54 protein-coding genes and 4 pseudogenes (1 of these 58 only partly in view) are annotated in these 56,757 nt (G+C 63.9%); 39 read left to right on the top strand and 19 right to left on the bottom strand.

The annotated features are described in order from the left end of the window. Window positions 1-544 carry the 3' portion of an NAD(P)-dependent oxidoreductase gene (locus ACL9RL_RS18985; protein WP_422781855.1) on the top strand. Its footprint begins 170 nt before the window's first position, so the window shows 544 of its 714 coding nt (coding positions 171-714); its start codon lies off the left edge, out of view; it ends in the stop codon at window positions 542-544. A 99-nt stretch (window positions 545-643) separates the two neighbouring features. Here the strand turns inward: ACL9RL_RS18985 and ACL9RL_RS18980 are convergent, their stop codons facing one another. Then, window positions 644-841, bottom strand: a complete 198-nt coding sequence (locus ACL9RL_RS18980; RefSeq protein WP_422781854.1) for a hypothetical protein — start codon at window positions 839-841, stop codon at window positions 644-646. Window positions 842-1,270: 429 nt separating this feature from the next. Between ACL9RL_RS18980 and ACL9RL_RS18975 the strand changes: the two genes are divergently transcribed. The 8 genes and pseudogenes from ACL9RL_RS18975 to ACL9RL_RS18940 form a co-directional block, all read left to right on the top strand. Then, window positions 1,271-1,780, top strand: coding sequence for a universal stress protein (locus ACL9RL_RS18975; RefSeq protein ID WP_422781853.1), 510 nt, complete (start codon window positions 1,271-1,273; stop codon window positions 1,778-1,780). After that, window positions 1,777-2,529 (top strand): 2,3-bisphosphoglycerate-dependent phosphoglycerate mutase, encoded by a 753-nt coding sequence (locus ACL9RL_RS18970; protein WP_422781852.1) that lies wholly within the window; start codon window positions 1,777-1,779, stop codon window positions 2,527-2,529. The genes ACL9RL_RS18975 and ACL9RL_RS18970 overlap by 4 nt, the downstream gene beginning before the upstream one ends. Continuing rightward, window positions 2,529-3,857, top strand: a complete 1,329-nt coding sequence (eno, locus tag ACL9RL_RS18965) for a phosphopyruvate hydratase (RefSeq protein ID WP_422781851.1) — start codon at window positions 2,529-2,531, stop codon at window positions 3,855-3,857. Before ACL9RL_RS18970 ends, eno begins: the two co-directional genes overlap by 1 nt. Beyond that, on the top strand, window positions 3,854-4,402 hold the full coding sequence (locus tag ACL9RL_RS18960; protein WP_422781850.1) for a fluoride efflux transporter FluC: 549 nt from the start codon (window positions 3,854-3,856) through the stop codon (window positions 4,400-4,402). The genes eno and ACL9RL_RS18960 overlap by 4 nt, the downstream gene beginning before the upstream one ends. Further along, a complete protein-coding gene (gene crcB / locus ACL9RL_RS18955) occupies window positions 4,399-4,776 on the top strand; it encodes a fluoride efflux transporter CrcB (protein WP_422781849.1) in 378 nt (125 codons plus the stop codon). The genes ACL9RL_RS18960 and crcB overlap by 4 nt, the downstream gene beginning before the upstream one ends. A 31-nt stretch (window positions 4,777-4,807) precedes the next feature. After that, window positions 4,808-5,299, top strand: coding sequence for an inorganic diphosphatase (locus ACL9RL_RS18950; RefSeq protein WP_422781848.1), 492 nt, complete (start codon window positions 4,808-4,810; stop codon window positions 5,297-5,299). A gap of 178 nt (window positions 5,300-5,477) precedes the next feature. Then, a complete protein-coding gene (locus tag ACL9RL_RS18945; protein WP_422781847.1) occupies window positions 5,478-6,044 on the top strand; it encodes a histidine phosphatase family protein in 567 nt (188 codons plus the stop codon). A 246-nt stretch (window positions 6,045-6,290) separates the two neighbouring features. Then, a pseudogene (locus tag ACL9RL_RS18940) lies at window positions 6,291-6,653 on the top strand (recombinase family protein); the annotation flags it as partial. Between the two features lie 284 nt (window positions 6,654-6,937). Here the strand turns inward: ACL9RL_RS18940 and ACL9RL_RS18935 are convergent. The 5 genes from ACL9RL_RS18935 to ACL9RL_RS18915 form a co-directional block, all read right to left on the bottom strand. Further along, complete coding sequence (locus ACL9RL_RS18935) at window positions 6,938-7,669, bottom strand: SDR family oxidoreductase (protein ID WP_422781846.1); 732 nt, start codon at window positions 7,667-7,669, stop codon at window positions 6,938-6,940. A gap of 99 nt (window positions 7,670-7,768) precedes the next feature. Beyond that, on the bottom strand, window positions 7,769-8,746 hold the full coding sequence (locus ACL9RL_RS18930) for an aldo/keto reductase (RefSeq protein WP_422781845.1): 978 nt from the start codon (window positions 8,744-8,746) through the stop codon (window positions 7,769-7,771). A 37-nt stretch (window positions 8,747-8,783) separates the two neighbouring features. Next, the gene (locus ACL9RL_RS18925) at window positions 8,784-9,830 is read right to left on the bottom strand and encodes an NAD(P)-dependent alcohol dehydrogenase (protein ID WP_422781844.1); all 1,047 of its coding nucleotides are present in this window, start codon (window positions 9,828-9,830) and stop codon (window positions 8,784-8,786) included. Between the two features lie 51 nt (window positions 9,831-9,881). Continuing rightward, window positions 9,882-10,196, bottom strand: coding sequence for a putative quinol monooxygenase (locus tag ACL9RL_RS18920; RefSeq protein WP_422781843.1), 315 nt, complete (start codon window positions 10,194-10,196; stop codon window positions 9,882-9,884). Between the two features lie 44 nt (window positions 10,197-10,240). Continuing rightward, on the bottom strand, window positions 10,241-10,534 hold the full coding sequence (locus ACL9RL_RS18915; protein ID WP_422781842.1) for a putative quinol monooxygenase: 294 nt from the start codon (window positions 10,532-10,534) through the stop codon (window positions 10,241-10,243). Window positions 10,535-10,693: 159 nt separating this feature from the next. Here ACL9RL_RS18915 and ACL9RL_RS18910 point away from each other — a divergent pair, with 159 nt between their 5' ends. The 3 genes from ACL9RL_RS18910 to ACL9RL_RS18900 all read left to right on the top strand — a co-directional run bounded on the left by ACL9RL_RS18910 (window position 10,694) and on the right by ACL9RL_RS18900 (window position 12,503). Beyond that, window positions 10,694-11,569, top strand: a complete 876-nt coding sequence (locus ACL9RL_RS18910) for a helix-turn-helix transcriptional regulator (RefSeq protein ID WP_422781841.1) — start codon at window positions 10,694-10,696, stop codon at window positions 11,567-11,569. A 108-nt stretch (window positions 11,570-11,677) separates the two neighbouring features. Then, on the top strand, window positions 11,678-11,998 hold the full coding sequence (locus ACL9RL_RS18905; RefSeq protein ID WP_422781840.1) for a hypothetical protein: 321 nt from the start codon (window positions 11,678-11,680) through the stop codon (window positions 11,996-11,998). Window positions 11,999-12,113: 115 nt separating this feature from the next. Beyond that, entirely contained in the window at window positions 12,114-12,503 is a 390-nt protein-coding gene (locus tag ACL9RL_RS18900) for a ribonuclease inhibitor (protein ID WP_422781839.1), read from the top strand. 125 nt (window positions 12,504-12,628) lie between these two features. On the opposite strand, the gene ACL9RL_RS18895 is transcribed toward ACL9RL_RS18900, so the two are convergent. From ACL9RL_RS18895 to ACL9RL_RS18885, 3 genes are all read right to left on the bottom strand, one after another. Beyond that, entirely contained in the window at window positions 12,629-12,997 is a 369-nt protein-coding gene (locus ACL9RL_RS18895; protein ID WP_422781838.1) for a nuclear transport factor 2 family protein, read from the bottom strand. A 491-nt stretch (window positions 12,998-13,488) separates the two neighbouring features. After that, a complete protein-coding gene (locus tag ACL9RL_RS18890; protein WP_422781837.1) occupies window positions 13,489-20,634 on the bottom strand; it encodes a glycoside hydrolase family 97 catalytic domain-containing protein in 7,146 nt (2,381 codons plus the stop codon). A 408-nt stretch (window positions 20,635-21,042) separates the two neighbouring features. Next, window positions 21,043-21,546 (bottom strand): fumarylacetoacetate hydrolase family protein, encoded by a 504-nt coding sequence (locus ACL9RL_RS18885; protein ID WP_422781836.1) that lies wholly within the window; start codon window positions 21,544-21,546, stop codon window positions 21,043-21,045. Between the two features lie 210 nt (window positions 21,547-21,756). Between ACL9RL_RS18885 and ACL9RL_RS18880 the strand changes: the two genes are divergently transcribed. The 6 genes from ACL9RL_RS18880 to ACL9RL_RS18855 all read left to right on the top strand — a co-directional run bounded on the left by ACL9RL_RS18880 (window position 21,757) and on the right by ACL9RL_RS18855 (window position 26,381). Further along, complete coding sequence (locus ACL9RL_RS18880) at window positions 21,757-22,398, top strand: cysteine hydrolase family protein (RefSeq protein WP_422781835.1); 642 nt, start codon at window positions 21,757-21,759, stop codon at window positions 22,396-22,398. Window positions 22,399-22,770: 372 nt separating this feature from the next. Beyond that, window positions 22,771-23,412 carry a hypothetical protein gene (locus ACL9RL_RS18875; protein WP_422781834.1) on the top strand — a complete coding sequence of 214 codons (642 nt, stop codon included), beginning with the start codon at window positions 22,771-22,773 and terminating at the stop codon, window positions 23,410-23,412. After that, on the top strand, window positions 23,412-23,639 hold the full coding sequence (locus ACL9RL_RS18870; protein WP_422781833.1) for a helix-turn-helix domain-containing protein: 228 nt from the start codon (window positions 23,412-23,414) through the stop codon (window positions 23,637-23,639). The genes ACL9RL_RS18875 and ACL9RL_RS18870 overlap by 1 nt, the downstream gene beginning before the upstream one ends. Beyond that, a complete protein-coding gene (locus ACL9RL_RS18865) occupies window positions 23,636-24,619 on the top strand; it encodes an alpha/beta fold hydrolase (protein WP_422781832.1) in 984 nt (327 codons plus the stop codon). The genes ACL9RL_RS18870 and ACL9RL_RS18865 overlap by 4 nt, the downstream gene beginning before the upstream one ends. Before the next feature lie 65 nt (window positions 24,620-24,684). Beyond that, the gene (locus ACL9RL_RS18860) at window positions 24,685-25,320 is read left to right on the top strand and encodes a TetR/AcrR family transcriptional regulator (protein ID WP_422781831.1); all 636 of its coding nucleotides are present in this window, start codon (window positions 24,685-24,687) and stop codon (window positions 25,318-25,320) included. Window positions 25,321-25,577: 257 nt separating this feature from the next. Next, the gene (locus ACL9RL_RS18855) at window positions 25,578-26,381 is read left to right on the top strand and encodes a sugar phosphate isomerase/epimerase family protein (RefSeq protein WP_422781830.1); all 804 of its coding nucleotides are present in this window, start codon (window positions 25,578-25,580) and stop codon (window positions 26,379-26,381) included. 500 nt (window positions 26,382-26,881) lie between these two features. Here the strand turns inward: ACL9RL_RS18855 and ACL9RL_RS18850 are convergent, their stop codons facing one another. Then, on the bottom strand, window positions 26,882-27,334 hold the full coding sequence (locus tag ACL9RL_RS18850; RefSeq protein WP_422781829.1) for a GNAT family N-acetyltransferase: 453 nt from the start codon (window positions 27,332-27,334) through the stop codon (window positions 26,882-26,884). 859 nt (window positions 27,335-28,193) lie between these two features. Here ACL9RL_RS18850 and ACL9RL_RS18845 point away from each other — a divergent pair. Together ACL9RL_RS18845 and ACL9RL_RS18840 are read left to right on the top strand one after the other, a co-directional pair. Beyond that, window positions 28,194-28,397: a hypothetical protein gene (locus ACL9RL_RS18845; RefSeq protein WP_422781828.1), complete on the top strand. Its 204-nt coding sequence runs from the start codon at window positions 28,194-28,196 to the stop codon at window positions 28,395-28,397. Between the two features lie 166 nt (window positions 28,398-28,563). Beyond that, window positions 28,564-29,388, top strand: a complete 825-nt coding sequence (locus ACL9RL_RS18840; protein WP_422781827.1) for an ornithine carbamoyltransferase — start codon at window positions 28,564-28,566, stop codon at window positions 29,386-29,388. A 211-nt stretch (window positions 29,389-29,599) separates the two neighbouring features. On the opposite strand, the gene ACL9RL_RS18835 is transcribed toward ACL9RL_RS18840, so the two are convergent. The 3 genes from ACL9RL_RS18835 to ACL9RL_RS18825 all read right to left on the bottom strand — a co-directional run bounded on the left by ACL9RL_RS18835 (window position 29,600) and on the right by ACL9RL_RS18825 (window position 32,132). Then, entirely contained in the window at window positions 29,600-30,265 is a 666-nt protein-coding gene (locus tag ACL9RL_RS18835; RefSeq protein WP_422781826.1) for a cyclase family protein, read from the bottom strand. A gap of 374 nt (window positions 30,266-30,639) precedes the next feature. Next, window positions 30,640-31,191, bottom strand: coding sequence for an IS5 family transposase (locus ACL9RL_RS18830; protein ID WP_422781825.1), 552 nt, complete (start codon window positions 31,189-31,191; stop codon window positions 30,640-30,642). Window positions 31,192-31,700: 509 nt separating this feature from the next. Beyond that, window positions 31,701-32,132 (bottom strand): YjdF family protein, encoded by a 432-nt coding sequence (locus ACL9RL_RS18825; RefSeq protein ID WP_422781824.1) that lies wholly within the window; start codon window positions 32,130-32,132, stop codon window positions 31,701-31,703. A 206-nt stretch (window positions 32,133-32,338) separates the two neighbouring features. On the opposite strand from ACL9RL_RS18825, the pseudogene ACL9RL_RS18820 reads away from it, so the two are divergent. Further along, a pseudogene (locus tag ACL9RL_RS18820) lies at window positions 32,339-32,545 on the top strand (IS3 family transposase); the annotation flags it as partial. A gap of 854 nt (window positions 32,546-33,399) precedes the next feature. Continuing rightward, window positions 33,400-33,777 carry a hypothetical protein gene (locus ACL9RL_RS18815; RefSeq protein ID WP_422781823.1) on the top strand — a complete coding sequence of 126 codons (378 nt, stop codon included), beginning with the start codon at window positions 33,400-33,402 and terminating at the stop codon, window positions 33,775-33,777. On the opposite strand, the gene ACL9RL_RS18810 is transcribed toward ACL9RL_RS18815, so the two are convergent. Then, a complete protein-coding gene (locus ACL9RL_RS18810) occupies window positions 33,778-33,909 on the bottom strand; it encodes a hypothetical protein (protein WP_422781822.1) in 132 nt (43 codons plus the stop codon). It lies immediately after the preceding gene. Between the two features lie 27 nt (window positions 33,910-33,936). Here ACL9RL_RS18810 and ACL9RL_RS18805 point away from each other — a divergent pair, with 27 nt between their 5' ends. The 4 genes from ACL9RL_RS18805 to ACL9RL_RS18790 all read left to right on the top strand — a co-directional run bounded on the left by ACL9RL_RS18805 (window position 33,937) and on the right by ACL9RL_RS18790 (window position 39,253). After that, window positions 33,937-34,281, top strand: coding sequence for an SHOCT domain-containing protein (locus ACL9RL_RS18805; protein WP_422781821.1), 345 nt, complete (start codon window positions 33,937-33,939; stop codon window positions 34,279-34,281). 106 nt (window positions 34,282-34,387) lie between these two features. Next, window positions 34,388-36,100: an MFS transporter gene (locus tag ACL9RL_RS18800; RefSeq protein ID WP_422781820.1), complete on the top strand. Its 1,713-nt coding sequence runs from the start codon at window positions 34,388-34,390 to the stop codon at window positions 36,098-36,100. Window positions 36,101-36,111: 11 nt separating this feature from the next. After that, window positions 36,112-37,668: an SLC13 family permease gene (locus ACL9RL_RS18795; RefSeq protein ID WP_422781819.1), complete on the top strand. Its 1,557-nt coding sequence runs from the start codon at window positions 36,112-36,114 to the stop codon at window positions 37,666-37,668. Between the two features lie 52 nt (window positions 37,669-37,720). Next, window positions 37,721-39,253 (top strand): leucyl aminopeptidase, encoded by a 1,533-nt coding sequence (locus tag ACL9RL_RS18790; RefSeq protein WP_422781818.1) that lies wholly within the window; start codon window positions 37,721-37,723, stop codon window positions 39,251-39,253. A 135-nt stretch (window positions 39,254-39,388) separates the two neighbouring features. On the opposite strand, the pseudogene ACL9RL_RS18785 reads toward ACL9RL_RS18790, so the two are convergent. Next, window positions 39,389-39,649 (bottom strand): annotated as a pseudogene (locus ACL9RL_RS18785) (argininosuccinate synthase); the annotation flags it as partial. Window positions 39,650-39,741: 92 nt separating this feature from the next. Here ACL9RL_RS18785 and ACL9RL_RS18780 point away from each other — a divergent pair. From ACL9RL_RS18780 to ACL9RL_RS18730, 11 genes are all read left to right on the top strand, one after another. After that, window positions 39,742-40,389 (top strand): response regulator transcription factor, encoded by a 648-nt coding sequence (locus ACL9RL_RS18780; protein ID WP_422781817.1) that lies wholly within the window; start codon window positions 39,742-39,744, stop codon window positions 40,387-40,389. After that, the gene (locus ACL9RL_RS18775; RefSeq protein ID WP_422781816.1) at window positions 40,373-41,527 is read left to right on the top strand and encodes a sensor histidine kinase; all 1,155 of its coding nucleotides are present in this window, start codon (window positions 40,373-40,375) and stop codon (window positions 41,525-41,527) included. Before ACL9RL_RS18780 ends, ACL9RL_RS18775 begins: the two co-directional genes overlap by 17 nt. Further along, window positions 41,515-42,519, top strand: coding sequence for a hypothetical protein (locus tag ACL9RL_RS18770; protein ID WP_422781815.1), 1,005 nt, complete (start codon window positions 41,515-41,517; stop codon window positions 42,517-42,519). The genes ACL9RL_RS18775 and ACL9RL_RS18770 overlap by 13 nt, the downstream gene beginning before the upstream one ends. A 118-nt stretch (window positions 42,520-42,637) precedes the next feature. Beyond that, window positions 42,638-43,756, top strand: a complete 1,119-nt coding sequence (locus tag ACL9RL_RS18765) for a hypothetical protein (protein WP_422781814.1) — start codon at window positions 42,638-42,640, stop codon at window positions 43,754-43,756. A 16-nt stretch (window positions 43,757-43,772) separates the two neighbouring features. After that, on the top strand, window positions 43,773-45,164 hold the full coding sequence (locus ACL9RL_RS18760) for a threonine/serine ThrE exporter family protein (RefSeq protein ID WP_422781813.1): 1,392 nt from the start codon (window positions 43,773-43,775) through the stop codon (window positions 45,162-45,164). A gap of 211 nt (window positions 45,165-45,375) precedes the next feature. Next, window positions 45,376-47,073 carry a leucyl aminopeptidase family protein gene (locus tag ACL9RL_RS18755; RefSeq protein WP_422781812.1) on the top strand — a complete coding sequence of 566 codons (1,698 nt, stop codon included), beginning with the start codon at window positions 45,376-45,378 and terminating at the stop codon, window positions 47,071-47,073. Beyond that, the gene (locus ACL9RL_RS18750; RefSeq protein WP_422781811.1) at window positions 47,034-47,480 is read left to right on the top strand and encodes a hypothetical protein; all 447 of its coding nucleotides are present in this window, start codon (window positions 47,034-47,036) and stop codon (window positions 47,478-47,480) included. The genes ACL9RL_RS18755 and ACL9RL_RS18750 overlap by 40 nt, the downstream gene beginning before the upstream one ends. Window positions 47,481-47,638: 158 nt before the next feature. Then, window positions 47,639-49,351: an ATP-dependent DNA helicase gene (locus ACL9RL_RS18745; RefSeq protein WP_422781810.1), complete on the top strand. Its 1,713-nt coding sequence runs from the start codon at window positions 47,639-47,641 to the stop codon at window positions 49,349-49,351. A 120-nt stretch (window positions 49,352-49,471) separates the two neighbouring features. Beyond that, entirely contained in the window at window positions 49,472-49,954 is a 483-nt protein-coding gene (locus ACL9RL_RS18740) for a hypothetical protein (protein WP_422781809.1), read from the top strand. A 280-nt stretch (window positions 49,955-50,234) separates the two neighbouring features. Then, entirely contained in the window at window positions 50,235-50,552 is a 318-nt protein-coding gene (locus ACL9RL_RS18735) for a PadR family transcriptional regulator (protein WP_422781808.1), read from the top strand. Between the two features lie 2 nt (window positions 50,553-50,554). Further along, on the top strand, window positions 50,555-51,067 hold the full coding sequence (locus ACL9RL_RS18730) for a PspC domain-containing protein (protein WP_422781807.1): 513 nt from the start codon (window positions 50,555-50,557) through the stop codon (window positions 51,065-51,067). A gap of 663 nt (window positions 51,068-51,730) precedes the next feature. Here ACL9RL_RS18730 and ACL9RL_RS18725 read toward each other — a convergent pair. Further along, on the bottom strand, window positions 51,731-52,882 hold the full coding sequence (locus ACL9RL_RS18725) for an AAA family ATPase (RefSeq protein ID WP_422781806.1): 1,152 nt from the start codon (window positions 52,880-52,882) through the stop codon (window positions 51,731-51,733). 372 nt (window positions 52,883-53,254) lie between these two features. Further along, window positions 53,255-53,512 carry a hypothetical protein gene (locus tag ACL9RL_RS18720; RefSeq protein WP_422781805.1) on the bottom strand — a complete coding sequence of 86 codons (258 nt, stop codon included), beginning with the start codon at window positions 53,510-53,512 and terminating at the stop codon, window positions 53,255-53,257. 274 nt (window positions 53,513-53,786) lie between these two features. On the opposite strand from ACL9RL_RS18720, the gene ACL9RL_RS18715 reads away from it, so the two are divergent. Continuing rightward, window positions 53,787-53,990 carry a hypothetical protein gene (locus tag ACL9RL_RS18715; protein WP_422781804.1) on the top strand — a complete coding sequence of 68 codons (204 nt, stop codon included), beginning with the start codon at window positions 53,787-53,789 and terminating at the stop codon, window positions 53,988-53,990. Then, on the top strand, window positions 53,972-54,625 hold the full coding sequence (locus ACL9RL_RS18710) for an SDR family oxidoreductase (protein WP_422781864.1): 654 nt from the start codon (window positions 53,972-53,974) through the stop codon (window positions 54,623-54,625). Before ACL9RL_RS18715 ends, ACL9RL_RS18710 begins: the two co-directional genes overlap by 19 nt. Window positions 54,626-54,640: 15 nt before the next feature. Here the strand turns inward: ACL9RL_RS18710 and ACL9RL_RS18705 are convergent. After that, a pseudogene (locus tag ACL9RL_RS18705) lies at window positions 54,641-55,818 on the bottom strand (alcohol dehydrogenase catalytic domain-containing protein). A 56-nt stretch (window positions 55,819-55,874) separates the two neighbouring features. After that, on the bottom strand, window positions 55,875-56,330 hold the full coding sequence (locus ACL9RL_RS18700) for an SRPBCC family protein (RefSeq protein ID WP_422781803.1): 456 nt from the start codon (window positions 56,328-56,330) through the stop codon (window positions 55,875-55,877). Window positions 56,331-56,757 lie beyond the last annotated feature (427 nt).

Genomic DNA, 56,757 nt, shown 5'->3' with positions numbered 1-56,757 from the left:
GGGACTCGACGTACTCGTCTCCGCCTACGGCGTGCCACTCGGACGAGAACACGAGCACCTAGACGCCACTCGGCACCTCCTCGATATTCTCCGCGGCACCTCGACCCGGCTCATCATCGTCGGCAGTGCCGGACACCTCTTCACCTCATCCGCCCGCACCTCCCGCTACTACGAGACCGAGCTGGAACCCGGACCGTTGCGAGACGGCTCCGCCGTCCTCCGGCAGGTCACCGACATACTCGCCGCCTGCCCGGACGTCACCTGGACGTATCTCGCCCCCGCTATTGAGTTCCAGCCCAACGGCCCACGAACCGGCACATACAGAAGTGGCGGCGACGTCGTGCTCCGCGACGCACAAGGGCGCAGTCAGATCAGCTACGCGGACTACGCCATCGCCCTGATCGACGAGATCGAAGCGCCTCGACACCGCGATAGATCCTTTACTGTCGCCCACTCCGAGAACATCGAACCGAGCAGGCTGCGCGCGCACGTAAGCGCGTCCGCGACCGGTACGACCAGACGCCGCACCCCCACCGCTCCATAGCATCCGCTTTCAGGTTCGCGAAACGGACGTTTCTGAGATCTGAGGCAGCGTCACCACGTGGCTTTCGCCTCCAAGCGAATCACCAACTCGAAGTGCGCTTTAGTTGGCAGCGAAGGAATTGATTGCGGCTACCGTCGTGTAGTACCGATTCTCGACCGCCGAGAAACGGAGGAAGCGCACCGCATCGACGAGGATCTCCGTCGCATCGGGCTGGGCCTCGAGGAGAGCCATGGTCTCGTCGATGAAGGCGTTGAGCGGAACGCACTGCTCGACCTCCGAAGCCCAGGGTGCGTGCACCCCGGTGGGACAAGCTCGACGACTCGGACCGAGGTCTCTGCGAGTTGAAGACGGACGGTCTCGCTGAACTGGTGGATGAACGCTTTGGATCCGTTGTACGTCGGCGTGATGACGAGCCGCATAGCCGCCCCAATAAATCTACAGCCACCCACCGATACCGATCGATAGGAAGTTCGGAGGCTGGAGGCTTCGGTGACAGTTTCAGTGGAGGTCGACACGGCGTGTCGCATACCTCGACGCACCTCTCGCACGCTGCACCGAAAACGATCGTTTCCGTCGCCCGATCGGGTGACAGAGTCAGGGTGTCGGGTGCATACTGGACCCAGCGCGTTTGCGCTTCGGTGGTGGGGCTCGCCGGAACCAACCTCGACATCCGTCGACAACAGTCCCTATCTCGGCACTTCCTTGCGCCCAGAGATAGGAGACCCCGTGGCCACCCACCGCCCTTCCCCAGTCATAGTCGGCGTCGTCCCTGGTGCTCCACACGCGTTGCTTGCTGAGGCCGTCCGTTTCGCCGGGATCATGGGCGCCGAGCTGGTGTGGGCTTGGGTCGATGCCAGCCGATACGTGGTCGAGGAGATCCCTGACGGGTCCGTTCATACTGCCCCGATCGATCCAGACGGTGCAGATCGAGGCGATGCCGACTTCCCGGCAGCGTTGTTCGAAGCCATCAGCGCGGTTGCTGATGCGGCTGATGTGCAATGGAGCGTGCGCGTGCTCGCGGGTGATCCAGCGCGGGCGTTGGCGCGTCTAGCCGAGGTGACTGATGCGGTCATGATCATGGTTGGGACCCGAGAGGCGACGTTGCGCGCGACAGTGCAGGAGTTCTTCGGTGGCTCGGTCGCGGTGCACCTGGCGCACCGCCAACACCGGCCAGTGCTGGTGGTGCCGCTCGCCCCCGTGCCGCCGCACGAATCGTTGCCGTGGGAGCACTCGTGACCGCGTCCGCCGGGACGTTGCTGCTGCTGCGGCACGGACAAAGTGTCGCCAACGCGCAAGGACTCTTCACCGGGGTCACCGATTCCCCACTGTCCACCATCGGTATCCGAGAGGCGCAGCGTGCTGCGCTGATGATCGAGGAGGCGGGGTTCAGCGACCTGATCGTCTACACCTCGGAGCTCTCACGCGCGAAGGACACCGCAGCGATCATCGCTCAGTCGGTTCGCACCCGGCCGGTCACGGCCGACTGGCGGCTGAATGAGCGCAACTACGGAGCCCTGACCGGTCAGACGAAGACGCAGGTGATGCGCGCGGTGGGTCCAGAGCAGTTCCGGGCGTGGCGTCGTTCGGTCTCGACGCAGCCTCCACCGATGAGCGCGGAGTTGCACGCGACGCTTGCCGCCGCGGAACCGTTCCACTCGCTGCCGCCGGCAGCACTGACGCGTACGGAGTCGCTGCGTGACGTGCAGCAACGAGTCCTGGACGTGCTCACGGAACGGATCGTCCCGGATCTCGCAGCGGGTGCGACGGTGCTCGTGGTCGCCCACGGCAACTCGCTCCGTGCCCTCTGCGGAGTCCTTGACGAGCTCGATGACGACTCGCTCGAGCGGCTCAACATCCCGACCGGCCAACCACTGCTCTACCGATTCACCACAGACTGCCGTCCGGACCTTCCGGGCGGGCACTATCTCGACGAACCGACGGCGCTACACGCCGCTGCCGTGCTCGCGAGCGAAGGAGGAACCTGATGAACCCCGCAGACCAGCCCACCCCGAACACCGAAAACCCGTCCGTGCACATCCAGGCAGTGACCGCCGAGCAGATCCTCGATTCGCGCGGATTCCCGACCGTGGAGGTGGGCCTCACCCTCGATGACGGCACCACCCACGCCGCCTCTGCCCCCGCTGGGGCCTCCACGGGCGCGTTTGAAGCCGTCGAGCTCCGAGACGGCGGGACCGCGCACTCAGGCCGGGGTGTGCTCCACGCCGTGGCAGGGATCATCGACGAGATCCAGCCCGCGCTCATCGACCAGTCGTGGAGCAGCCTGTCCGACGTCGACCACGCCATGCGCGCTCTGGACGGCACGCCGAACCTTGCTCGACTGGGAGCGAACGCGGTGGTCGCCGTGTCGATCGCGACAGCGCGCGCGTTCGCGGCGCAGAGCGAACAACCGCTGCACCGGTGGATCGCATCCCTCACCGGCTCCGCCGAGCTCATGCCGGTCCCGCACTTCAACGTCCTGAACGGTGGAGCGCACGCCTCGAACGACCTCGACTTCCAGGAGTTCATGATCGCGCCCGTCGGCGCGAGCAGCGAGGCCGAAGCCGTGCAGACAGGTGCGGAGATCTACCATGCTCTCGCCGCCCGTATCCGCGCCGAGTACGGCACCACGGGTCTCGGTGACGAGGGCGGGTTCGCTCCGGCGCTCAGCAACCCGGAAGCAGCACTCGACCTCCTCATGGCGGCGATCACCGATGCCGGCTACACGCCGGGACTGCAGGATGTCGCGATCGCGATCGATCCCGCCGCGAACGGGTTCTACGACGGAGCCGGCCAGTACCGGTTGAACGGCCAGACGATCACCCGCGAGCAACTCGCCACCTACTACACGACCCTGCTCGCGAACTATCCGCTGCGCAGCATCGAGGACGGCTTCGCCGAAGACGACCACGAGGGGTGGAAGCTCCTGTTCACGCAGGCGGGCGATCACACCCAGCTCGTCGGCGACGACCTGTTCGTCACCGACGCCGCACGCATCACCGACGGCGCCATCCAGGGCTACGCGAACGCCGCGCTCATCAAGCCGAACCAGATTGGCACCGTCACCGACACTCTGGCCGCGATCGCCGCCGCACGCCAGAACAGGATGGCGGGCATGGTGTCGCACCGCTCGGGCGAGACCGGCGACACCTTCATCGCCGACCTGGTCGTCGGGACCGGGGTCGGACAGATCAAGTCCGGCGCGCCCGCCCGCGGCGAACGCGTCGCGAAGTACAACCGACTCACCCACATCGAGGCGACCACCAGCGGCCTGGCGTACGGGCTCGGTACCGACCGGCAGGGCAAACGATCGTGACCGGCGCACAGCACCCCGCAGACGCGTTCGACGCCCCCATAGACGACCGGGCGCTGCCGGTCGACAGCGACATCGAGATTGATGACCGCCCCGGTGGATCGGCACGCCCGATCCACCTCCGGTGGCAGTACCTCGCGCTCGTCGCTGCCGGCGGCACCATCGGGACGGCGGCCCGCGAAGCCCTCAGCCTCGCGATCCCACCGGTGAGCGGGATCCCCGTCGCGATCCTCTCCATCAACGTCGCGGGCGCGTTCACCCTCGGTGTCCTCCTCGAGGCGCTCGCGCGACGTGGCCCGGACGCCGGGACGCGGCGCACGTTGCGTCTGTTCCTCGGCACCGGCTTCCTCGGCGGCTTCACCACCTACAGTGCCCTCGCCGCCGACACCGCCGTCCTGCTCGTGAACGGCGACACCGGCACCGGTGTCCTCTACGCGCTGGCCACCGTGCTCCTCGGCGCGGCCGCCAGCACCGCAGGCATCGCGGCAGGAACCGAACTGCACCGCCGCCACACCCGGGCACTCACCCAGACGAAGGAGACCGCATGACCCCGATCGTCTTCCTCGGCGCAGCCTTCGCCGGTGGGCTCGGCTCTGCGCTGCGGTTCTTCGTCGACAGCAGCATCAAACGCCTCGTCAACACTGGATACCCGCTCGGGACGACGCTGATCAATATCAGCGGCTCCCTCGTCCTCGGGCTCCTCACCGGACTCACCCTCCACAACGCCTTGACCAGCAGTTGGGAGCTCATCCTCGGCACCGGTCTCATCGGCGGCTACACCACCTTCAGTACCGCCAGCTTCGAAACCGTCCGCCTGTTCCAGGAACGCCGCTGGCTCGCGGGCACCATCAACAGTCTCGGCATGCTCACCGCGGCGATCGCCGCCGCCGCCCTCGGCCTCTGGTGCGGCAACCAGCTGTAACCCACCACCCATGACCCGATCAGGAGGACAGATGAGCATCATCGACGTCACCATCGAGATCCCGAAAGGGAGCAACAACAAGTACGAAGCCGACCACACCACTGGACGCATCCGCCTCGACCGGGAGCTGTTCACCCCGATGGGCTACCCCGCCGACTACGGCTTCATCGAAGACACTCTCGGTGAGGACGGCGACCCACTCGACGCGATGGTGCTGCTGCGCAACAGCATCTTCCCCGGCGTCCTCGTCTCCGTCCGGCCCGTCGGTGCGTTCCTGATGAGCGACGACGCCGGCCCTGACGCGAAGATCATCACCGTCCCGGCCACCGACCCGCGCTGGGCACACATCCAGAACATCGACGACGTCCCAGCCGACACCCGAGCCCAGATCGAGCACTTCTTCACCCACTACAAGGACCTCGAACCCGGGAAACACGTCACGATCCAAGGCTGGGCCGGCGCAGCCGACGCCGAACACCTCGTCACCCAAGCCTTCGCCCGGCTCACCGATCCGGCGAACTAAACCTCCATCATCCGATGGACATCGACTGCTCGTGTGCCACACCAGTTGGAGGTCGGTCTTCGCCTCCGGTACACGAGCACGAGGGGACGGCCCTGGAGAGGAGCCGTCCCCTCACCTCCCACCCCACCACCTCAGCACCTGACCACGAGCATGAGCATCAGAACCGCAGGAGGAAACCATGACCGACCCTGATTCCGCCACCCGCCACATCTACCTCGCCAGGCACGGCCGGACCGCGCTGAACGCCGAAGGCAGACTCCGCGGGCTCGCCGACCCCGAACTCGACCCCGCCGGTATCGCCGAAGCTAAGCATCTCGCTCAGTCGCTCGCCAGCAAGACGTTCTCACTCGTACTCTCCAGCCCGCTCCAGCGAGCAACCCGCACCGCCGCGATCATCGCGGAAACCGCTGACGTGCCCCACCGCGCCGACGCACGTCTCACCGACCGTGACTACGGGCCTTGGACCGGCCACCGCACCGAGGATGTCCTCACACAATGGGGCATGATCGACGATGCACCCGGCGTCGAGTCCGTCCAACACGTCCTCGAGCGTGTCCTCCCTGCGCTCGACGCGATCGTGGATGAGACGCGATCTGTCGTCATCGTCACCCACGACGCGGTCATCCGTCCCATCATCACCAGCATCGAGCCCACAGAACCATCCCCCGCCGTGCCCACCGCTAGCTGGAGCGAACTGACCCGCACCAATGGTCACTGGCACATCGTCAGCACCGACCAACACTGAGCGGCGAAGGAGGTTCTGCGATGAATCACCCAGGCCGCTATCTCTCACCGCTTGACACGAGTCCCGGGCAGAACCTCGACGCCGACGAGGTTCGTGTGCTGTGGTCATTCATCCACGGCGACATCATGAACGCCCAAACTCGCGCCCGGCTCCGCGAACACCGGGGCCTCGTGTTGCTCGCGGCCAGACTTCGTCGGGTTGTTTGGCCTTTTGTCGGACGATGTGGGCTAGTTCGCAGCCTTGATGTCGGCGCAGACCATGCTCGCGTTCGCCGACGAGTTCCGGACTCGTGGCGCTGACCTCCGCGTTCTCAATCTGGGCGGTGGCGATGTCGACACCGCGACCCCGATGGGGTCGATGCCGTTCACGATCATGGCGGCGCTGGCGCAGATGGAACACGAGATCAAGCGCGAACGCGTCACTAACTTGATCGCAAAGCGCCGCGCAGCCGGAGGGGACCTCGGCGGCCGCCCGCGAACGATCACCGATAGCCAGATCCGCAACGCGCTCCGCCTCATCGAGGCGGGCGAACCGGCTGCACATGTCGCCCGCGACCTCGGGATGTCCAGAGCCAACCTCTACCGGCAGACCCATGCCCTCACCGGCTGACTTGGCTTCGTCGCCCTCGGCCGCGCAAGCTGGAATCCCGCAGCTGCGTGAGACACCGGCCCATCCACGTCGACGACGAGACGCGCGATCCGTGATCGCTGGCACTACATCAGAGCAGCATGAGCGCACGACGTCGCGGACATCCTCGTTCGAGTGGAACCGAAGCAGCTCCACGCCGAAAAGCGGGAGGTCCTCTTCGCCCTTCAACGACTCCAGCGCGTCGTTAGAACGCATCCAACGTCCCTTGGCAGTTCAGGTGCCTCCCGCTATCGGGATCTTCAGTCCTAGACCATGCCGCCGTTGGCGTACAGCGTCTGTCCGTTGATCCACCTGCCGGGCCCGGCGAGCAGCGATACGACTTCAGCGATGTCCTCGGGGGTTCCGAGTCGGCCGAGCGGGTTCATTTGTGACATGCGCTCGATGGTTGCCGCGTCTTTCCCGTCGAGGAACAGTGCAGTTGCGGTGGGGCCTGGGGCGACGGCGTTCACGGTGATGTCTCGACCTCTGAGTTCTTTGGCGAGCACGGCGCTGATTGCGTCGACGGCGCCCTTGGACGCCGCGTAAGCCGAGTAGCCGGGCAAGCCGAGCTTCTTCACCGAGGTGGAGAAGTTGATGATGGCTCCGCCGTCGCGCACGCGGGCGGCGGCTTCCTTGTCGACGACGAATGTTCCTCGGATGTTGGTGCGGTACATACGGTCGAGGTCGTCGAGGTCAAGCTCTGCGAGCGGGCTGAGGATCATGATTCCTGCGGCGTTGACGATGACGTCGATGTGGCCGAACTCGGCTGTGATCGCGTCGAACGCGGCACTGACCTGTTCGGGGTCGGCGATGTCCGCTTGAATCGCGATCGCTTTTCCTCCGGCTTCGATGATGGCGCCGACCGTCTCTTGTGCTGCTGCGGTGTTACCGCTGTAGAGGATGCCGACCGCCTGGCCGTCGGCTGCGAGGCGCTCGGCGACGGCGCGTCCGATTCCCCGAGATCCCCCGGTGACGATGGCAGTTCTTGCTGTGGACATTTCTGGCTCCAAAGGTGTTCGGTGTGTACCAAATTGAAACTCGGTTGAGCTTCGGGGTGAGGTTCGCTCCGAATGCACTGGAGCGAACCTCACGTGCAACTACTGGTTGATGCCGGAGAGGTCACCTTCACCGTAGCGCTCGCCCACGGCAGGGATCAGGTTGTTGAGTCGGGCGAGCTGCTCGGCGCTCAGTTCGACACTGTCAGCTGCCGCGTTCTCCTCGACACGCTCGACACGCTTCGTACCGGGAATCACGGCGAGGTTCTCGTATCGGGTGAGCAGCCACGCAAGGGCGATCTGCGCCGGAGTCGCTCCAGCATCGGCCGCGATCGACTCGACTTCGTGGACGAGTGCGAGGTTGGCCTGGAAGTTCTCCTCGGAGAAGCGGGGGTTCGTGAGCCGGAAGTCGTCCGGTGCGAAGTCCGCGAGGGAGCGGATCTTGCCTGTCAGGAACCCGCGCCCCAGCGGCGAGTACGCGACGAACCCGATCCCGAGCTGCTTCACCAGCGGCAGAAGTTCGGCCTGCACGTCGCGGGTCCACAGGGAGTATTCCGTCTGCAGCGCTGCGATCGGGTGGATCGCGTGTGCGCGGCGGATTGTCTCGGCACCGGCCTCGGACAGGCCGATGTGACGGATCTTGCCGGCCTTCACGAGGTCCGCGAGGACACCGATCACGTCTTCGATGGGGACGGCGGGGTCGACGCGGTGCTGGTAGTACAGGTCGATGTAGTCGGTCTGGAGGCGACGGAGCGAGCCTTCGACGGAGCGCCGGATGTTCTCGGGGCGGGAGTCGAGGCCGCGGTCGGCCGGGCCGAGGTGGGAGATGAAGCCGAACTTCGTCGCCAGCACGACCTCATCGCGCCGACCACGGATGGCGCGGCCGACGAGCTCCTCATTCGTGTAGGGGCCGTAGATTTCCGCTGTGTCGATGAAGTCGACGCCGAGGTCCAGAGCACGGTGGATGGTGCGCTCCGCTTCCTCATCGAACTGACCAGCACCGGTGTAGTAGGCCGACATGGTCATTGCGCCCAGGCCGACGCGGCCGACTTCGAGCTGCCCGAGTGTGATCTTCTGCATGGTATCTCCTTCGTTGTTCTGTGTGACGGTGGTGTCGCTAGGCGACGAGAGTGTTGGCGATGTCGATGACGGCGCGGTAGCGGACGGTGCTGGCGGCAACCTTCTCGTACGCTTCGGTGATCTCGTCGACACCGATCAGTTCGATTTCTGCCGCGATGTTGTGCCAGGCACAGAAGTCGAGCATCTGCTGGGTCGCTGCCAGGCCGCCGACGTTGGAGCCGACGATGGAGCGTTGGTGCATCACGATCGATGCGGCGTGGAACCGGTAAGGTTCTGCGGGGAACCCGACGTTGATGAACGCGCCGTCGATCTTGAGCGTGCCGAGGTAGTCATCCAACGGCAGATCCGCAGACACCGTGTTCAGGACGAAATCGAAGCTCAGCGCGAGCTTCTTGAACGTCTCGGGGTCGTTCGTGGCGTAATACTGGTCGGCGCCGAACGCGATCCCGTCGTCCTGCTTGCTGAGCGACTGGCTGAGGACGGTGACGGTGGCTCCCATGGCGTGGGCGATCTTCACGGCGACGTGTCCGAGGCCGCCCATGCCGATGATCGCGATGTTCTTGTCAGCCGCGCCAAAGCGCGCCAACGGCGAGTAGACGGTCATTCCGGCGCAGAGGAGCGGTGCTGCGGCGGCGAGGTCCATCGAATCTGGGATCGAAACGACGAAGTGCTCCTTGACCACGATGCTGCGGCTGTAGCCGCCGTAGGTGGGAGTGCCGTCATATTCCCGACCGTTGTAGGTGGCGACGGGAGTGTTGAGGCACATTTGTTCTTCACCGCGGACACAGCTTTCGCAGCTCCCGCAGGAGTCGACGTAGCAGCCCACCCCGACGCGGTCGCCGACAGTGAACGTGGTCACTGCGTCGCCGACGGCGACGACAAGTCCGGTGATCTCGTGCCCGGGAACCATGGGGAAGATCGCTGGCCCCCAGTCCTCGTTGACCTGGTGAATGTCGGAGTGGCAGATGCCCGCATACTTCACGTCGATGAGGACGTCGTCCGGGCGCAAGTCCCGACGTTCGATCGTCACTGTCGTGAATGGAGCTCCGGGGTGCGCTGCGCTGAGCGCGAGTGTGGAGGTCAAGATGTGCCCTTTGTTCGCTGGGGTAGATTCGTCATGGTTCCCTGGCGGGTCTCAGACGGTTTCGGGTACCTGCGTCAGACGGCGCAGGGTGAACGGCGTTGCGAGGATTTCGTCGAGGATTGTCGCGACCTCAGTGAAGTGCGGAGTGTGGAAGTGGAAGTCCAGTGCTTCCGCGTTGCGCCACTCCTCGAAACAGATCATCGCGCCTGGCCGTGCGGGGTCTGCCAACGGGCGGTAGCCCAGGCAACCTGCTTCTGCCAGTGACGGCTCGATCATGGCCGAGAGGGCGTCGCGCAGTTCGTCCTCGTGGCCGGCCTTCGCCTGAAACTCGGCCACCAGTACCAGTGAGTTGTCGTTGTGGGTCATTTGTGGTCCTCGTTTCGTAGGGTCAGGATCGCGTCAGCTGCTCGTTACGCTTCGACGCGGTTGCCGCGCAGGAGCCAGGTCGGTCCCTCGACATACGAGGAGATCTCGGCGAAGAACTCGGCGAAGTACTGGCCGTTGGCGTGGATGTCGAAGGCTTCGGCGCTCTCGTAGCCCTCGTTGAGGTAGAAGCGGTTCTCGTTGGTTTCGTCCTGGATGAGTTCGAAGCGCAACGTGCCGGGCTCGTTGGCGCCGGAGTCCTGGCCGTCCTTGATGGCGGCGTTGATGAAGTCCTGGCGGTGCTCGGGCTGAACATCGAAGAAGACGGCGACGTGGTACATGGGATTCTCCTTGTGAATCGTGCGGTGACGTTGTCCGTGGTGGCCAACGAAGAAGAGTCAACCGGTCTGCAAGCCTCACAAGGGCGTCGGAACAAGCCCCGTTGTGCCTGGGAAAAACTGACCCACCCGCAGCGATACGCGACCGCCGATACTTGAAGGATGCAAACCTCGACCAACCTCGGTGACTTTCTCCGGGCCGCACGCGCTCGCGTGCAACCCCAAGACGTGGGTTTGGGGTACACCGGCACGACAGCTCGACGGGTCCCCGGTCTGCGCCGAGACGAAGTCGCATTCCTCGCCGGCATGAGCGTCGACTACTACACGCGTATGGAACAGGGACGCATCAAGCACGCATCAGACGGGATCGTCAACGGGCTCTGCAAGGCGCTCCGACTCAACGACACCGAGCGCAGCTATCTGTTCTCACTGTTCTCGCCCGTATCCGGTCGTCCTGTGCAGCAGAAGCGAACAACCAAAGTGCGCCCAATCATTCGGCAACTCATGGACCAGACGGACAACACCGCGGCATTTGTGCTCGGCGTCGGCATGGAGGTCCTCGCGATGAATGACCTCGCGAAAAAACTCATGCACGACTTCACCCTCGAGAGCGGCCTCGCCCGCAGCCTCGCCCGCTGGACCTTCCTCGCGCCAGAAGCACGCACCTTCTACCGCGAATGGGACATTGTCGCCGCAGACATGACCGCGATCCTCCGACGCGATGCCAGCAGACACCCGAACGACCCGAGGCTCAACGAACTCATCGGCGAACTCACCGTCAAGAGCGACGACTTCAGACACTGGTGGCCACAGCACATGGTCTACGAATGCTCATTCGGAACCAAACTCATCTCACATCCGCTCGTGGGATCCCTCGACATCGAATACGAGACCTTCCTCGTCCCCGGCGACCCCGACCAACAGCTCTTCCTCTACACCGCCAAAACAGGGTCACCGTCCGACGACGCACTCCACATCCTCACCAACTGGAACGCCGACACGACACAGCGGTTCATCACGCAGAGCAACGAACTCTAGCTACCGCACCCGCTGGCTCATCGGCTTGCGCGCCGGCCTCACGCTGGATCGCATCTCGTTAGGACACTCCGATACGTCCAGACGCCCCAACGACCTCGAAGGATCACAGTGCCCTCGCACGACATCACCATCCAGCTTCGCCGATATGTCATTCACCCCGGACTCCTCGAGGAATTCAGCACATGGTGGCGAGAACTGCTCGTACCGGCGCGGGAAGCGAGCGGCTTCACAGTCGAGTTCGCGTATGCAGTGCCAAACACCAACGAGTTCATCTGGGCCGTCAGCCTCAGCGGAGACGAAGCACACTTTCTCGAAATCGAGTCCGAATACTACACATCACCGGGACGGGCGTCCGCATTCAACGGACAGCCGGACCGCATCCGAACCCAAAAGGTGGCCTTCGTAGAAAATGCAGGCCTGAATCAGTGACAGTGTCCACCGAGGGAGCTCATGAACACGCCACCAACGAGTCTGGGCCAAGAACCCTGCACCGGACACTCGCCCGGCTGATCAAGGTGAAGAGTCATGCCGCGATAATGACAGCATGAGAACGGTGTATCTGAGCGGGGCGCAGATCGATGGCATTGAGTCGTTCTATGCGGAGATCAATCGAGTCTTCATGTCTGATGAGGACTGGAACCTCAGCGCGAGCCTCGACGCGCTCAACGACCTGCTGTACGGCGAATACGGCGCTACCCAATTCGATGAACCCGTCGAGGTCATCATGACGGATCACGCTCACGCCCGCGAGGCGCTCGGTATTGAGGTCACAGCTGGGTGGCTGCGGGACAAAATCGCTCAACCGAACATGTTCGATGTGCAGTCTCTAGAAAAGGCGCTTGACGACCTTCATCTTGGCAAGGGAAAGACCTACTGGGACCACGTGCTGGACGTATTTAGTGATCACCCCCGCATCACACTCACACTTCGCTAGAACCTGGTCAGTCGTCACAGCCGAGCGACTCACCTACACTCAGCCGTTCGAGACCAACAGAGCCCACCAATAGCGTGGATACAGGCCGCCTCCGCCCGAGACCTGGGGCTCGGCGAATATACCCGTCAGCTGATGACGAGGGCGGTAATCAACCCGTCAGAGCCCAGCGTGAAACGCAGCGTTCCAACACCGTTGAAGCGATCGCTTGTTACCCGAAGGCGCAGGACGTGATCCCCGGCCAACACGGCGTAGTCGACGAGCTCGAATTGCGCGCGGACACCTATGTTGTCCGTCTGGTCCCAGGACGCGATTTCGTCATGCCCCACGAATTTCCGACCCCAGTCATCGATGATTGCCTCATCGGAGAACACGGCTAGGAAGCGCAACGGCTCTGCGGCGTTGGTCGCTTCGATGAACTCGCGGAGTGAAGCGGGTAATGCACTGAGATCGGTCACGCCGCCACAATAACCACCAAAGCAGATCAATGCAAGCATGTCTTGGTTATCGACGATAACTTGGGCTAGGCGAGCACCTGTTTCAAGTCGCTCAGATCGTTCCACGAGCAGGCGAGGATGTACGGAGCCAGCACATTGATGGCAAGCACGTCTGCGTGGCCTTCGGGGGTGGTGACCTTGCGTGGCTCGCGGAATCCGATGCCCGCATGGTGGATGACGTGTCGAACCTGCCGGACGCGTTCTCCGAGTCAGCGATGCTGCGCACTGCCGTGGCCGATTGCAGATCTCCGGCCAAGACGTCCGCGATTGCGAGGTGCGGAGTGCGTGCGTAGGGGTGCCCTGTCACACCACCTCACGTGATGCCGGGATGACGCGAACGAATCCTCGACCTCAGCCGTCTCGACAGTGTCGGCCTGTGCTGATTGGCGCGATCATTCGTGCTAGTTCAAGGCACGCACGTTTCTGTTGGCGGTCGTGCGGCCCCGCCCATCGATAGATGGACGAGGCCGCACGGCTCACCTCCGTGAGGTTCAGATGTCGGTGCTGTGTGCCTTCCTTCTACGACGGTTCAGCAGCACCAGTCCGAGCCCGACGAGCAATGCGAGCAGGCTCACGAAGACGACCGCGATGCTAATCGTGATGCCAGTGCTCGCGAGCGGCTGGTCGCCGTGATCAACGACCACCGCCTTGAGGACCGTGATCTTCAGCGGCGTCGTGAGCGCCGAGTGCCCGCTTGCGTCGACGATATCGATACTGTGCGTTCCGATCTGTGTGTCCCCGGGGATCGTCACCGCGACCGTGAATGCACCCTTAGCGTCCGTCACGACCGTTCCGAGCTGGACGGGAGTGCTGTGCAGGACCACCTCGAGACGCGCGTTCGCCGCGAACTGCGAACCCTGCAGTGTGAATGTCTCGCCCTGGGTGAGGGTCGTGCCGCTCGGGGCGGTCAGCATCGGCTTGGCCTGCGGTGGAGTGACAGGTTTCTCCGTTACCCGGATGACAGCGTCGACAGGGGTCGCAGTGAAACCATAGGAGTCCGTCGCCGTGACCGTGACCGTGTAGGTGCCGACGGTTGCGGTGTCGAGCGCGGACAGGTCGACACTCGACATACCCTCCGTGGAGAGGGAGATGCCCAGATCGCCTTCCACGGTGGCCTCGCTCAGGGTTGTGCCTTGCTGGTAGCTGAGCTCGGGATGCTGCAGTTGGATCGCGATGACCGGAACGACCTGGATGGTCACTGGCACCGTGTTCGCTGTACTGCCGTCGAATTCGGCCCCCACTTGGGCGGTGTAGCTGCCCGGGGTGGTGAAGTCGACCGCCGTCGTGTCGATGTTCAGTGTTCCGGCCGTGGTGGTTGCGCCGGACCGCTGCAGCAAGTCTTCCGCCGTAGGCTTCGAGCCCGCTTGGTATACGACGTCTGGGTTCGTGACCGCCACCGTCGGAGCCGGCCGCACCTCACGGACGGATTGGAGGATGGGGCGTCCGAGTGCTGCGTCCATCTTCCAGACTGAATCGAAGTCCCATCCGATACTGCTGTAGGTTGCCTGCTTCCGCAGGTCGGCAGCATTTGTGTCCTGACCGTCCTTAGTGTTCGCACCTCCACCGGTGACGACCGCACCGTTTATCGTCGCCGCATCGAGCGACAGGTTGTTGGTATAGACGGGGTTGCCGTTGTCACGTGCCAGGATACGGCCCTTGTTCACATTCGCGCCGACCGGGATGGTGAGCGCCCCGCTGTAGATGACGTTCCCGATCAACTGGGTTCCGGTGTAGCCGTAGCCGGTGAAGATGGCGCCGTTGCTGGAGATGGCGGTCACGTTCGCCCCCGCCACATAGTTGTTCTTGATCACGCCGGTGCTGCTGCTCCAGCCGATCAGAGCGCCGGTTTCCCAGTTAGAGACGACTTTCGAGTCGAGCGTGTAGCTGTTGCTCACGGTTCCGGTGTTCTCGGCGGCGATCGGCGCGGTGCGCCAGCCGCCTTCCACATCCGCTCCCCTGGTGTAGACCTGGTCGATCGTGCCGTCGTTGGTCGTAGCGACGACTGCGATTTTGGAGTTCTGGTCGTACGATCCGGCGTTGTCTGGGTCCGCGACCGGGATGATTGCGACAGGGTCGACGAAGCCAAGTTGACGGATCACACCGGTGTTCTTGACGATGAACCCGTTGCTGCGACCGGGCAGAGCCGTGAGTTTCACGTCTGTGAGGGTATGCCCCTTGCCGTCGATTGTTCCGGTGAACATCGGCACAGGAGTCCACGGCTTCGTCAGCGTGATGTCGTCCGTCATTGTGAACCGCGCACCGGGGTGCAGGGCGATCAAGGCGAGATCCGCTTCCGACGCGAGTGTGTAGGCGCCGTCGGCGTCGGGCTCGCTGCCGACTCTCAGGACGGGACGGTCGAGCGTCGCGTCCATCTTCCAGATGGAGTCGAAGTCCCAGCCGATACCCGTGTAGGTCGACTGCTTCTTCAGATCCGCGGCACTCGTGTCCTGACCGTTCTTGTTGTCAGCGGCACCACCGGAAATGGTGGAGCCGTTGATCGCGGCCGTGTCGAGCGCCAGGTCCTTGGAGTAGGCGGGGCTGCCGTTGCGTTCCTGCCCGTTCACCCGGCCCTTGTTTCCCGAACCGGGAATCGTCAGTGCTCCGCTATAGACCACGTCGCCCGTGAACTTCGTGGCAGCGGCAGAGCCGGAGGCGCCGTATGCGTAGCCGCTGAGGATACCGCCGTTGCTGGAGACTGCCGTCACGTTCGCGCCGGCGACGTAGCTGTTCGTCACGGATGCTCCCGTGTTGTTCCACCCGACGAGGGCGCCTGTCTCCCAGTTGGAGACGACCGTGGAGTCGGCCGTGTAGCTATTGCTGACCGTTCCATAGTTCTCGGCAGCGATCGGTGCAGTCCGCCAACCGCCTCTGACGTCGGCTTTCTCGGTGTACACCTGATCGATAGTGCCGTTGTTGGTGGTAGCGACGACTGCGATCTTCGAGTTCTGGTTGTACGTACTTGAGTCGGTCGGTTTGGTGACGGAAATGATCGCACTCGGGCTGATGAAGCCGAGCTGACGGATGGTGCCCTTGTTGTCGACGATGAAGCCGTTTCCGGTTCCCGTGACGCCGTCGATCTTCAGGCCCGTGATGGTGTGCCCGTTGCCGTTGATGGTTCCGGTGAAGCTCGGGACCGGGGTCCACGGCTTCGTCATGAAGATGTCGGCGGTCAGATTGAAGGTTCCGTTGGGGTGTTGCGGGAGCTGCGCGAGGTCCGCTTCTGAGGTGATCGTGTAGCTCGCCGTGCTGCCGCCGACCTCAGCGACCTTCGCCAATACGGGTCGTTGGCTGGTGGCGTCCCAGGCCCAGATGCTTCCGAAGTCCCAGCCCAGCCCGGCGTATGTCGCTTGCTGTGCGAGCGATTCCGCGGTGGTGTCCGCCCCATTCCCGTCCGTGTCGGAGGTGCTGGAGACGGTCTTCCCGTTGATTTGAATCGTGTTTAGGGCGAGATTATGGGAGAGCGAACCGCCAGCGGCGACGCGGCGAGTGTTATTGCCTGTCACGGAGCCGCCGAGGGCAACGTCATTCGTGACAGTCGCGCCGACGCCGGAGACGATGCCTGCGTTGCCGTTTCGAGTGGTCACCGCTGCGGTGCTGTAGCTGTTGGTCACCGCCGCAGTGCCGCTGTTCCAGCCGGCGATGCCCGCGGACTCCCAGTCACCCGTCACCGTTCCTGCGGTGTACGTGTTCGATACGGTGCCGTAGTTTTGGGCGGTGATCATTCCCGCGCGGTAGGCGCTCGTCAGCGAACCGTTCAGGACGTAGACCTGATCGATCGTGCCGTTGTTCGCTTCGGTCACGATTCCGGCACTGCTGCCGCCTCCCGCCGTCGATGTCGCACCGGAGAAGCCCAGCTGGCGGATCGTACCGTCGTTCTCGGTGATGAATGCTTGGTTGCCGTTGGTCGAGATCGACAGTCCGGAGATTGTGTGCCCGTTCCCGTTGAGCTCGCCCGTGAACGAGTCGACCGGCGTCCATGCGCGGGTGAGGGTAATGTCCTTCGTGAGATCGAAGGTGCTGCTCGGGTGCTGGCGGAGGAGATCTAGATCGGCCTCTGATGCGATGCTGTAGTGGCCGACCGGATTGTCTATCTTCTTCGTGGTGACGCGAACCAGATAGCCGCCGCCGCTCGTGAGGGTCGGCTTCAGGACGGTGTCCCGCGTGACCTGCTGGGTGGTGCGGCTCAGGGACGACGCCGAGTGGCCATCGGCGTAGATGTCTGCGTTGTAGGTGGTGTCCTTCGGCAGGAAGTCGAGCGGGATGGTCGTGGAAACTGGTGAACCGGGTGTTGCGACAACTGCAATCCAGTACTCGCCGCCGGTGGTCTCCCGGACGAATCCGGCGAGACGCCCGCCCATGGTGGACTGGGGCAGCACGGTGCTGCGCTTCCACGCCGTTGGCATGTTCGCGATGAGGTCACCGATAAGGTCGTGGTACTTCCCGCCCGGCTTGAGGTTTGCCGGGTCCTCGGAGACCTGCAGGTAGGGGTTGGTGAAGACCACGGTCGATGCCACCTCGTGCGCCCACGTCGCATTGTTCTGCTTCGATGGGTTGGAGAAGATAAGCGGCGTGTAGTCTGCCGTGCCGTCGACGTACCTGGTGAATGGGAGTCGGGTGTTCTGGTCTGCGGCGTAGTTGATCTCCACGCCACGGATAGCCTCCCGGCCGACCTCATTGGGGTAGGTGCGGTTCAGGCCGGTCGGCTCCAGGGGGTTGTGGAAGGTGACCATAAGGTGGCGCCGCGCCGCGGCTTTGTCGATGTCGGCATAGATGTTGACCTTGGTCTCGGTCTCGTCGCCGATGTGGTCAATCTTGACCCCGACGACACCCGTTTCCGCCACCTTTTGCAACCAGATGTCACGGAAGTCTGCGTTCTGCAGGTTGTTGGTCTTCGTGCCGTAGAACGTCGGTGCGTCGTTAGTTCCCGCTCCCGTGTTGTAGTCGGACCAGAGCCAAACCGAGACCGGATTTGGTTCGTTCAAGCCTTGCTGCACGAGCTTCTTCAGGTTCGCGAAGCGTTCGTCGGGGGTCTTGCCCCACGACGCCTCGGTCAACATGCCCTCGATAAGGACGTCTGATTCATGTGCTGCGGATGCGTCGTCGATGAGCCGACTGATGAGCGACACCGACTGAGTCATGTAGTTCTGGCCAGGTGCCAGGGATGCCCAGGCGCTGACGCCCGGCCGGATCCAGTTCGTGTCACCGCCGGGGAACACCGAGGTGTCCACGGGGTCGTTGACAGCGGTGATGACATCGGAGTTGGTCAGACCGTTCAGATCTGGCGCGATCGTGAGGACCCGGAACGGCGAGTGGAGGGTGTTTGGGGAGACAGTGAAGCTCCCGTTACCGTTGTCGGTCGCCCAGTAGTAGGTGGAAATGGAACCGCTCGGGGAGGTGGTCAGCGCGATCGCTGGCCAGTCTCGGACGTTCGCCTCGACGAGGTTGACGTACTCCTTACTGTCGGGGGTCTGGATCGTCGGCGTTACGACGATCTTCTGCTGCCCGACGCTGCCCAAGACGCCCTGCGAAGTGTCGCCCTGCAGGTCGTCGATGGTGCCGGGAGTGACCGGCTGATAGGCGATGGTCGATGCCGGGTCGAAGACGAACGTAGTTCCTTCGCTAGTGACGAGCTTTCCTCCCAGTGCCTTGTCCAGGTCGTATCGGACGGCAACGCCAGTGTCGAACACGCGGATTTCCACGCCGAGCAGGCTTGAGCCGCTCTTCTGTACTGGGATGGTGTTGGCGTTGTAGCGATCGGAGCCCGTATCGTGTGTGCCGATCAGCGGGTAGCTCGTGTCGGCCTTCGTGGCAACGGGTTCTCCGAGCGTAACGTCCGCTCCCCAGTCGGTACCGTCGACGACGAGTCCGAGCCGTGAGCGCTGGATGACGGTCTGGCCGTTCTGGGCGACCGTGTAACCGAGCTGACCCACGCTGTCCACGTAGACCGTCGCGGCCGTCGCGCCGTCCGGGCTCTTCGTGGTAACGGACTGCTGGTAGTCGGTGGCGGTCACGGTGATGGCGAGCGATTTGGCGAGCATCGAGGAATCTGAGGCATCGAGCACGTCAAGGTATTGTGCGCCCGGGGCGGTGTTTACAGGGATGACGACAGAGGTGGAGATGCCGCCAGTGGCGTCGGCGGTCGCGGTGCCCAGCACGGTCTTGTGGTCACCGGCCCAGACGATCCGATAGGTTCCGCCGGCGGTGAAGCCTGCGCCGACGACGCCGAGTGCGTTGCCGGCCATTACCGAGGAGCCCGCGGACGCGGTGAGAATCGGTTTCGAGTCTTCAGTGACCACCTTCGGCGTCCCGCCGGTGCTCAGGACCCGTACCGCGCCGTCGGTGTTTAGCTGCACAGTCGCGCTCATCGCCGAAGCAAGATCGAGTCGCTGCCATGAGCCGTCGCTGCCGCCAGTCTGGTCGAGGGGATAGCCGGAGTCGATCTCGGTCTGTGCCAATACGGAGGACCGCTGCGCATCACTGAGCGAGGGGTACGCCTGCTGGAGCAGGCTGGGTGCCGTCGCGGGAACCGCGGACTTCTGGCCAGCGGTACCGTTCTGCGCGAAACCGTAGGTGAGGCGTTCGTGGTAGGCATTCATCGCGGATACGGTGTCCGTGACGATCTGCGAGCTGCCGCCTGGCGGGTTCGCACCGCCGAACGGGTCGTCCTGATAAGACTCCTGGCTGGAGATGCACACTGAAAGGGTGGCGCCGCACTGCGTTTGGAGGTAGTTCACTAGCTCTCGCTGTGCTGGTGTGATCATCGCGTCCCGGTACGGAGCGTCCGCCCAACGCGCAGCGACTTCAGCTTGACCGCTGATGCGGCCACCGATGATGTCCAGGGGGTAATGGATGCCGAGGACAACGCGGTCCGTGCCCATTTCGGAAGCGCGCGCGAGTACGTCCGGGGCGAGTTGCGGGAGCATCGTGGCGAGCATGATGCCTGTGAGGTATGCGTTGGTCGTGTGACCGCTCGGGAATGACGGACTTGCGCAGTATCCGCCGTAGCCGGCGCTCACTGCGGAGCCGGCATTGAAGACTCCTGTGGTATCGGTACCGTCCGGAACTGCCTGTATTTTCAGGTTGCCTTCTGCATCGGCGTAGCGTGCGCCGACGCGGATTTCGGTGAGCGAGGAACCGTTCGTCTGAGTCGCATCACAGGATGTGCCCGTGGCACTCGACGAGGTGGGGAGGTAGGGCCGCGGATAGTTGTAGGCGTTCTTTGCGGCGTCTGTCTGCGCGTATGCGAGCATGCTGCCCATCAGTTGGCTGGTCAGCGGCAGCGCACCGCTCTGCAAACCTTTGATGTAGATCGGGGCGAGCTTCGATCCGAGCCCTGTTCCGATAAGTTGGGCCGGATCATAATTCGCGTCCTGCAACGCCTTGAGTTGCTGCTCCGACGTGGCATGGTTGTTGATCCATACCGCCATTTCATCGTTGTATGCAAGGGTTGGCGCATCTTTGACCTGGCCGTGCAATGGCGTTGAGCTGTCGCGCTGCCAGAGCTGGCCGAAGCCGTCGAGCAGCGAGACGAGGTTGGGGTGGTCGTTGTCGCTGGGGTATGTCGCGGCCTGTGCACTTAGTGAATTGGCACCGACCAGAAGTGAGGAGATGACGACGAGAGTGGTGACGCGAGCCATAGGTAGAGAGAACCCACGTAGCGTCTTGGGGGTGGCGGAACGAGCTTGCGGGGACAAGGGCGTTGCTTCCTATCAATCATGGCGCAGAGGTGCGCCAGATAAACATAGGCTGGCTATATGGCTGGGAGATGAACAACGCTACATAAATAAATGAATGAACAAGACACAAATTAAACACTTGCATGTGCCGTATTTTTGTGGATCAGCTGACTATGGCCACGTCATCGCTTCTCCGCAGGCTGGAGACATCAAACAGCTCGTTTCAAATGGGATTCATGAGCAATGTTGCCGTCGGCGAGGAAATCAGCGACTCCGGGTATCTCCGCCCGGAAGCCCCGCTGCCTCGATCACGCATGCGCGCGCCCGGCGATCTCGGCAAACGCAGCGCCAGAACTGAAACGAATACGATCACATGCCTGCTTCCGAAAACCTCTGGCGAATCTCACCGACTCCGTCTATGGACGAAACGAGCTCGTCGCCGGCTCGGATGTACATTTCTGACTGCCTTCCCATGCCGACTCCCACGGGTGTCCCGGTGAGGGGAACGTCGCCAGGGAACAACGTGACGACTTGAGTGAGGAGCGCGACGAGCACGACCGGAACAATGAGGTCGTGTGTGTTTCCCGCCTGCACAATTTCTCCGTTCAGCATTGCGCGCAGGTCGATCGCGTCCCGGTCGGGTAGTTCGTCCACCGTCACCACATGCAGCGCGAGGGGCAAGGAATCCCGGACGGCACTTCCCCCGGCCGGACTGCGAACACGTTTGAGTCTGTGGTATCCGCGTCGAACGCGCGTTCTCCAACAATGATCCCCTATACACTCCCACGCCCGGCGAGATGCCTGCGCAGAACTTGGAACCGCTCGGCAAAGGACCCGCCAAATCGCCCGCAGACCGATGGGAAGATCGAGCACTTCCGCCGCCCCTTCGTCGACGGCTAAGCGTTCTCATGACACTTCAACACTGGACCGGCCCGATGAAACGTCCTCCCAGCCTGGCTCCATCATTACAATCGCCACGGGCTCCACACCGCCACAACCTTCTACCCAGCACGCGGTTGACCAACTCGCCTGGGCAGGCAAGACTAGCGCGGCCGTCAACCGCATAGAGGGGAACACTGAGCAATGAACTACGACATGAAAAGCGCTGCACTCATTACCATTGACGTCCAGGCGGATACCCTCGACGGGCAGCCGCTGGAGGTGCCAGGTACCTCGGCGTCGCTTCCACGCATTCAAGAGCTCGCGATAGCTTTCCGGGAAGCAGCGCAGCCGATTGTCCATGTCGTGCGCCTCTACAAAGGTGATGGAAGCAATGCTGAACCGTTCCGACGCGAGCTCGTCAGTGGAGACGTTCCGGTGCTTCGACCCGGGACACCCGGGCGCCTCCTGGCTGACGGCCTGTTGGATTCAGAGGACACGGACCTCGATGATCACCTGTTGCTTGCCGGAGGGTTCCAGTACTTCGGTGCCAACGAGGCAGCGATGTACAAACCGCGATGGGGCGCATTCTTCGGAACCGGTCTCGAAGGCCATCTGCGGGAACGCGGAGTGACTACCGTCGTGTTTGCTGGCTGCAACTTCCCCAACTGCCCACGCACCTCGATCTACCAAGCCAGCGAGAGAGACTTCCGCGTTATTGTCGCAACCGACGCCGTCTCCGGTCTCTATCCCCAAGGCGAGAAGGAACTGATCGGCATGGGCGCCTACCTCGCTAGCGCGAGCGAGATAGTCGCGTCCACGCGCGCGCCGATCATGAATGCTTAGGTGCGCCTCTCGGCAATTGCGGACGATGAGTAGGCCGATCGCATTCAGATCTTGGTCAAGCGCTTCGACGGAAAGGTAACGGGCTGCAACCCCATGAGGGCAGTTCCTCGCTGGAATGAGATTCGCGCGTACCTGCTCGACTGCGGAAAGACAGTGCCGAAGGCGACTGACGTGGGCTGGTCGTCCCAGCGGTAGAGATCGGCTGCTTGCAATACCGGCTCAGGGTCGTCTGTTGTTCAATCGTCGAGCGGAGTCGATGCTCTCCGTCGTGAGAGCGACGCTGATCCATACTCCTCCCATACTCCATCTTTGGCCCATCGAATATCGATATGATATCGTATCGAAATTCGATAAGTCATAGAGGAGTTCCGGATGAAACCAGCACCCAGCAACCGCAACCTTGGCCTCACGCCGCCGGCGGTACCTTCTGTCTCAACGAAGCTCGCCTTGCGCATTACCGCTGCCGCCGCAGCTTTGGTTGCACTAGGCGCAGTTGGCCAGTTGATTGGCCGCGCTGCCGCGACGTGGGGTATCGCCGATGCTCCTACTGAGAACGAGGTGGTTACCTCAATTGACCCCCTGACGGCGACAGCGTCCGTTGTGCGGCACACCGTCCTGGAGACGATTCCCGCGCAACCGGCAGCGCAGTGGCTCTCCTTTTCGGCCAGCGCGCTCATCACGATTGTCGCGGTTTCTATTGCCGCGGCGATTGCGCTCTTGGCTTTGCGACTTGCGCAGGGCGAACCATTCAATCGCACCGTACTCCTTGGGCTCTCCGTATCGAGTATCAGCCTCATCGTGGGCTCGTTGGGGTCAGACGCCCTGAATGCTGCTGCCCGTGCCGTGATGTACGCGGCTGTAGCTTCGAGTCCGGTCGGATCGACCGCTAACGCTCCCGCCCTGACGTTGGACGTCAACCTCGTGCCTATCGCTTGTGGACTCATTCTTGGGCTCATCGTGACCGCGTTCGGGGTCGGTACCCGGCTGCGCCAAGACGTGGACGGTTTGATCTGATGGACGACGCCCTCAGTGTCCAGTGCTCGCTCACCGAGCTGCTCGCGGAACGTGGGATGACTTTGACGCATCTGTCGGAACTCACTGGCATTAGCGTCGTGAATCTCTCCGTTCTCAAGAATGATCGCGCCAAGGCGGTCCGATTTAGCACATTGCTCGCCATCTGCGAAGCTCTCTCGTGCACAGTTGGTGACGTCCTTCACGTATCCTCTCCGGGAGCGCGATGAGCGAGAACATCAGTTCGCCGCAGCCCCTCCGGCCGGCAAAAGGACGTTCAACGGGACGAAGAGTGCTGACCTGGCTCCTGATCGGAGTTAGCTTCATCGCATGGATTGGAGCAGCTGGCGCGACTATCGAGCGTGCCCGCGCGTCGTACGATGCACGCACGGTCTCCCGAGTCGGTGTCGCGGTCAGCCTGGGTCACGGTCGCGTGCTGAACATGAACTGCACAGGCCCGCGAAGTGCCGCCGCGGGTACGATCGTGCTCGAGGCAGGCCTTGGCGAGTCATCGGTGAGTTGGTCGGACGTTCAATCCAGGCTCTCCGCTGACCGACGCGTTTGCTCATATGACCGCGCCGGTTACGGCTGGAGTCCGGTCGCGACCGGCTCGAAAGACGCGATCACGCAAGGGCGTGAACTCTACTCCCTTCTCCACGCGGCCGGCGAGCGAGGTCCGTACACACTCGCGGCGCATTCGCTCGGCGCCTTCGTCGTCCGCGCTTTCGCCTCGGCACACGTGGACGAAGTTCACGCGCTGATTCTCGTTGATCCGACCAGCGAGAATGACGTCATCGACGCAGGTGAGCCGGTACTGCCTCTCCTAGCCACTCGACTGGAGGCCATCCTCTCGAGAGTAGGGCTGACTCGAATTGGCGTCGAACAGCGTGTCCGCGACGAAGCCGGTGCTACGCCACCTCAAGCCGTGACCGCCCGTGCTTCCTTCCTATACCGGGCGCAAGCGATCGAGACATCGATCGATGAACTCGCGGCGTCAGTTTCAAGCGCCAAGGAGATGCTCCAACTCCCGTTGCGTGCTGACCTCCCGGTGAAGATACTGCTGTCGGATGAAAACTTCGAGAAACGCGCCAACGTCATGTCTGCACTTACGAAACGCACGTCGATCGAGCACCTCAACGGCGGTCACTACCTGCAGTATGAACACCTTGCTCGCGTGACGGACGCGATCGCATTGAGTGCGTCCGATTGAGCACACGAGTTGCTGCTACGGTGGCGCGCTCAGAACTCATTCAACCCGAAATAAGAAGGACCGGAATGTCCACCAGGACTGGGAAGACCAACCCTCGCCCCGAATCTGAAGGTAAACGCAACGAAATCCTTCGCGCCGCCGTAGAAGTCTTCGGCGCCAAAGGTTCCGCTAACGGCACGCTTGCCGAAATCGCAGAGCATGTCGGCATCACTCACGCCGGTGTGCTGCACCACTTCGGCTCGAAGCAGAACCTGCTCCAGGAGGTCCCCGCGTTCCGCGACGACGACCATCCAACCGATCAGGACCTCGCCGGCGGCGCCTTCTTTCTGCACCTAGTCCGAGTAGCTGCACGTAATACCCAGCATCCGGGACTTGTTCAGTTTTACACCGTACTCTCCGCGGAGTCTGTGACAGAGGACCACCCCGCAAGAAACTACTTCGACGAGCGCTACCGCTCGCTCCGAATCGAGATCGAAGACGCCTTCCGCGAGCTCTGCACCCAGGAGAACGTCACCGACACGCAGTCAATCGACATCGCTGCGGCCTCAATTCTCGCCGTGATGGATGGAATGCAGTTCCAATGGCTACTGCAACCCAGTGAGGTCGATCTTGCGATGACCAGTGCATTCGCCATTCAAGCAATCGTGAACGGCGTGCTCCACCCTGGGCGGAATCTGTCTTCATACGCGCGCACCCGATGAGGCCGGCGGACACCCATGACCTCTCCCGAACCAAACACGTCCGTTCACAGGTTCTCGCAACGCGCGTGACCTGAGAACGGCGCGCTCCACCGCAGGTTGCGAAGACTGAAAGTATGCTCAATGCATCGCTGAAGTAGCCAACGGTTCGAGAATCGAAGAGCGGCTACCGACTACTTCAAGCAACTAGAGACCTACCAGGAACCGCATTCGCTGAAACGCACGAAACGAAGTGCAGACAACTAGCCAGAAGGGCGCACATGAATGAAGTTGGAGTATCAAGCTGGTCGCTGCATCGGCTGCTCGGCGAGTTCTGGGCGGAAGATCACCCTGGCGCACAGCGACACCATCCCCAGACGCCAAGCACTGGTCTACCCTTGCTCGAACTCCCAGCTCAACTCCGCAGCAATGGCTACACAATGTTGCAGGTATGTCACTTCCATTTTCCCGAACTTGGACAGGCCTATCTCGAAGAGTTCAGATCTGAGCTCGCTCGCAACGAGATTCGACTTGACGCACTACTGATTGACGACGGCGATTTGACCGCCGCGAACGGCGACACTCATGAACAGTGGATATCCGGATGGCTGCACGTCGCTGAAACGCTGGGCGCCGACCGGGCTCGTGTCATCGCCGGAAGAGCTGCACCAACTCCGGAAACCATACGTGTTTCGGGGACAAGACTGCGACGACTTGCTCGCAACCACTCAGGCATCCGAGTGGTGACTGAGAACTGGCATGAACTGCTGTCAAGTCCTTCAGCAGTCTTGGACCTTCTTGATCAATGTGGCGGGGACGTTGGACTGCTCATTGATCTCGCGAATTGGGACGGCGTCAACAAACAAGCGCAACTCGAACAAATTGCGTTCCAAGCCGAGACATGTCACGCGAAAGCAAACTTCGGACCAGGAGGACTTGATATCTCCGAGTTCAAGGAAACACTAAGTACGGTTCACAACGCTGGTTATCGCGGCCCCTTCGCACTTGTTTATGACGGACCTGATGCAAACGAGTGGGATGCCTTGCGCGAAGAACGAACTGCAGTTCACGAAGCGATCCGATGATCCCAATGCCACCTGCAGAGGACACAGGCGCGACCGATCAAGTGCCTCAGCAGCTCACATGCCTGCAGCTACGTCGGTCGTATTGGCTCCTTGGAACAACCCTCGCGCTAGCGGTGGCTGTTCTCTGGTTGGTCGCCCGAGCGCTTGCGGGGAAAAGTGCCAGTGAGCGCACGAACAACATCACGTTCAATTCACCATTAACATTTTATTGTATTAAGGTGTACCGTGGTAAGAAAGCTAGTATTCTTCGGGAATATATGACGGTGAGCAACTCTGCTACCGGAAAGAATGGTTCCCGCGCGCGCAAACCAACTGTGATGGCGGTTTCGCAGGTGGGAACCGTTTGTCGGGGAGCGCCCTTCGACCACACGCCGACCGCGGCCATCCCGGAAACTGGCAAGCACAGCACCAGACGGTGGTGCTGTCCAGATACACAATTCGGCCCCGAAAACTGAACGTTCCGGCGTGATCTTCCCACCCAGAATGATCCTCATCGATGACTAAATGGCCTTCTCCATGCAATAACTCGTCGAATCATTGGTATAGGCTCCAAATCGCGGTATCTGCTCATAGCCGGACCGTTCGTAGAGGCCGATGGCGTCAACTTGCGGTAGGCCAGTCTCAAGCTGAATCAGGGAGATACCGACCCGTCGCGCATGAGCCTCAATCGCGTCCAACAGGGCACGACCAATCCCGCGCCCCCGAGCAGCCCCCGTGACAAACATGCGCTTGAGCTCAGCAGACCCATCGCCTCGATCTTGCAACGCAGCAGTACCGATAGCGACTCCGTCCTCTCGAGCGACATACAACACGACGTTCGGCCGCTCTAGTGAATCAATGTCGAGGCCATGACAGTTTTCCACTGGGTAGAGGGCAAGGGCGAAACGGTCGCCCTCTGCCAGCAGGGCAGGCACCCCTGGCTGGCGGGGGTTCTCGATGTCTACGGTAACCATGATTGAGTGTATCGAGTCTCTGCTTCCATGCTGAATGATTTCCAGGGGCTGCGTGTGAAGTACATCCCTATCTCGTTTCCTAGTGGACCTGGTACGCAGAGAGATTGTCGTCGCCGATGGAACGACAGTGTCATGTAAGGTGGTCGAAGGATCCGAGAAGGCCATAGTGATTCTGTATGAACTCGCCGGAAGTAGTCGAGAATTCGCGCCCCCACCAAGTTCGCTCGCGGGACGGCGCGTGATCCTCATCGACCAACTTGGTCACGGGCGCACCGTCCAGAAGGAATCGATGTTGGGTAGCTGACACTATCGATGAGGTGACCCATGTCGACGTCGAGTCCCGGCCGGGGCCTCAGCATGCCAGAAGCATCGTCGAATGTGTAACTGAGTTTTTGGTGCATGTCTCTTGCTTCCTGGGTCTGCGCTGGCGTGACGGTGATCAGCGCGGGAGTGAGCGCCGGATACGCGGTCGCTGGACGACGCGGATCAACGGGGGAAGCCCGAACGCCTTCTAGGTACGCCCTGGCTCGAAGCGCAGCGCTCCTCCTCGTGGCTATCGTGGCGACAGTCAGCGGGGTGACGTGGTTCGTCACGGCGATCGCCCTGGCAATGATCCTTGTCAAGGTGTTCGATGCGGTCGTCGGATCGACGATTGGGGACCGTATGAAGACTTCGGGCCCGCGGGGCTGGCTGTGGTGAACGCCGCGCTTGCGTGGCTTCTAGCCAGCTGAGGAGATCCCACGAGAGCGAAGGTAGAGCTGTGTAGATCCCTGAGCCGCTACGGCTGTGGTGGCACGATGCTGCCGGTATCCGCGTGCTGTACTACTACAGAGGCCGCCAGCGGACAGTCCTCCCCGTCATGAGCCTCATCTGCGCCGCTGCCAGTCTCATTCCCGTCGAAGGTTTCCTGGGCCGGTCCATGCTTGTTGTCGTGCCCTATTTGCTGGTCCCGGCCGGCGGCACCGCCGAAGCGTTCGCGATCGCGGCCACGGTGCCACGCACCGCTTCCGTCGAGCAAGGCACGCTGGCACGTGCGGATCGCGGCGCCGATGATCGAACGTGAGCAGACAAACAGTATGGAGTCGCCATGACCGAGGCTGATTCTAACGCCGTGATTCGTTTGGTGCGACCCGCGCTCAGGAGCGCACTGCTGGCTGAGGCGCAGCGAGCGGAATTTCTGTACGAACTCGTACACCTGGGCGTTCGATGAGAGTCATTATCATGGTGAAATGCGACACCTCATAACACTCGACGATTGGACAACAGGCGACCTCCACTCGGTGTTTCGAACAGCCGATCTGTACCGCGCGGGCAGCGGTCCCCATGTCAATGGCTCTGCTGCACTGTTTTTTCCGCAGTCGAGTCTGCGCACGAGAGTGTCCTTCGAACGCGGAACTGCGCTGATGGGACTACAACCCATTACTTTCCCACCCGAAACGCTTGACCGCGAGGAAGCATTGATCGACGTGGTTGGGTACCTGTCGGGTTGGGTCGACCTGCTTATCGTCCGCCATCCAGACCTGGCAGTTCTGGAGGGTCTTGCGAGATCAGACCTTCTTCCCGTTATCAACGCGATGACGAGTGAGAATCATCCGTGCGAGGTCCTGTCCGATCTGTACGCACTGTCTCAGCGCTCCGAACCTCGTGCGCTGCGCTATCTCTTTGTCGGCCCAGACGGAAATATCGGACGCGCTTGGCGAGAGGCTTCCCGGGCGTTCGGGCTCGACTTGACGCAGTCCTGTCCGGCGTCGCTGGCCATGCGCGGAGTGCAATGGAATGAAGACCTGTTTGATGCGGCATCGCGTGCTGACGTCATCTTGACCGACTCTCCTGGTGATGCGGCTCCTCCTCTTGCGTCGTACATCATCACGCAAGACGTGCTCGCCGTAGCGCCCACCGGTGTGCGTTTGGCTCCCTGCCCACCCTTCCTGCGCGGTCGCGAGCTCACTGACGGGGCGCTGTCGGGGCGTGCGTTCGTTGGTTACGAGTTCAAGAGATCACTCTTAGCAGTGCAACAAGCTGTGGTCGCGCACGCGCTTGGGGTCTCCGAATAGGGTGAGTTTGGGTACCATGCCGGTGCTTCCATGTTTGAGACAGTTATCGACGAGTTGGTGTTGGTGAGTGAGAGCAGCTGGTGTGTTCGTCTTTTTTTCGAGGATTCATCAGCTCCTTGATGGGAACAAGTTGCCGCTGGTGGTGCCGACCACGCCCGCGCAGGCAGACGTCTCACCCAGCTCTGCCTGCCCGTCGACGTCGCTCGGTGTCTCAGTCCTTGATGATGGCGTAGGCGCGCACCGGGAAGGTCCCAAATCCTTCAATGCGCGGAGGCGCCGCCGTGAATCGGGCGCCCTCGGCCGGCACCGAACTGAGATTGGCCAGGTGCTCGACAACGTGGATACCGTGTTTGAGTAGGGTGCTGTGGGCGGGTCGTGCTCCAGCCGAGGCAGGGCTGATGTCGTCAATATTGATGGAGTCAATGCCGACAATCGCGATCTTCCTGCCTGCCAACTCGGCGGCGGCTGCGGCTGTGAGATACGGCGCATCGAGGGGATAAGCGTCGGTACCAAAGTTGCGATCCCAGCCGGTGTCAAAAAGTACGGCCGAACCGGAAACGATATTTCTAGGGAGATCGTTGATGTCGATCGCGCGGCGGTGCGCATCGCGCAGGCGGACCACAACGGCTGGTAGATCCACGAGGGTTTCCAGAGATAAGGACGCCAGGTCGGCACCATCGCGGTAGCGGTGGAAAGGGGAGTCGAGATAGGTCCCTGTGTTTCCAATCATCTCAATAATATCCATGGCAAAATCTGTACCCGGTGCGTAAATGCTGCGGGATGCTTCGCGTGTTAAGTGCGGCCTGATGGCCGGCGCTGGCAGCCCAGGGTACGTAACGAGGCCAGAACGAATCGTGTGTGATAGGTCAACGATCATCGGAGCGTATCCGCGACGCGTAGGAACGACTTCATAACGGGACTAACGCTTTCAAATTCATGAATTGCAAGTTCCTGGGCTCAAACGTGGCGAACCCGAGCCGGAAACTGCGTCGGATGGGAGCGCGGCAAGAATCACCGCTGCCTGATGCGAAACTAGACGAGCTTCGCAGCACGCGTCGCCGCCTCTGTGATAATAACTCGCTTCCTCCTGGTCAGTCGAGGAAAAAACCGGCTGATCGGCGGGGGAACGATCGTCGGCCGGCGTCATTAGTCCGCCTGCACGTATGACGAGAAGTCTGGTCTCGGGGGAGCACGCCGTTCGCGATCGCTTGAATGGCAAACTCACTAGTGCTAGCAAGGTTGGAGTCAGGTTTAAGTAGCGACTGGAGCTGCAGCCCATCCATGACAGCAAGAATCGAGTCCGCCGCTTTGTCTATCGGCTGTGGATTGGTGACGTTTTCCTGGGCAGGTCGGTCGTGTATTATTTCGGGCTGCGTGAAGGTAGTCCGAGCTGGTCGTGGTGTCGTTGATATTCCCCGGCGTGAGCACCATGCTGAGCGGGCGACCGCGGCCGTCGGCCACGAGGTGGATCTTGCTGGTCAGGCCGCCTCGCGAGCGGCCGATTGCATGATCAGGCGGCTCCTCGCCCAGAATCGTGTAGTTCGCTCGATCCCCCGTGGTGCGCGCGAGGGTAGCGCCGTGCTGATGCACGCGGGTGATCGTCGAGTCGATCGACACGACCCAGTCGAGCTTGCCGAGCTCATCACTGCGCGCCTGCACAGCAGTCAGCACCTGCTGCCAGTTTCCGTCCTTCGCCCACCGATCAAAGCGCTTGAACACCGTGTTCCACGGACCGAACCGCTCTGGCAGATCCCGCCACGGCGAGCCCGTCCGGAAACGCCACGCGACTCCTTCGACAACCATTCGGTGATCCAATAACAGCCCACGCCTCATCAGAAATCACATCACGCTCATGCCCGCCTCAATCCTCGCGCAGAACCCACCCCACAACTTATTCAACACGCCCTAGCCTAGGGTGTGCCGAGCATGCCTCGGCGGTGACGAGCCTTAACTTCGACGTGACGCGTGAACTCCTTTTGAAGGATGATTGAAGCGTTCGACGACCCACATTTTCACCGTGATTGGCGAGAGTGGTGGCGGCGCCGACGGGCCTCGCGCTCTTCACGAGCCGCCGCAGCGGATATTCGCTTCCTCTGGTTCTCGCAATGCTCGACGCTCCGAATTCGTCCTGAGTGATGGTGCTGACTGGAGTTGCTCCACGTCGATCCGCTTCCCGGTACAAGAGCCGCCCTCCGGATTCGACCTGAATCTCGCATAGGACAGGACAAGTCGCATGTTTCGTCCTCACACGGCATCGGTGCTCTGCCCAAAGTGCTCCATCCCTCTTCTCCCGCGGTGCACGTGTTGTCACGTTACTTCCCCCGGTGCTTCGCCTTCCGTTTCGCAACCCGGACAGCTCGTCTCTTCTCAGACTCTGCTCTACGTCTTTCGCGACTGGCATCACTTCTCACCTTCCTCTTCTCCGCCAACGCGGCCGCCAGTGCCTCCTGGCTTCGTGTCGTACGAGAATCGCATTGACGTGGCACGGCTTCTCTCGCCAACCTTTTCGGGTTCCGGGGTAAGCGATCCCTCGCACGCTCTTCGTGTGACACCCGCGGAGCACGGTTGACGGCGTCTATGAGACGGTTCCCGTCCGTACGGGTAAACATCCAGAGCTCGGCAGAAGTCGGCTCTGCTCCGAAGATGACCTTTGCTGCTCGAATCTCGCCGTGCTCTAACACCTCGAGCACGCCGACCCAGAAAGAGCCATCAAAGAAGACGGTAAACGTAGTTTCAGTTCCCATGGATTTCCTCAGTAAACAGGCGCAATAAAGCGCCTGTCAGTAACTGGTTTCCATAGCAACGGACAACGAGCCGATCAGAGACGGCCGCCCGGACTACCAACCGGGCCGTGAGATTCGATAGTGAACAGGTCATCAAAACATAGCAGAACGATCGACATCAGCGACGAGCTCGGAGCCTACACCTAACTCGATGATGGAGCCCCCTCTGGTCGAGCATGCAGATCGAGCTTTTGAACCGGAAGAAGTGGCGCACCCGGCTCGACCTTGCGAACGCCATGTTCGACTACTTCGAGATCATCTACAACCGTCAGAGGCGCCACTCGAAACTCGGACACATCACTCCGATCGAGCACAAGTTGCGCTTCGACAAGACCCCATCCCCGCCTGGTCTTCAGACCGGAGCGGGTAACTGACCTGTAGGGCACGTCACTTCGACAAAACACTATCCCCGCCTGAACCACACAACGAAGCGGGTAACCAGGCCATGGGGCACGTCATGGACGTCAACCAAACCGACAGCAGACCTACGGACCGCGAGGCGGCGCGCAACTTGTGCGTCAGCTTCGGGGTGGGTAAGGCGCGTCTCGGGTACGGAGATCATGCCGGACTCTTCGGTTTCCAGGATCGCGTGCCGGCACCGTACCTCGAATCTCGGTCAAATCTCGTGATCGCGAAACTTGAGCACTCTACTACACCATTTCGAAAAGCTGACTCGGTCACCTTTTCTTCGATGAGGCGAACAAGTCCAACAATGCAAATGAGCGCTATGAGCGAGTTCGCTTTGCAGCTTGGACGGTAGCGTACCTTTTGAATCGCTTCGGCATCTGCCCGTCGCCATGTAGCTCGATGAGAATTGACTTCCGCCCGCACAGTGGCGCACTCAACGAGTGCTATCGGGTCGAACACTCACGCTGAAGCGGCAAGGATCACGGTGACGTTGTGTCAATTCCCCTACATCTGGGGGTCAAAATCGCAGCTCGTCATCGATAGTCTGGCCATGACGGACTGGGGTGACAACTGCGTCTTTCGCCTTACAATCCAACGCGGGAGCTATCCACTGACGATTTGGCGAGATGCTGAGCACTGCAGAGTTCTTGGCAGTTCTACTCGTATGGTAAGTAACAACCACGGTCCTACAGTCAACCAACAGACGACGCGGACTGCTCGAGTCCTGCCGTCACGCACGGGCGACCCGGGCTGATGCGCCGCCTCCCTCCGACGCCGGCATCCCGTACGGTTCTGCACCACTCGAAAGGCGACATCGCTCGTGAACTTCCTCGACGCCCTCTGGCTCATCATCGTGGCCTTCTTCTTCATCTCCTACATCGGCATCCTCTTCGCGATCATCCGAGACATCTTCCGCGACGGCAGCCACAACGGCTGGTGGAAGGCGATCTGGGTCGTCTTCCTCATCTTCGTGCCGCTCCTCACCTCGCTCGTGTACCTCATCGTGAACTCTCGCGGGATGGCCGAGCGCGAGGCAGCCTCCGTGCAGCACCACCGCGCCGAAGCGGAGACCTACCTCAAGGACGTCGTCGGCCGCAGCGCCGCGACCGAGATCGCCGATGCCGCAGCGCTCCTGCAGGCCGGAACGATCACCGAGGCGGAGTTCCAGGCGCTCAAGGCGAAGGCCATCGCGGCGTAGTCAGCCGAAGAAGCGGTCGGTCCGGCAGCCACCCGGCGCCGGGTCGACCGCCCGCAGCACGACCGCCCGCAGCACCAGGTCCCGCAGCAGACCGCCCGCAGCACCAGGTCCCGCAGCACCAGCCGGCACCATCCATCGCACATCGCACGAGGAGACACCATGGCATTCGGACGACGCAAGCGCGGCGGCCTGCTCCAGACCGCCGCACGCACCGCGGTCATCACGGGCACGGCGGCAGCGACGAGCAACGCGGTTCACAATCGGGCGGCACGCGGACAGGCTGCAGCGGCACCCGCAGCGGCAGCCGCAGCCGAGGCTCCTCCACAGGCCGCTCAAGCGGCTGGACTGTCCACAGCCCCGGAATCGCCCTCCCACCAGGGACTCGGCTCCGGTACCGTGAACGCAGAACTGCTCGACCACCTCGCGAAGCTCGGCGAACTCCACACGGCAGGCGTCCTCACGGACGAGGAATTCACGCAGCTGAAGCTCAAGGCGATCGGCTGACACCCGGTCATCGCAGGACGACCACCGGGTTCCGAGCACACGGGACCCGCACCACAGGACCCTGAGCACACAGGGCTCTGAGCACACAGAGCACAAGGAGCGGTCCATGAGCGCGAGCACGGTCCCAGCCGGCATCCAGACCGAGGCGAAAGCCTCCTGGCTGCCGCTCATCGTCGTGGTGCTCACCCAGATCCAGGCGTCGTTCGCGGTCAACGCGCTCACCGTCTCGATGGGCGGCATCACCGCCGACCTCGACACGCCGGCCACCACGATCGGCACGGCGATCACCGCCGGAACGTTCGCGATGGCCGCATTCATCCTGCTGGGGGCCAAGATCGGCGCCAAGTTCGGCACACGGCGGGTGTTCCAGATCGCGGTCGTCATCCACGGTGTCGCCATGGCGCTCGTGGCGCTGAGCGTCAGCCCGGCCATGCTCTTCATCGCGCAGGCCGCCTCCGGCGCCGTCATCGCGCTCATCGCCCCGGCACTGACCGTGTTCATCGCCTCGAACTTCCGCGGCGCCCAGCAGGGTCAGGCCATCGGGTTCCTCGCTGCAGCCATCCCCGCAGCCGGAGTGCTCGCGCTGCTCATCGCCGGAACCTTCGCATCGACGATCGGCTGGCGCTACTCGTTCGCCCTCGTCGCAGCCCTGGCCGTCGTGAACCTCCTGCTGAGCTTCAAGCTCAAGTCCGTCCCGGCGCACCCGGACCTCAAGATCGACTGGGTCGGCGCCATGATCGCCGCCGTCACGATCATCCTCCTGAGCTTCGGGTTCAGCGGGCTCGGCTCGTGGGGCATCTGGGTCGCAACGGCGAGCGCCCCGTTCAGCATCCTCGGCGTCTCCCCAGCACCGATCCTCATCATCCTGGGCATCATCGGCGGACAGCTGTTCTTCTCCTGGCTGCGCAAGGGCAAAGCAGAGGGCGCGCCGCGCATCTTCGACCTCGACGTGCTGAAGACGGGTGCGGAACGCGCCGTGACGCTCTGCATGGCCATCATGCTGTTCGTCGGCACGGCGGCCAACTTCCTCATCCCGCTCTACATCCAGGTGGTGCAGGGCCGGTCCAGCTTCGAGACGTCGATCGCGATCATCCCCTACACGCTGTCGATCTTCATCGCGAGCACGGTCGTCGCCAACCTCTACAAGCGGTTCACCCCGCGGCAGCTCGCACGCTTCGGCTTCGTCGTCGTGGCGCTCGGCCTCATCATCCTCGCGCTCACGATCCGCAACGAGTGGGAGCAGGCGTTCGTCGTCATCGGTCTCATCACGCTCGGCCTCGGACAGGGCTCGATCGTCGCCCTCGTCTTCAACACCCTCCTGTCCTCCGCTCCCAAACGCCTCGCGGGCGACGTCGGGGCCTGGCGCGGCCTCGTCCACAACCTCTCCGGCAGCGTCGGCATCGCGGTCGCGACCGTCTTCGCGGTCGGCCTCCTCAGCTCGATGGTGCTCACGGGCGTCTCCACCAACCCGGAACTCACCGAGGAGCTCACCTCGCAGGTGAACCTCTACGACATCAACTTCGTCTCGAACGATCACCTCGACGAGGTGCTCGCCGGAACGGATGCGACGCAAGCACAGGTCGACGCGGCGGTCGCCCTCAACGAGGAGTCTCGTCTCCGGTCGCTCAACCTCTCGCTGCTGGCACTCGCCGCGCTCGCACTCCTCGCGATCATCCCGGCCGGACGCATGCCCGGGCGGATGTCCGGTGAGCTGCCGGAGGACATCGACGCACCCGTCGCTTCCGAGCCGGTCGGGTCCGGGTCCGGCGGGCCGGTCGGGTCCGGCGGATCCGCGGGCTCGACCGCCACAGACGACTGACCGGAGCGGTCGTGGACCCCGTCTGGATCACGTTCGCGATCCTCCTGCTCGCGGTCGCCGCCTTCGTGTGGAACCGCGTGCCGGTCGGCATCGTCGCGATCGGGGTCGCGCTCGCGCTCTACCTCACCGGGGTGCTCACCGCGGAGCAGACGCTCGCGGGCTTCGGCGATCCCGTCATCGTGTTCATCGCGGCACTGTTCGTGGTGAGCGAAGGGCTCGACGCGACCGGCGTCACCACGTGGGCCGGCGCCCAACTCGTCGCGAAAGCGGGCACCGACCGCAAGCGGCTCGTGACCCTCGTGATGCTCCTCGTCGCTGTCGTGACCGCGCTCATCAGCGTCAACGGCGCCGTCGCGGCGCTCGTCCCGATGGTCGTGGTCCTCTGCATCCGCGTGAAACAGGTGCCGTCGCAGATGCTCATGCCACTCGCGTTCGGTGCTCACGCCGGGTCGCTCCTCGTGCTCACGGGCACCCCTGTCAACGTCCTCATCAGCGAGCTCGCGAACGACGCCACCGGGCGACCGATCGGCTTCTTCGCCTTCGGCCTCGTCGGGGTCCCCCTCGTCGTCGGGACGATCCTCATCACGGTCTTCCTCGGTCCGAAGCTCCTCCCCCGCCGAGAAGCCGCGCACGTGCCGCGCGACCTGAGCGACCACGCGGAGACCATCGCCGAGCAGTACTCCCTCTCGGACGTCGACGGCCTCCTCAACCGCGAGACCGGGCTCACCGAGGTCGTCGTCCCGCCTCGCTCATCGTTCGTGGGCGAAACCGTCTTCCCCGGCATGGTGACCGACAGCGGCGAGCTCGTCGTGGTCGCCATCCAACGCTCCGGAGAGGACGTCGGGCGCACGGAGCTCGCGGCGGGCGACGTCATGCTGCTCCGCGGCACCTGGGACGCCCTCGACGCGAACACGACCGACCCCAACGTCGTGGTCGTCGACGCACCACAGACGATCCGCAGTCAAGCCGTGCCGCTCGGCCCGCGCGCCGGCTCCGCCATCGCGATCCTCGTGGCCATGGTGATCCTGCTCGCCACCGGGATCGTGCCGCCCGCCATCGCCGCGCTCAGTGCTGCGGCGGCGATGGTGCTCCTGCGCGTCCTGTCCGTCGGGCAAGCCCAGCGATCCATCTCCTGGACCACGCTCATCCTCGTCGGCGGCATGATCCCGCTCTCCACCGCGATCACGACGAGCGGCGCCGCGGAACTCCTCGCGAACGGCCTCGTCGCACTCGTCGGCGATTCGAGCCCGTACCTCCTGCTCCTCGGGGTCGCGCTCGTGACGGCGGTGCTCGGCCAGCTCATCAGCAACATGGCGACCGCGTTGATCGTCGCGCCCATCGCCATCGCGATCGCCGCGGAGACCGGGATCTCGCCGCTGCCCCTCCTCATGGGCGTCGCCGTGGCGGCCGCCGCCTCGTTCCTCACCCCGGTCGCGACCCCCGCGAATACGATGGTCATGGGACCGGGCGGGTACCGCTTCGGCGACTACTGGAAGCTCGGCCTCCCGCTGCTCGTCCTGTTCGTCGCGGTCGCGACCCTGCTCGTCCCGGTCTTCTGGCCGTTCTGAGCGCCCCAGACATCCCTTCCGAAACCGACATCGACACGAAAGCAGGCAGACGATGAGTCCTCGGCCACACAAGCTGATCCCACCGAGCTTCAGCCCGACCCCTTCCCGCGCACCCGAGAACGCCGTCGGCATCCTCGTGGTGAACGACCTCTCGACCGGTCTCGACCTCGTCGGCGTAGCGGTCGAACCGGACGGCTCCGTCCCCGCAGCGGTCGGTGTCGACTTCGCCACCCTCGCGAACGCAGGGTTCCGCGGCGAAGTCGGCCAGACCATCCTGCTGCCGCAGCAGAACGGTCCGGCCACCCTCGTCTTCGGTGTCGGCGCAGCCGAGGCCAGGACGGCTGCCGCTCTGCGCGACGTCATCGCGTCGTTCGCCAGAGCAGCAGGCGCATACGCGCGCATCGGCGTCGACCTCCGCGAGACGTTCTCCCTCGAACAGGCCGTCATCGGCCAGATGATCGCGGAGGGCGCGCTCCTCTCCCGGTACCGGTACACGCCGCTCAAAGCGGACCCCAAGCACGTTCCGCTCGTCTCCCTCGACATCCTCGCGGCCGCCGGCGACGCCCAGGACGTGACCGCAGGCACCCGTCGCGGTGAGATCCTCGCCCGTGCCACCAACCTGGCTCGCGACCTCGCGAACACGCCTCCCGGCCACCTGACCGCGACCGACATGGGTGACGTGGCCCTCGAGGTCGGTGCGGCGCACGGTCTCGACGTCGAGGTGTTCGACAAGCAGCAACTCATCGAACTCGGCTGCGGCGGTCTGCTCGGAGTCAACGCCGGCAGCGTCGAGGAACCGCGGATGATCCAGCTGCGCTACACACCGAAAGCGGACAACGGCGCCGCGATCGAGCCGACGGGTCACCTCGCACTCGTCGGCAAGGGCATCATGTACGACTCGGGCGGCATCTCCCTCAAGCCGTCCGACCCCATGCACCTCGCCATGAAGATGGACATGGCCGGCGCCGCAGCCGTGCTCGGAGCGATGACGGCACTCGCGGACCTCTCCTGCCCCACCGCGGTCACGGCGTTCCTCATGTGCACGGACAACATGCCATCCGGCTCGGCGACGGTCCTCGGCGACGTCCTCACCCTGCGCGGCGGGACGACCGTCGAGGTCAAGAACACCGACGCGGAGGGCCGGCTCGTCCTGTCCGACGCGCTCGTCCTGGCGAGCGAGGAGCACCCGGACGCGATCGTCGACATCGCGACGCTCACCGGTGCGGCGCTCATGGCGCTCGGCACGAAGACCGCGGCCGTCATCGGCAACGACCAGGGCGTCATCGATCGGGCCGTCGCGTCATCGAAGGCCACCGACGAGTCCATCTGGCAGTTGCCGCTCGAACGCAGCTACCGCAAGCAGCTCGACTCCGACGTCGCCGACATCTCGAACATGGGCGGCAAGTACGCGGGCGCGACGATCGCGGCCCTGTTCCTCGCCGACTTCGTGGGCGACATCCCCTGGGCGCACCTCGACATCGCCGGCACCATGCAGGTCGAAGCCGACGAGTCCTGGCGCCCCAAGGGTGCGACGGGCTTCGGCACGCGCCTGCTCGTCGACCTCGCGGAGCACTTCACGAAGTAGGCGCGCCTGTGTTGGCGTCAGCGCGATGCGCTCGCGCGAGCGCGGGTCTCCGCGGTGAGCGCGGGTCCGGTCGGACCCGCGCTCACCGCACCGGGTAGCGCGTGCGCGAGCGCATCGCGCTGCCCGAAGGGGACGTCAGTCGGTGCCGGAGTCGAACGCGGCGCCCTCGGAAGCCAGGTCCGTCGCGCGGTCGAGAGCGTCGGTGGAAGCATCGATCGCCTCACCACCGAGGATCTCCTCCGCCTCACCGACCTGCAACTCGCCGACGAGCTCGGCCGTCGGGCCGCCCACGAGCCCGGCCGCAGCGTACTGCTCCAGACGCGAACGCGAATCCGCGATGTCGAGGTTCCGCATCGTGAGCTGACCGATCCGGTCGTCGGGGCCGAACGCCGCATCTCATTAGTCCGACGCTGATGGACCTCAATCGTCGTCGCGGAGCGTCGCTCGTCCAGTATCGTTCATGCGAACGGGAAGGACGAAGGAGGGCAGTGAAAGCGCTGATCGGGATTATCGATGACCACCCTGCGGTGATGCTCGGCGTCGCCTCGATACTGAACGCCCAGGCAGATCTCATGGTCACGGCGACCGCGAGTACCCCGGCCGAATTGCTCGGACTCGGGCAGCGATTTGACGGCGTCTTACTCGATCTGACGTTGGCTGACGGTTCGAGCCCGTCGGCGAACCTCGCAGCCCTCGCCCTGCAGGACGTCCCCGTACTCGTCTACACCTCTGGCGATCGGCCTGCGCTCATTCGCGAAGCCGCTCGCGCCGGCGCTGCTGGGATGGTTCGCAAGTCCGAAGTGCCGAGCGCGATCGTCGAGGCCGTTCGTGCGATGGTGAGTGGCGAAGTGCCGGCTTCGGCCGACTGGGCTGCGGCCATCGACTTCGATCCGGAATTCGTCGATGCGTACCTCTCGCCGCGGGAGGCTGAGGTGTTGGGGCACTACGCGTCAGGCGAGACGGCCGAACGTGTCGCGACCCTGCTGTTCATCTCTAGGGAAACCGTGCTCGACCACATTCGTCGCATCCGCGCCAAGTACGCAAGCGTCAACCGCTCCGCGCCGACGAAGATCGACCTCCACCGACGCGCGGTCGAGGACGGGCTTATCTCAGCAGACGATGACTCCGACGTCTGAAAGACAGAGCCGATCGACGATCGACCGTCGGCTGGGGTGGCTGATCGCCCTCGGCGGCTGCATCGTCATCCTCGATCAGACCATCTTCACGCTGTCGAGCCTCGATGAGTGGTCGACCTGGTGGAACGGTGGATCGTTAGCCGTCGTCCTCGCCATCATCGTGCTCGCGGTGGGCGGACAGGTACTCCCGCAGCGGGTGCTCACGACGATGTGGTGGGCACTCCCGATCGCCTACATGGCGCTGCAGGCGACCTGGTTGTTCGGTTACCGCGGGGCCCATCCGGACACCGCTACCCCCTGGCTGTGGACGGTCGAACCGGCCATCGTCACCATGCTCCTGCTCATGCTGCGGCCGGCAGTCGCCGTGGTTACCTCGATGGCGATCTCGTTCACCCCCGCCGTGTCGAGCCTGCTCGCCATCGACATGGTCCCGCCCGGAATCGCGCGCGATACGCCGGACCAGCTCGGCAACGTCGTCTACCTCGTGATCTTCATCGGCGTCCGCCTCCAGCTCCAGCGGCTGCACACCCTCGAATCGGAAGCCCATCGTCAGGCGCGCAGACAGGTGAAAGCTGCGGTGCTCGCCGAACAGCAGACACGGGTGTCTCGAATCGTCCACGACGAGGTACTGTCGGTGCTGTCGACCGCGATGCAGTCGGACGGTACTCCTTCCACGGTGCTCAGGGCGGCAGCGGCTCGGGCGATGACCGTGCTTGACGAGTCCGCCGGGGAGCACGCGGTCGGTGGCGATCTGATCCCCGTAAGCGACGCGGTCGCACTGATGGTGGGGAATCTGGAGATGCTCGGCGACGGATGCGCGGTGGAGACCCGGGTCACCGATGGCGTTATTCGTCGTCAGGTCGCCGATGCGATATCGCTTGCGGCAGCAGAAGCGATGCGCAACAGTGTGCGGCACGCCGGTGATCTGGCGTCCAGGTTGATAGAGGTCAGCGCATCTCCAGAACGTCTGCAGGTCCTAATCATAGATGACGGTGTGGGTTTCGTGCCGGATGAGGCCCGTTCCGGCATGGGCATCCCCGAGAGCATCGAACGCAGGATGGCGGATTGCGGCGGATCCGCCTCGATCCGGTCCCGTCCCGGTCAGGGAACGGCGGTGACGCTCGTATGGCCGATGTAGTCTCCGAAGCGACCCGCGCAGGCGGTCTCGGCGCGAAACAGGCGCGCTGGGTGTTCGTGCTCGTGTGGGCGACCGGTGTTTGGGTCGGTGCGCTCGAGGGATATTTGTCTCCGCTCGACCCCCTCAACGCGTCGGCATATCTGGCCGGTCTCATCGGGGCGGTGCTCCTGACGACCCCCGGCTCCCATCGGCTCCCTCGACGTGTCGTGTTCTGGCTGCCGGTCCTTGCGACCTATCTCACGGTCATCAGCCTGTACCGGGCGTCAGCGGTCATGAATGTCTGGACGTTGGACTTCGCCGCCTACCTCGTCGCCTTCCTCATCCCGCGCGGCAATCCGGTGGCCGGCAGCATCGGCGGTGGGCTCGTCATCGGATACGCGCTCGTCTGGGGGCTCGATCAGGATCCGTCCGGCGCCGGGCTCGTATTCTTGATCGGCATCCCGATCGGATGCATGGTCGCGGGGATCGTGTGGCGGGTCGTCCTTCGGTGGATCGTCAACAAGGAGCGCGCCCACCGCTCCGCCGCAGCACAAGCCACGGAGCGCGCAGCGGCGTCCGACGAAGCCGTCGCGCTGTTGCAACGAGAACTCGCGGACATCCGCAACACGGTCGCAGACTTGCTCACGGGCATCGCTCGCGGCGAGTCGATCGACCATGAGATGCGCACGCGTCTCACCCTGGCCGAAGCATCTATCCGGGACCGCATCCGCGCACCGCACCTGCAACACCCGTTGCTGGTCGCAGAACTGTCACGGCTGCGCAGCCGCGGGGTTGCCGTCGTCGTTCTGGGCGAGCCGATCCACGGCGTGCTCATCGATACCTCGCTCGCGGAGCGCATCGCCGACCAGGTCTCGTCCGTCGTCGATGGGCGTGTCACCGTGCGCAGCCTGCCGCCCGGTCGAGCAGCGGCGGTGAGCATCGTCGTCCAAAGGGCGGAGCGGACGGAGCAGGTTCTGATGACCTCGGACGGACGCGTGCTCTCCAGAACATGAGCGCGACAACAGCAGCGGCAGCTGCGAGCGGACGGCTGCGAAACCCCCGTTTGTTGGGGCATCCGTCGCAGCGCCGTCTCTCTAACGTCGGTCGGGTATACCGAGATCAAGGAGACCCATGCACATCGACATGCCCACACGCAGCGACGTCGAACGCTTGGCCGCCGGCCGCGACCCATTGAGCATCACCGTGTACCTCCCGACGAGCCCAGTTCCCGCGCACGACGAGGAGAACCGGTTGCGTGCCAGGGCCCTGTTCGACCAGGCGATCGCCAGGGTGCGTGACCTGGCCGATAAACGGGTCGCATTCGCGATCGAAGACGAGCTCTACGCACTGCTCGACGACTCGGCATACTGGACGGACCTCGGCCGGAGCCTCGCCGTCTTCATCACCCCGGCGGGCATCACCGAATACCGACTCGCGAACGAGCTCACCGAGTATGTCTCGGTCTCGGACCGGTTCGCGATCACCCCACTGCTTCGCGCAGTCACCTTTCCCCACGCCGCATTCGTCCTCGCTCTCTCGCAGAACGGCGCACGCCTCGTGAAAGTGAGCGGCGACTCCGCCCCGCAGCACGTAGATGTGTCAGCCCTGCCGCAGAACGCAGAGAGCGCGGTGGGGGTCCGGTCGATCGGCGGACGCTCCGCGTACGGTCGCTTCCAGGGCGATGAGGGGCGCAAGGTCAGGCTGACGCAGTACGCACGCGCTGTGGACCACGCGCTGCGCCCGCTACTGAACGGACGGCCTCTCCCGCTCATCCTCGCGGCCACCGAACCCCTGTCATCAATCTTCCGCGGACTCTCCGGATATACCGGACTCGTGGCCGAGGGCATCGCCGGGAACCCCGACGAGGCGAGCGATACCCAACTCGCCGAAGCCTCACGACCGATCCTGGACACGATTTATCAGACCGAGCTGCAGGAGCTCGCCGAAGTGTTCGCCGAGCGTCGGGGGGACGGGCGTGCTGCAACGGACCTGAGCGACCTCGCCCGTGCGGCCACGTTCGGGGCGATCGCCACGCTCGCGGTCGACATGGACGCCATCGTCGGCGGATTCGTGGACGATGACGGAGCCCTGATCCTCGAGAAAGCTGACGCCGAGACCGTCGCGGGGCACGACGCCATCGAGGAGATCGCGCGTCGCGCGCTCGCAACCGGAGCACGAGTCCTCGCCGTCCGCACCGCCGACCTCCCAGAGGGCGTCCAGGCAGCCGGCATCCTGCGGTACGCCGTCTAGCCAGAATCGGCCTGCAGTGATCGCACTCGACGAGGTGCCCCCCGCGGTCACCGTGACTCCCGTACCACTCACATCGTGGGTCATCGCCGCAGTGGTGCTCCTCGTCGGGATCTTGATCGTCCTGAAGGTTCGCCGCAGTGAGCGAACTCAACTCGCCCAGCTCCCCCGCGCCGCCGCGGCACCGTCCTCACCGGCCGCGGTGAACTTCGCCGCCCTCGAGACCGTCGGCGAGTCGATGATCGACGCCGGGTACACCGTGATGACGGTGCACTCGGCGCTCGAGGACATCGCTAGGGTCAACGGCTATCCGCGGAGCGAGATCGTCGTCATGCCCACCGCACTGTTCGTCTCGGCCCGATCGATGGGCGAGGTGCGCACGGGAGTCGTCTCCAGCGGCCACACACCGTTACTGTTCCATCAGCTTGACGACCTCGATCGCGTGGTCGTCCAGGCGAGGACGGGGGAACTCGACGCTGCGCGTGCGCATGTGCTCATCCGCCTGATGCGCACATCGCCACCGCCGTACCCGGCGTGGGTGCAGGGCGTCGCGTACGTGCTCCTGTGTGCTGCCCTCGCCGTCCTGCTGGGCAGCTCGTGGGCCGGCCTTGCGGTCGCGTCGGCCCTCGGAGTAGTGGTCGGGGCCGCTCTGCTCGTGATGCACAGTCTTCCGCACATTTATGAACCGATCCTCACCGTCGCGCTCTCGTTCCTCTGCGCCGTCGTCGTGTTCCTCCTGACCCGCTCCGGGCTAGACCCAGGGGTGCTGCCGTCGCTCGTCGCCCCGATCGTGGTGCTGCTGCCGGGTGGGCTGCTCACCACAGGGGTGATCGAGCTGGCGACGGGGCACATGATGTCGGGCACTGGTCGTATCGCTGCCGGATTTATGCAGCTCGTCCTGCTCGCCGTCGGCATCGTCGCAGGGGCTGCGCTCGTCGGTGTCCCACGCATCGACCTCATCGAGGCCTACCAGCCGCTCGGACCGATCGCACCCTGGATCGCGGTCGCCGTGTTCGGGGCGGCCGTGGTGATCAACCGTGGCGGCCGTGTGCGCTCGATCGGCTGGATCATCCTGGTGTTGTACATCGCGTACGCGGCCCAGGTTCTCGGAAACGTCTTCTTCGGCGGGGTGCTGTCGGCGTTCATTGGCGCGTTCGCGATGACCCCGGTCGCTCGATTCGTCTCGAGCCTGCCCTCGGGTCCGGCCGCTCCCGTCACCTTCCTTCCGGGGTTCTGGATGCTCGTCCCTGGATCGCTCGGATTGGTCGGCGTGACGACGCTCCTCGATGGCGGCAGCAGCGGGGCGCCGACCGTGGTCACGACAGTGGCGACGATGGTCGCGATAGCGCTGGGAGTGCTGTCCGGCTCTGCTCTCACAGGCGGGGCCCGGTCGGCCCGCTCGCTCATCTGAGATGAGGATGTGACGACCCAAGCCACATCCAGCCAGAATCCCCATATATGGGGATAAAGGTTTCCGACGCGCACCGATATGCTGTCGGCCACGCCCGATGGCGCCACGGCACCGAACATGAGAGTTCTGGTCGTCCAGAACGGAATGAGCTGACATGTCTCCCACAGGTGACACAACTCCGCGAACGCCGGCTGATGGACGGAACGGGGCGGTGAGCACCGCGGCGATCGCCCCGTTGCTGTATGGACGGATCGACCTCAGCGTCGTGCCGCACGGCACCACCGTCGATGCCGACTACATCGCCGTCCACGTCTCGGTCGACGGCGAAGGCACCCGAGGCCTCGACATCGATCTCGACTCTCTCGAGAAAGCCGGATTCACATCCGTGGTGGGGCGGGCGATCGCATTCCCCTCGTCGAAGCCGCCGGTACGCGTCGCTGTCGGTATCGGCGCGGTGGGTGCGCTCAGCACGGCATCGATTCGGGACGCCGCGGCAGCATTCGCGCGAGCCGTCCCGAACGACGCTCGGCTCGCTTCGCACGTCCCAGCCACTGCAGAGGTGAGCGCGGAAGCCGCGGCAGCCGCCATCGTGGAGGGGATTCTCCTCGCCCGCTACGCATACTCGCTGCGGAGCGAGCTGAGGGGCCCCGTCGCCATCGCATCAATCGTCCTCATCTCACCGGAGAGCCAGGAAGACGCGGTCGCCTCTGGGGCGGCAACAGGACTCGCGACGGCGCGGGCCGCAGCGTTCGGACGCGACCTCGCAGCGAGTCCGGCCGGGCTCCTCACAGCGACGCGTCTGGGCGAGCTGGCGCTCGAGATCGGCGCAGAGACGGGCCTTGAGGTCGATGTCTTCGAGAAAGCTGCGGTCACCGAGTTGGGACTCGGTGGACTCCTCGGGGTCAACAGAGGCTCCACCGAAGAGCCGCGGATGATCGTGCTGAGGGATGTTCCGGCCGGCACTCCGACCGGTCATCTCGCCCTTGTCGGCAGGGGCATCATGTACGACTCCGGCGGTATCAGCATGAAACCGGGTGACCTGGCGCATTCGGAGATGAAGAACGACATGACCGGCGCGGGCGACGTCCTTGCGGCGATGTCGGTGCTCGCAGAGCTCGGGATGACCACCGCCGTCACCGGGTACCTCATGTGTACCGACGACGTGCCCTCCGGCTCAGCGCTGCAGCTCGGTGACGGCCTGGTCACACGCGGCGGCAAGACCGTTGGAGTGCTGAACACCGATGCCGAAGGCCGGCTCGTCATGTCCGACGCGCTCGTCCTCGCCGTTGAAGAGGGCGTCGACGCCATCGTCGAGATCGCGACGCTGACCGGTCAGGCGCTCCGAACCCTCGGCGAAGACGTCGCGGCGCTGATGGCGAACTCTGACGACTTGGCCGCGCAGGTGTCCGCAGCGGCCGAACACGTGGACGAGCCCGTGTGGCGGCTGCCGCTCGTGCGCAGCTACCGGACTGAACTCGATTCAGACATCGCAGACATCAAGAATCTCGGCGGCCCAAATGCGGGCTCGATCACCGCAGGCCTCTTCCTTGAGGAATTCGTCGCAGGCACCCCTGGGCCCACATCGGCATCGCGGGCACGGCGCAGTCCTCCACGGCCAGTCGCTGGATCAACCGCGGTCCGACTGGATTCGGTGTTCGGCTGCTCATTCAGCTCGCCCTCACGTTCCGACGCCCAAGCGCCCGCTGACGCCGTTCACCGTCTGCTCCCACCTGACCCCGAACCGCCGAGGACCCGATGCCGAACACCGACCATGCCGTTTCGCTCGTATTGGAAGCCGTGGAGGAGCTCTTCACCTCCCGGACGCCCGACCCCCTTCGTGGCCGCTTCGACGGGCGGTCCGGGGTCGAGGTGCTCCTCGACAAGGTGGACCCGGCGCCGTTGCCCCTAATCATCGACATCACCATCACAGAAGCGACCGATGCCGGGTGCACCGATGCCCAGGTCTCGCGCGCCTTGAGCGGATATGCCGCAGAGCGGATCGCGCGCGTGGAGACCGAGAAGGCGCGAATCCGGCGCCTCGGACTCAAAGAGCTGACGTTCGGGCTGTGTTTCCTGGCGCTGTGTCTGGCGAGTGCCAGCACGCTCGCCGCCTTCGAAATTGGCCCGGGGTGGTTCCGTGATGTCATCGTGGAGGGTCTGGTCATCGTCGGGTGGATCGCGCTGTGGCACCCGGTGGACATGTTGTTCTTCGAGCGCCTTCCGCTCATCAGAAAGCAAAGAGTACTCAACCGGGTCCGACGTGCGGAGGTCACCCTCCGTTGGAATCGCAGCTCGGTCGAGTCCGTCGATGACTGATTTGGTCGGTGGCCTCGCTCGCGAGAGATTGATCAGGAAACGTCCTGACCGTTAGCGATCTGCTCGGCGCGGACGCCTTCTCAGTAGGCGAACTGATCGACGAGCTCCGCCCGGCGCGGCACGCCGGATACGATCCCGCACGCCTCGAACGCCGGGCGGTGCAATCGGTGCTGTCGGTGGATGACTTGTCCGTGCAGGAGGTTGCATCGCGTGCGTTGGATCGGAGCGCGGCGAGTGCGTCGGCGTGGACGCGGCACACTGTCCAGGAGCATGTCACCCGCATCACGACCGAGGCAGGCGTACGAGCGACGCCCGACGAGCTGCGTGAGTTCGTCGCGGTGGCGACCGGGCTTGCCGTCTCGGATTGCTTCTCCGTGCTGCCGCCGGGCGCTGCGACGCCGGAGCAAGTCGCGCACCTGACCAGCCTGAGCGTGGTTGCCGCCGAGGCCGCGCTGCGTGACCAGCTCGCCGCCGCGACACCGCAGCGAGAGCCAGAGCACCCCGACGTGACCGAAGCCGCGCGCACCGCTGGACTCGATGAAGGCCAGACCTTCGCGGCCGCTGCGGTCGCGTCGGCCGATCCGATGGTGATCGTGGAGGGCGTAGCGGGGAGCGGGAAGACCACGATGCTCCGCACTGCCATCGAGGTCGCGGCCGAGCATGGCACAGCGGCGCCGGTCGTCGCGCCGACATTGCGGGCCGCTCAGGTCGCACACGAAGAATTCGGCGTGCCCGCAACCAGTGTTGCGGCGCTCGTGCACGCGCACGGGTGGCGGTGGAGTCGCGATGGCCTATGGACGCGCCTGAGCCCTGGCGATACCGACCCCGAGAGCGGGAACACCTACACTGGCCCGCCCGAAGACGCGCGTCTCACCCGGGGCATGCGCGTGATCGTGGACGAGGCCGGGATGGTTGACCAGTACACCGCCCACGCACTCCTCACCGTGACCGCCGAGGCGGGGGCGACAATCGCGTTCGTCGGTGACCGCGCACAGCTCCCCGCCCTTGGTCGTGGCGGGGTGCTCGACATGGCCGCGCAGATCAGGGGCCGCACCTATGACATGACCGAACTGCACCGCTTCAGCGATGCTGAGTACGCGGCTCTTACGCTGCGGATGCGCGACCGGGAGGGCACCGGGGAGGTCTTTGACCGGCTCGGCGCGCTGGAGCTCGTCACCTTGCACGCCGACGATGAGCAGGTTCACGACTACGTCGCTGCACATCGGCGCAATGGTGAGGCGATCACGGTGGCGACCAATGACGAGGTGGCGGCATTGAACGAGCGCATCCGCACCGGGCGCGTCCAGCGCGGTGAGGTCGATGACACGGTGACGGCGACCGGCAGCGACGGCCTGCCCATCGGGGCCGGTGACTTGATCCAGACCCGCAGGAACGACACCACGCTCGGGGTCGCGAACCGGCAGCAGTGGGTCGTCCAGCACATCGCCGACGCGGGCACCGTCTACGCCAGTAAGGTCGGTAGCGGCCGCAAGAACTCCCGTACCGTCGCCCTGCCCGCCGAGTACGTGGCAGAGCATGCGCACCTGTCGTACGCGGCGACCGCGTACGGCGACCCGGGCGCAACGGTCACCGCCTCCCACACGATCGTGTCGGAAGCGACGACCGCGGCGGGGGTCTATGTCGGGATGACTCGGGGCCGGGAGGCCAACCGGCTGCATGTCGTCGCAGGGAGCGTGGCGGATGCGCGAGCACAGTTCATCGACGCGATGGAACGTGACCCCGCTGATCGGGGCCTCGACCACGCCACCGTCCAGGCCGTCGAAGCCGTGCGCGACCTCGTCAGCGACGGCCCGGTAAAGCTTGTCAACGACGAACTCGCCCGCCTCGACCACGAAGCCGACCGCGCCTAGCGGCAGGCCGAACGGTGGGAGCAGATCGCCGTACGTCTCGATGCGCAGCGTGCCGAGCACCGGGCCGAGGACGATGAGACCGCGAGCGTGCTCCGCAGGGCGAAGGATGAAGCAGGCCGGGTGCGCGCCGAGGTCGCGGGGCCGCTCGCCGTCGAGGCCGAGAGCGACGGAGCGGCCTACCTCGCGACCATGCAGACCGAGGTGGCGGCAAGTGCTCGGCTCGCTACCACCGGACGGTTCGGCAGGCGCAAAGCCCGCGCTGAACACCACGCCGCGACCGAACAGGCTGGCGCGGCTCGGGCGAGCGTGCGCGCAACATGGGATGAACCGCCCCGCACCCCTGAATCGCTATACGCATGGGCGGGGCAGGCCGCGGCACGACGAGCCGAGAACGACCCTCGCGTGGCCGAGGCCCACCACGCCGTCGAAACCGTGCACGCTCGACACAAGGCGACGCAGCGGCGGCACAAGCAGGAACGCCTGGCATTGCTTGTCAGCGAGCTTGGAGCCGATGAAGCCCGTCGCGACCAGTTCGGGATGCGCACCGTCAACCCGCACCGCAACGCCCACGACGCCCGCGAGAGCAGCTCTGGCTCGTGCTGAGGCCGACGAACTCCGCGGCCTCGTTGTCAACGACGCCACACGGCGCATCGAGGCCAAGCACGCCGAGCAGGAACAGACACGACAGCGGGCACCGCAGTTCGATCCGCTCGACCGCGGTCCGCGCCGCCATGATCTGGGCCGCGACGGGCCAGCACGCAGCCCGTGACACGCCCATCTACGCCCTCGTAGCTTGCGTCCATTCCGAAGAACTAGGGAGTAGAGCGAGGGCGCCTTTTGTAAAGTTTGCCCAGTAGGTACCGTGTTCTGTTACGGTAGTGGCATGGAGTCAAAGTTTGCCGCACTGCGTCGAGGGATGCTGGAGCCCGTGGTGCTGGCTGCGCTGGATGGCGAGAGCCGCTACGCGGGAGAGATCGCGCAGATTCTTCGCGAGGCCGAGTTCCCGGTGCAGGACGGCACCCTGCATCCGCTGCTCAACCGGCTCCGACGGGAGGGGCTCCTCACATATGAATGGCGAGAGTCACCGAGTGGGCCGCCACGGAAGTACCTCGCCCTCTCCGAGCAAGGCCGGACACAGCTCTCCCAGTTTCGTGACTACTTCCGCCACCTCTCCACCTTGATCGAATCGAACGGACTCTGACTATGGAACACATCACCCTCAGCGGCCACTCCGGTGCATTTCGCATGACGGCCGAAGCGAAACTCCTCCTCGTCGCATACCTGAGTGACGCGCGCTCGGCTGTTGAGCAGAGTCCCGACGGTGATGAGACCGTACGGGACATCGAAACGAGCATCGGTGACCGGCTTCGCGACATTCTCGACGGCGACGCCTCGATCATCGACGAGACCGTCATCACCCGCATCATCGCGGACGCTGGCCCGGTGCAGGGGGAAAGCTCTCCCGACAGCGGTCGCGTGCCCTGGCTGTGCCGCGTTGAGCAGGGCAAGTGGTTCGGCGGGCTGTGTCTCGGGCTCGCCACCCGCTCCAGCCTCCGCACCGACTGGGTGCGTACCATTGCGATCCTCTTCCTGTTCCTCACCGGCGGCCTACTGGGCATCGCGTACCTGATCGCTCTGATCTTCGTCCCGCGGATGGAGACCGTCGAGCAATACAAGGCCGCAATCGCTTGGAGCAAGCAAGCCGTTCGGAGCTGAGAAGGGCCGCCGCGAAAAGTGCAAATGAAAGCGCTACGCAACGTGTAGGTCGGGGTATCGCGGTGAAGTTACCCACAGGTCGAGGGCCGCAGATCGTTGATCTTATGCGGCGGAACGCACCTCGCTGATTCGCGGCACGAGGGGGTCGAGGTCAGTTCGACCCCCACGCCGTTCGGATCAGGATCATCAAGGGCGTCAGCCCCGCCAGAGTCTCATACGCCAGTACACTAAAAACGCGCACGAGCACGTTCACAGGTGAGTGCGTTTGGGGCACCTCGGCTTGTCGACGTACTGGCACTGAGTGGTCCGATCCCGGTGCTCATCGCTGCAGCCTGGCGCGCGTTAATCACATTCGCTGCCTGGCCGCCAGCTTTCCTGGCTGCTGCCCTGTTTGATGCTCGTCGGGCGCCTTCTGACAACACGTGATCCCGATAGTCGTCGCTGGCATGCCCCGTGACGCTTCGGGGCAAGACTCAGTCACGCAAACGGGGCGGCTCGGAAGCCGCCCCGCCTGTGGATAACTCGCCCTGGAAAAGCGCGGATAACCATGATTATGTCAAGTGATTAGGTGGTCGATAGACATCTGACTCCCCCGGGAACGCGGATGCAGCTAGATCGGAGCATTCGGCCGGCCTGCCCGAATCGAGTGACACCGAAGAGCATCTACTCTTCGATTTCGCGGATGAATGCGGAGAATCCAGGCACCGTGAACGCGAGGTATCCTCGCTCGGGCGACTGAATAAACCCCTTGTCGATCAGGCGCCCCCGAGGAACCGACAGGCTCACAGCGGTGACCCCCATCTGTTCTGCGACAGCAGAGCGCTTGATCTTCCCCTCGCCCAGTTGCGCCATCGCTGTCATGAGCTGGCGTTCTTGCGGTGTCGCGTTGGCCCAACGCGCACGGAAGAGCGCGTGGAGGTCAGCCTGCATCGCTACGCGGCCATGCTGCACGTGTTCACGATTGACCACACCTCCCGGGTCAGGTCGGCCGGCGGCTGACCAGGAAGCGTCTGCGATCAATTGCACTGAGTACGGGTACCCGCGGGCCACTTCGACGGCATCGTCAAGCGCGTCGTCATTCCATCGCACACCCAGTGCGCGCGAGGGCGCGCTGATCGCGATCGCTTCGGCGTCCGCGGTTAGGAGCCCAAGTGGCCTGAACGCGAGCCGCTCGGTGAACGTGACAACGGACGATATTTTGTCTGCAGCATCCGGTAGCCCTGCTGCGAACACCGCTGCCGGAACATCTGCCCCTTCACTCTGCAGGTGCTGCCAGGCATATGCGAGCGTGCGAAGTCCAGCCGGGTCAGCTGCTTGGATCTCGTCGATGAATATGATCAGGCCTCGGTGCTCATCGGACGTGGCTGTGGCTCTGATAACGTCCTCGAATTCGCGGACACCGACAGGAGTGTCCCCCAAAGGTTGTCGACGAGCGCTTGCATCGACTTTGAGAATTCCTGGCACACCCACGCTGATGGTCAAACCGTCCAGCAGCCCGGTCAGCGCGGACCGAGCTTCAGCCTGCCAGGACTGCGCGGCCGAGCGAATAGCGGACCCGATCTGCGCGACGAGACCAACCTCCTCCCCCGCAGTCACCCAGATTGTGAGGACGCCTCGCTCCTGAGCTCGACGCTGGTACTGACGAAGCAGCGAAGTCTTCCCGAGACCGCGAGGCGCGTAGTCAATCCGGATTCGACCGATCAATCGCTGCAGATCGACGAGATACGACAGTCGCTCTTCGAACTCTCCGAGCTGCAGGTCGCGCCCAGGTACGGAACTCGCGATTTCTCCCGGCGTATATGGACTCGGTTGCATCAGGAATTCCTTATCGATCGTTATCTTGGAGCAACTCTATAACAAACGATATCGGGAGAGGCGTAGTGACTCTTGCCCGACGGAGCGCGGTGAACTCCGCACCGTTAACCTGGCAGCCGGTCGCGCCACCAGGTTGACGATGCGGCGTCAAACGTCGCTGAGGCAATCCCATTGTGCATGGTGCTCGGCCGTCTTAACGACGCGATCCCCGTCGGCACGCCTGCTCCTGTCATCAATTCGCTCTTGAGCGGCCCCGTCGTTTCCACCGCGTGGGCTGGGATCGGATCACCAATATTGGGATCGCCGTCCGGCTCTGCGTCTCCGGGGACTCCCTCGAGGCCACCTGGGTGGAGCGGCAGATTCGCGATCGCATCATCTCCCGCATTCCTGGAGGACGCCATGATCCTGAGTGATCTCCTCCATGCCGAGGTGCTTGATGATGCCAGCCGCGCCGCCGGTCTCGTAATCGATGCGCGGTTCGTCCTCGACGGCCGAGCACGCGGACCGCTCACCAATGCCAGGCTCGTCGGCTTCGTGGTGAGCCCCCACGCCGCGGGCTCCTTCCTCGGTGATGAACGTCACGACGACGAACGCCCCGCCCTCATTGTCCGGCTCCTCCGCTGGCGGCATCGCGGCAGCTTCCTCATGTATTGGGGGACATCGGACGCATCGATGACAGACGGATCACGCTGCGCCCGGGCTACCAGCGCTTCTCACCGACGCTGTTGGAACCGGAGCGCTGAGAGCTGGGCTCACGAGCCGTTCGGCCCGATTCGTGAGACTGAGGAAGTCCACCAGTGAAGACAGGCACGCTGCGCCGGCTCTGCCGTCGAACGCGTCAACCCCTCGCATCTCGTGTGCTTCTCAGTTTACCTGGGTACCCGACACCACATGGAGGATCCCGATGAACATGCCAGCGCAACAGCAGCGACCACCCGGCACAGAAGCTGAACTCACCCCGCACGCGGACCATGGCGAGACCAGCTATCGAGGGTCCGGGAAGCTCGCGGGGAAGGTCGCGATCATCACCGGTGCCGACAGCGGTATCGGCAAAGCCGTCGCGATCGCCTATGCGAGGGAGGCGCCGACATCGTCGTCAGCTATCTGAGCGAGGACGAGGACGCCGCTGACACGGTGTCGTGGATCGAACAGGCCGGACAGCTAGCGCTCAGCATCTCCGGCGATCTGACCGTTCCAGAGCACTGTCGCGACATCGTCCGGCAGACGGTCGCACGATTCGGTCGCGTGGACATCCTTGTCAGCAACGCCGCGTATCAGATGACGCGGGACAGCCTCGATGAGATCCCGGACGAGGAGTGGGACCACACGCTCGCGACCAACCTCAGTGCGTTCTTCCACCTGAGCAAAGCGGCCGTCCCGCACATTCCGGCTGGCGGTTCCATCATCACGACGAGTTCCATACAAGGCGATGCCCCGTCGCCGAAGCTCATGCCCTACGCGATGACGAAGGCAGGGCTCGCGAGCATGACGGCTTCGCTTGCGCAAATGCTCGGCGAATCGGGCATCCGGGTGAACGCCGTCGCCCCGGGACCCATCTGGACGCCGCTCATCCCGTCGACCATGCCGCCGGAAAAGGTGGAAGCGTTCGGGACGGACACGCCGCTGGGGCGTCCGGGGCAACCCGCCGAGGTCGCGCCGGCCTACGTGCTCCTCGCATCGGACGACGCCTCGTACATGTCCGGCGCAGTGATCGCCGTCACCGGTGGGAAACCGATCCTCTGACGACCTGAGAATTTCTCAGGGGTGCAGGACCGCCTTGATGCAGCCGTCTTCTTTCTTCTGGAAGATCTCGTACATGTGCGGTGCGTCATTGAGTGACGCCGGGTGGGTCACCAGGTCGAGGACGCCGAGCGGGTCCGCGTCGTCTTGCACGAGCGGCGTCAGTGTCGGGATCCACGACGCCACATTGCATTGGCCCATGCGCATGGTGATCTGCTTGTCGAAGCAGTGTCAGCATCGGCATGGTGTCTGCCTCTCCCGCATACACGCCGCTGAGTGAGACGACACCTCCGCGGCGAACGAGCGCGATCGCGGTGTGGACTGCCGCGAGCCGGTCGATGCCGACGTGCTCCATCGCTGTGCGGGCGAGCGGATCGGGCAGGACGCCGACGGCGGACTGGGCGAACTTCGCCACCGGGGAACCGTGTGCCTCCATCCCGACCGCGTCGACGACGGCGTTGGGGCCGCGGCCGTCGAACCGGTCTGTCAAACGCGAGACGAGATCGTCATCGAAATCGGCGGTCTCGATGCCGTGCCGGCTCGCGAGCGCACGGCGTTCGGTCACGGGGTCGACGCCGACGACGTCATAGCCGCGGAAGCGGGCGATCCGGGCAGCGAATTGACCGACCGGGCCGAGCCCGAGCACGGTGACGCTGCCGCCGTCCGGCACGTCGGCGAGGTGGACTCCCTGCCAGGCGGTCGGCAGGATGTCGCTGAGGAACAGGAACTGGTCGTCCGGGCCGTCGGGCGGGACCACGATGCAATTCGCGTCAGCACGTTGCACCCGCAGATACTCGGCTTGACCGCCAGGGATCTGCCCGTACAGCTTCGTGTACCCGTAGAGGGCGGCACCACTGCCGTATTCGGTGACCTGGGTCGTTTCGCATTGCGATTGCAGCCCGCGGGTGCACATGAAGCACTCCCCGCACGCGATCGTGAACGGGACGACGACACGATCACCCAACTGCACGCGGGTGACACCTGCGCCCACTTCCTCGACGATGCCCATCGTTTCGTGCCCGAGGATGTCGCCTCGGTCGATGAAGGGTCCGAAGAGTTCGTACAGGTGCAGATCCGAACCGCAGATCGCCGCGGACGTGACACGGATGATCACGTCCGTGGGGGGGAAGAATCGTCGGGTCCGGGACAGTCTCGACCGATACCGATCGTTTTCCCTGCCAGGTGAGTGCGCGCACGATGATCCTTTCGTCGGATGGGCCGGTCACGGTTCGGTGGCCGGCGGGCAGATCGCTCAGGCGGTGACGTCACCGCGCCATGCGCCGTCAGCGCTGTCGCTGGCTTCGATGTACTCCTTGAAGTTCTGCAGGTCTTTACGGATGGCGCGATTGTCCGCGCCGAGCGCGGCACCGAGGTGCTCGAGCACACCCTTGGGCTCCCAGTCGAGCTGCACGGTAACCCGCGTCTGCTGCTCGGCGAGCTTGTGGAACGTGACGACGCCGGCATGGTCGACCTCGCCGCCCGTGCTGTTCCACGCGATGCGCTCATCAGGGTGCTGCTCGGTGATGTCTGCCTCAAAGGTGCGTCGCACGCCCGCGACAGCGACGGTCCATTCGGTGAGGGTGTCGGTCACCTGCGTAATGGCCTCGACCTCATCGAGGAATTCAGGGAACTCCTCGAACTGGGTCCACTGGTCGTAGGCGACGGAGACAGGAACATCGACGTCGATGGTTTCGATGGCGCTGGGCATAACGGGTTCCTTTGCTCGGTGGGATGGGGATGGATGAGCAGTGGTCTGCTCGTGCCCTCATGCAACGCTCCGGTCTGCAGGAACGCGAGGGGTTGACCGTCACGGTTCGGGGTGACACGCGCGAGGCAACCGGCTACACCGCAGCAGGGTGCGCGCGTTGCTCTCGTCGTTCGGGGCTTGAGCTGAGCCCTGTCAACCCGTTCGGATGGGGCGCTCATCGACATAGGCTGCGTGGACATCGAAAGGACACGTCATGCCCTCTGCGCTCGTGCTCAACTGCACGCTCAAGCTGTCTCCCGCGCGGTCGAGTTCTGAACTCCTGGCGGGTGAAGTGCTCGCGGCGCTCAGCAGGCATGGGGTGAGCGGGCAGCAGCTCCGCGTGGTGGACTTCGATGTCCGACCAGGTGTCGAGACCGACATGGGCGAT

Origin of the sequence: Plantibacter sp. Mn2098, assembly GCF_049319745.1 — a bacterium.
Taxonomy (GTDB): domain Bacteria; phylum Actinomycetota; class Actinomycetes; order Actinomycetales; family Microbacteriaceae; genus Plantibacter.
Note: the sequence above shows the minus strand (reverse complement) of the source record. Positions and strands in the feature narration are given on the sequence as shown.

What these genes read in the sequence shown, in the direction of transcription:
- ACL9RL_RS18770 (WP_422781815.1), top strand. Translation starts at nt 41,515, where the DNA reads ATGGCCGATGTAGTCTCCGAAGCGACCCGCGCAGGCGGTCTCGGCGCG.
- ACL9RL_RS18720 (WP_422781805.1), bottom strand. Translation starts at nt 53,512, where the DNA reads ATGCCGCCAGCGGAGGAGCCGGACAATGAGGGCGGGGCGTTCGTCGTC.
- ACL9RL_RS18725 (WP_422781806.1), bottom strand. Translation starts at nt 52,882, where the DNA reads ATGCAACCGAGTCCATATACGCCGGGAGAAATCGCGAGTTCCGTACCT.
- ACL9RL_RS18790 (WP_422781818.1), top strand. Translation starts at nt 37,721, where the DNA reads ATGAGTCCTCGGCCACACAAGCTGATCCCACCGAGCTTCAGCCCGACC.
- ACL9RL_RS18800 (WP_422781820.1), top strand. Translation starts at nt 34,388, where the DNA reads ATGAGCGCGAGCACGGTCCCAGCCGGCATCCAGACCGAGGCGAAAGCC.
- ACL9RL_RS18875 (WP_422781834.1), top strand. Translation starts at nt 22,771, where the DNA reads ATGAAACCAGCACCCAGCAACCGCAACCTTGGCCTCACGCCGCCGGCG.
- ACL9RL_RS18835 (WP_422781826.1), bottom strand. Translation starts at nt 30,265, where the DNA reads ATGATCGTTGACCTATCACACACGATTCGTTCTGGCCTCGTTACGTAC.
- ACL9RL_RS18910 (WP_422781841.1), top strand. Translation starts at nt 10,694, where the DNA reads ATGCAAACCTCGACCAACCTCGGTGACTTTCTCCGGGCCGCACGCGCT.
- ACL9RL_RS18945 (WP_422781847.1), top strand. Translation starts at nt 5,478, where the DNA reads ATGACCGACCCTGATTCCGCCACCCGCCACATCTACCTCGCCAGGCAC.
- ACL9RL_RS18880 (WP_422781835.1), top strand. Translation starts at nt 21,757, where the DNA reads ATGAACTACGACATGAAAAGCGCTGCACTCATTACCATTGACGTCCAG.
- ACL9RL_RS18895 (WP_422781838.1), bottom strand. Translation starts at nt 12,997, where the DNA reads ATGCTTGCATTGATCTGCTTTGGTGGTTATTGTGGCGGCGTGACCGAT.
- ACL9RL_RS18930 (WP_422781845.1), bottom strand. Translation starts at nt 8,746, where the DNA reads ATGCAGAAGATCACACTCGGGCAGCTCGAAGTCGGCCGCGTCGGCCTG.
- ACL9RL_RS18805 (WP_422781821.1), top strand. Translation starts at nt 33,937, where the DNA reads ATGGCATTCGGACGACGCAAGCGCGGCGGCCTGCTCCAGACCGCCGCA.
- ACL9RL_RS18825 (WP_422781824.1), bottom strand. Translation starts at nt 32,132, where the DNA reads ATGGGAACTGAAACTACGTTTACCGTCTTCTTTGATGGCTCTTTCTGG.
- eno (WP_422781851.1), top strand. Translation starts at nt 2,529, where the DNA reads ATGAACCCCGCAGACCAGCCCACCCCGAACACCGAAAACCCGTCCGTG.
- ACL9RL_RS18855 (WP_422781830.1), top strand. Translation starts at nt 25,578, where the DNA reads ATGAATGAAGTTGGAGTATCAAGCTGGTCGCTGCATCGGCTGCTCGGC.
- ACL9RL_RS18840 (WP_422781827.1), top strand. Translation starts at nt 28,564, where the DNA reads ATGCGACACCTCATAACACTCGACGATTGGACAACAGGCGACCTCCAC.
- ACL9RL_RS18935 (WP_422781846.1), bottom strand. Translation starts at nt 7,669, where the DNA reads ATGTCCACAGCAAGAACTGCCATCGTCACCGGGGGATCTCGGGGAATC.
- ACL9RL_RS18900 (WP_422781839.1), top strand. Translation starts at nt 12,114, where the DNA reads ATGAGAACGGTGTATCTGAGCGGGGCGCAGATCGATGGCATTGAGTCG.
- ACL9RL_RS18735 (WP_422781808.1), top strand. Translation starts at nt 50,235, where the DNA reads ATGGAGTCAAAGTTTGCCGCACTGCGTCGAGGGATGCTGGAGCCCGTG.
- crcB (WP_422781849.1), top strand. Translation starts at nt 4,399, where the DNA reads ATGACCCCGATCGTCTTCCTCGGCGCAGCCTTCGCCGGTGGGCTCGGC.
- ACL9RL_RS18850 (WP_422781829.1), bottom strand. Translation starts at nt 27,334, where the DNA reads ATGGTTACCGTAGACATCGAGAACCCCCGCCAGCCAGGGGTGCCTGCC.
- ACL9RL_RS18810 (WP_422781822.1), bottom strand. Translation starts at nt 33,909, where the DNA reads ATGGTGCCGGCTGGTGCTGCGGGACCTGGTGCTGCGGGCGGTCTGCTG.
- ACL9RL_RS18915 (WP_422781842.1), bottom strand. Translation starts at nt 10,534, where the DNA reads ATGTACCACGTCGCCGTCTTCTTCGATGTTCAGCCCGAGCACCGCCAG.
- ACL9RL_RS18700 (WP_422781803.1), bottom strand. Translation starts at nt 56,330, where the DNA reads ATGCCCAGCGCCATCGAAACCATCGACGTCGATGTTCCTGTCTCCGTC.
- ACL9RL_RS18950 (WP_422781848.1), top strand. Translation starts at nt 4,808, where the DNA reads ATGAGCATCATCGACGTCACCATCGAGATCCCGAAAGGGAGCAACAAC.
- ACL9RL_RS18715 (WP_422781804.1), top strand. Translation starts at nt 53,787, where the DNA reads ATGAACATGCCAGCGCAACAGCAGCGACCACCCGGCACAGAAGCTGAA.
- ACL9RL_RS18765 (WP_422781814.1), top strand. Translation starts at nt 42,638, where the DNA reads ATGCACATCGACATGCCCACACGCAGCGACGTCGAACGCTTGGCCGCC.
- ACL9RL_RS18730 (WP_422781807.1), top strand. Translation starts at nt 50,555, where the DNA reads ATGGAACACATCACCCTCAGCGGCCACTCCGGTGCATTTCGCATGACG.
- ACL9RL_RS18870 (WP_422781833.1), top strand. Translation starts at nt 23,412, where the DNA reads ATGGACGACGCCCTCAGTGTCCAGTGCTCGCTCACCGAGCTGCTCGCG.
- ACL9RL_RS18860 (WP_422781831.1), top strand. Translation starts at nt 24,685, where the DNA reads ATGTCCACCAGGACTGGGAAGACCAACCCTCGCCCCGAATCTGAAGGT.
- ACL9RL_RS18775 (WP_422781816.1), top strand. Translation starts at nt 40,373, where the DNA reads ATGACTCCGACGTCTGAAAGACAGAGCCGATCGACGATCGACCGTCGG.
- ACL9RL_RS18865 (WP_422781832.1), top strand. Translation starts at nt 23,636, where the DNA reads ATGAGCGAGAACATCAGTTCGCCGCAGCCCCTCCGGCCGGCAAAAGGA.
- ACL9RL_RS18830 (WP_422781825.1), bottom strand. Translation starts at nt 31,191, where the DNA reads ATGGTTGTCGAAGGAGTCGCGTGGCGTTTCCGGACGGGCTCGCCGTGG.
- ACL9RL_RS18890 (WP_422781837.1), bottom strand. Translation starts at nt 20,634, where the DNA reads ATGGCTCGCGTCACCACTCTCGTCGTCATCTCCTCACTTCTGGTCGGT.
- ACL9RL_RS18920 (WP_422781843.1), bottom strand. Translation starts at nt 10,196, where the DNA reads ATGACCCACAACGACAACTCACTGGTACTGGTGGCCGAGTTTCAGGCG.
- ACL9RL_RS18845 (WP_422781828.1), top strand. Translation starts at nt 28,194, where the DNA reads ATGAGCCTCATCTGCGCCGCTGCCAGTCTCATTCCCGTCGAAGGTTTC.